We start from the raw sequence: 57,671 nt of genomic DNA, 5'->3' as shown, positions 1-57,671 counted from the left end.
CGAAGCAGCCCACCGCATGAGCCGAGCCCCTCGCCTGCATCCCGACGGAAAGACGCGTTGCCCTTGGCCCGGCGAAGATCCGCTTTATGTCGCGTACCACGACACCGAATGGGGCGTGCCGGAATATGACGACCGCGCGCTCTACGAGAAGCTGATCCTCGACGGTTTCCAGGCCGGCCTGTCCTGGATCACCATCCTGCGCAAGCGCGACAATTTCCGCAAAGCCTTCGACGATTTCCAGCCGGAGAAGATCGCGCGCTACAACGAGAAGAAGGTCCACGCGCTGATGAACGATGCCGGCATCGTGCGCAACAAGGCCAAGATCGACGGCGCGATCCTGAGCGCGAGATCGTATCTCGACATCATGGAGAAGGGTCCGGGCTTCTCGAAGCTGCTGTGGGACTTCATGGACGGCAAGCCCAAAGTCAACCATTTCAAGACCACGGCAAGCGTGCCCGCCTCGACGCCGCTGTCGACCCAGATCTCGAAAGAGCTGTCCTCGCGCGGCTTCAAATTCGTCGGCCCGACCATCGTCTATGCCTTCATGGAAGCGACCGGCATGGTCAACGACCATCTCGTCGACTGCCATTGTCACGCGACTTGCGGCAAGGCGCCGCGCAAGCCGCGTCTCAAGTCCAAATGACCGTGAAGAAGACCGCGCGCGACGCGCAGTCCCGCGCCTGGCAGCGCATGCTGTCGGGCCGGCGGCTCGATCTGCTCGATCCCTCCCCGCTCGACGTCGAGATCGCCGACATCGCGCATGGCCTCGCGCGCGTCGCGCGCTGGAATGGCCAGACCATCGGCGCGCATATCTTCTCGGTCGCGCAGCACACGCTGCTGGTGGAGATCGTGCTGCGGCACGAGATGCCGCGCGCCGATCAGCGCATGCGGCTCGCCGCACTGCTGCACGATGCGCCGGAATACGTGATCGGCGACATGATCTCGCCGTTCAAGGCGGTGCTCGACGGCCATTACAAGGCCGTGGAGAAGCGCCTGCTCGGCGCCATCCATATCCGCTTCGGCCTGCCACCGGACTTGCCGGAGGAGATCACATCAGCCATCAAGGCCGCCGACCGCGGCGCGGCCTATCTGGAAGCGACCGAGCTTGCCGGCTTCAGTGAGAGCGAGGCGCGGCGCCTGTTCGGCAAGGATCCCGGCCTCACCGACAGCGTCCGGCGCGATTATCTCACGCCCTGGACCGCGGCGCGGGCCGAGAAGCAGTTTCTGGAGCGGTTTGGCGCGGTGTCTGCGTAGCATCATCCCTTCGTAGGGTGGTCAAAGCGAAGCGTGCCCACGAAACCAGGCGAGATGCGCGCATTTGCGAGATGGTGGGCACTTTGCGCCTTTGCCCACCCTACGAGCGCTCGTTATAATCGCGGCAAAAAGGTCCACCATGATCCACGTCTGTTCGCTCGCCGCGCTTCCCGAAACCGTCCGCCTCACCAAGGCCAGCCATGTGCTGACCGTGATGGCCAATGTCGAGCAGGTGGCCCGGCCGGTCTCCGTGCTGCCGGCCAATCATCTCAAGGTGTCGATGGACGACATCACCGAGGAGATGGACGGTTTCGTCGCACCCTCCGAGGGGCACATCGACCAGGTGCTGAATTTCGTGCGCTCCTGGGACCGCGGCGCACCGCTGGTGGTGCATTGCTATGCCGGCATCAGCCGCTCCACCGCGAGCGCGTTCGCGGCGGTCTGCGCGCTCAATCCCAACCGCGACGAGCTCGAGATCGCCAGAAAGATCCGCGCGGCCTCGCCGATCGCCTCACCGAACCGGCGCATCGTCGGCCTCGCCGACCGCGCCTTGGGGCGCAACGGCCGCATGCTGCGCGCGCTCGACGAGATCGGTCCGGGCGCGATGATGGTCGAGGGCCGCCCCTTCGTGATCGAGCTCGAATGACACAGGCGATATCAGCCGCATGAGGGAGAAGCTGCTGACGCCGATCGAGATCGGCCTGACCGCGGCGATCGTGGCGATCGAGGGTCATGAGCCGCTGATCCTGACCGCGCGCGACAGTGAAGGGCTTGTCGGCCTGCCGTTCGGCCCGTTCGACGCGCTCGCGCACCGCACCTTCGAGATCGGCCTGCGCGCCTGGGTCGAGGAGCAGGCGGGCTTGCGGCTCGGCTATGTCGAGCAGCTCTACACCTTTGGCGATCGCGGCCGCCATGCCGAGGCCGGCGACACCGGGGCGCATATGGTGTCGATCGGTTATCTCGCATTGACGCGCGCGGTGGACGGCGAGCTAGCGGCGAACGCGGCGAGCTTCGCGCCATGGTATCGCTTCCTCCCCTGGGAAGACCGGCGCGAGGAGCCGCCGGCGATCATTGCCCGCGACATCATTCCCGCGCTGACCGAGTGGGCCGCGGAGGAGACGCCGGAGACGACCCGCGCGCTGCCGCGCAAGGATCGCGTGCGGTTCTATTTCGGCCTCGACGGGGCGGCCTGGGACGAGGAGCGCGTGCTGGACCGCTACGAGCTCTTGTACGAGGCCGGGCTGGTCGAGGAAGCCAGGCGCGACGGCCGCCCTGCGGCATTGGCGCGCACGGCGCTTCCCCCGCTCGGGACCTCGATGCGGTTCGACCACCGCCGGATTCTTGCCACGGCGATCGCGCGGCTGCGTGCGAAACTGAAGTATCGTCCTGTGGTGTTTGAACTTTTGCCGCCCGAATTCACACTTACGGAACTGCAGTATACGGTGGAGGCGATCTCCGGCCGGCACCTGCACAAGCAGAATTTCCGCCGCCTGGTCGAAATGGAAGCCCTGGTCGAACCGACCGGGGTGATGTCGACACAGACGGGCGGACGGCCGGCGGCGCTCTACCGCTTCCGCCGCGACGTGCTCCAGGAGCGGCCCGCACCGGGGTTGCGCGTACGCTCCCGGCGCTAACTCAAGATTTGCGCGATCGGCCCCTGCCCGCCGGTCGCCTGGAGGCTTCATGTTCGACGGCCCGTTTGACGTCTTTGCGCTGATCATCGCGATCATCGCCATCCTGATCGCAATCAAGGCGTCAAGCCAGGCGGCCGAGCTGCGTCGGCGCTTCAGCGCGCTCGAAGAGAGGGTTTACGCGCAGCAGCGACCGGTCCAGCCGCCGCCACCGTTGCCGGCATACGTGCAGGCTGAAGCTCCCGCAACGGCGACCACCGAACCTCCGCCGCTCGCGCCCGAGGCCGAAACGGCGCCGCCTCCGCTCGTCACCGAAGAGCCGCCGCCGCTCGCAGCGAGTCAAGGGGCCGATGCCCCGCCGCCGCTCCCCGGGCGCGCGCCTGATAGTCGTGAACCCGGCTTCGAGGAGCAACTCGGCACGCGCTGGGTGGTGTGGATCGGCGGCCTTGCGCTGGCGCTGGGCGGCTTCTTCATGGTGCGCTATTCGATCGAGGCCGGCCTGCTCGGCCCCGGCGTGCGCGTGTTCCTGGGCGGCCTGTTCGCAGCAGCGCTGCTCGGGGCCGGCGAATGGACGCGGCGCAAGGAGAGCATCTCGGCCATCGCCGCGCTGCCGATCGCCAACATCCCCGCGATCCTCACCGCGGCAGGTACGGCTGTGGCGTTCGCGACCATCTATGCGGCCTATGCGCTCTACGGCTTCCTCGTGCCCGCCACGGCCTTCGTGCTGCTCGGCATCGTCGCGATGTGCACGCTCGCGGCCGCGCTGCTGCACGGCCCCGCGCTCGCCGGCCTCGGCGTGGTCGGCGCCTTCGTGACGCCGGTGCTCGTCTCCAGCGGCAAGCCGGACTATTGGGCGCTCTACATCTATCTCGCCGTCGTCACCGCCGCGAGCTTCGGCCTCGCCCGCATCCGGCTGTGGCGCTGGCTCGCGGTCACGACGATTGCCTTTGCCGTGCTCTGGATCTTCCCGGGCCTCGACGCGAGCGAATTGCAGGTCGCGCCGCACGCCTTCCATGCCGTCGCGGGCTTCGTGCTGGCCGCGCTGCTCGTCGTCTGCGGCTTCATGTTCGGACCCAGCATCGAGGACGGCGAGATCGAGCCGATCTCGTCGGGCTCGCTCGGTGCCTATCTGTTCGGCGCGATGCTGATCGTGCTGTCGAGCGCGCATGCCGATTTGGCGCTGATCGCGTTTACGCTGCTCGTCGGCGCAACCCTGCTCGTCGCCTGGCGTGCGCCGGCCGCCACCGGGGCGCTCGGCGCGGCCGCAGCGACCGTCTTCATCGTGTTCGCCGAATGGGCGGTGCGCGCCAATCCCGACATGCTGGTGCTGCCGGGCGGTGCGATGTCCGGAATCGGGCCCAGCGCCATCGACGGCTCCGTGACGCTGCATCTGGTGACGGCCGCGATCTTCGCCGCGGGCTTCGGCATTGCCGGCTTCCTCGCGCAAGGCCGGTCGAATTCGGCGATCATCCCGGTGGTGTGGTCGGCGACATCAGTCGCGACGCCGATCGCGATCCTCGTCGCGCTCTACGCGCGGATCGCCCATCTCGACCGCTCGATCCCGTTCGCGATCCTCGCGGTACTGCTCGCGGCAGGCTTCGGCGCCGCGACCGAGGCTCTCTCGCGCCGCGAGACCCGGCCGGGCACCATGATCTCCACCGCTCTGTACGCGACCGGCACGCTCGGTGCGCTGGCGCTGGCGCTGACCTTCGCGCTGGAGAAGGGCTGGCTGACGATCGCGCTGGCGCTGATGTCGCTCGGCACCGCCTGGATCTCGCTGCAGCGGCCGATCCCGTTCCTGCGCTGGCTCGCCGCGATCTTCGCGGGGCTCGTCACCGCGCGCATCGCCTACGATCCCCGCATCGTCGGCGACGCCATCGGCACCACGCCGATCTTCAACTGGCTGCTCTGGGGCTACGGCCTGCCGGCGGCCTCGTTCTGGGGCGCGAGCGTCTTCCTTCGCCGCCGCGCCGACGATCCGCCGCTGCGCATGGTCGAGACCGCCGCGATCCTGTTCACCGCGCTGCTCGCCTTCATGGAGATCCGGCATTTCGCGACCGGTGGCGACATGATCTCGCCGCCCTCGCTGCTCGAATTCGCACTCCAGGTCTGCATCACGCTCGCGATGGCGATCGGGCTGGAGCGCCTGCGGCTGCGCAGCCACAGCATCGTGCACGATATCGGCGCGATCGTGCTCACGGCGATCGGCGGGCTGATCAGCGTGTTCGGCCTCCTGATCCTGGAGAACCCGCTGATCTGGCGCATCGACGTCGGCGGCGCGGTGTTCAACCTGCTGCTGCTCGGCTATGCGCTGCCGGCGGTGCTAATGCTGCTGCTGTCCTATGCGGTGGTCGGGGCGCGCGGCAAGGCCTACGCCAACACGATCGCGGGCGGTGCGCTGGTGTTCGCGCTCGCCTACGTGACGCTGGAGATCCGCCGCTTCTATCACGGCCCGATCCTGTCCAGCGGACCGACCACGGGCGCCGAGCAATACACCTATTCGATCGGCTGGCTGACCTTCGGCGTCGTGTTGCTCGGCGTCGGCATTCTCGTCAACTCCGAGCGCGCGCGGCTGGCCTCGGCCGCCGTCATCGCACTGACGATCCTGAAGGCCTTCGTCATCGACATGTCGACGCTGACAGGCGTCTACCGGGCGCTGTCGTTCATGTGCCTCGGCATCGTGCTGGTTGCGATCGGCTGGCTGTACCAGCGCATCCTGTTCCGGCGGCAGGTCGCACCGCCGCCGGCTCCGCAGACGGGCAGTTGATTATCAGGCCGCGCGGACCGATTCCAGGAACTGCGCGACCTCGACCTTGAGACGCGTGCTGTCGGATGCCAGCGATTTCGCGGCCGACAGCACCTCGACCGAGGCCTCGCCGGTCTCGATCGCACCGCGCTGCACGTCGGTGATGTTAGCCGAAACTTCCTGCGTGCCCACCGAGGCCTGCTGGACGTTGCGCGATATCTCCTGCGTGGCCGCGCCCTGCTCCTCGACGGCAGCGGCAATCGCCGCCGACACCTCGGACAACCGCTCGATGGTGCCGCCGATCTCCTGGATGGCGCTGACGGATTCCTGCGTCGCGGCCTGGATGCCCGACACCTGCGCCCCGATCTCGCCGGTCGCTTTCGCGGTCTGCTCGGCCAGCGCCTTGACTTCGGAGGCGACGACGGCGAACCCGCGGCCGGCTTCGCCCGCACGCGCCGCCTCGATGGTGGCGTTCAGCGCCAGCAGATTGGTCTGGCCCGCGATGGTGTTGATGAGCTCGACCACGTCACCAATGCGGGAGGCGGCCTGGGACAGCGCGTTGACGCGCTCGTTGGTCCGTGCCGCCTGCTCGACGGCTTCCGCCGCCATCCGCGCCGAATCCTGCACGCGGCGGCTGATCTCGGTGATGGAGGACGACAGCTCCTCCGAGGCGGAGGCGACCGCCTGGACGTTGGTGGAGGCTTCCTCGGACGCCGCGGCAACCACGGTCGCGAGTTCCTGGCCGCGCTGCGCGGTGCCGGTCAGCGTCGAGGCCGAGGCCTCGAGCTCGGTCGAGGCCGAAGAGACGGTGCCGACCACCTCGCCGATCATCGCCTCGAACTTGCGGGTGATGGCATCGACGCGGCGGCCGCGCTCGATCTTGGCTTCGGCATCGGCGGCCGCGGCCTCGTCGGCGGCCTTCTTGGCGATCAGCGCCTCCTTGAAAATCTGCAGCGCATCCGCCATCGATCCGATTTCGGTCTTCTCGCCACGATGCGGCACCTCGGCCGAGAGGTCACCCTCGCCGAGCGACTGCATCGGGCGGATGATCGAGGCGATGCCGCGAGAAACGTCGCGTACCAGATAATAGGCGGCGCCGATCGCGATCAGGACGGCCGCGATGATAATGCCGACGAGCACGCGGAAGATCAGCGCATAGCTGTCGGCCGCTTGCTTAGTCTCCAGCTCGGCGCCGCTGTTGTTGAGCTCGATGCCTTTCTGAAGCAGCGGATCGGCGGCCTGCGCCATCTTGGCGACCTTGGTCTGCAACATCTCGTTTGCATCGGTCGGGAAGCGGCCGACGCTCTTGCGCGACAGCGCCATAGTCTCTTGCACGCCGTTCAGGTACTCGGCCCACGCCTTGCTCCATTGCTCGTAGAGCGAGCGCTCCTCGGGCACATTGATCAGGCGCTCGTAAACCTTGCGGGTCTTCTCGATTCGTTCGCGCAAGCCTGCCAGTCGCTTCTCGGCGGCCTCCTTGCCCTCGGCACTGTCCTGCATCAGGTGCAGTCGGAGCGCGACGCGCAGCTCATTGATGTCGGCCCGCATGGAGCCTAGCGCACGCACGCTCGGCAGCCAGCTCTCCGCGATCTCGACCGTGTGGGAATTGATGTTCTGCATCGTGCCGATCGCCATCACGCCGACACCGGCGAGCGAGAGCACGAGGACCGACAGCACGGTCAGAAGCTTGAAAACGATCGACAACTTCGACATCACAAAAAATCCCGTTGAGACCTACGACGCACAAATCACCTGCGCCGTGATCGTCGCGAGGGCGATAGGGCGGAGGGCATTCCAACGATGATGGCTGGTTCTTATCCCGTAAAATTGCGCCCATAGTTGCAAACAGGCGTTAACAGGAAGCTACGTTAAATTACGGAACTCGGCACCGCAGCCGTTATATGTTCCGCAGCCATCTGTTCCAGCGCAGCCGGCATCGCGCGGCACGCACCGCCTCCAGAAAGCGAGAGACCCCAGTCCTGAGCCGCTTGCCCTCCCCTGCGAGAGCGACTGCGGCGGAATGCACCTGCGCCGAGGCGGCCCCGTCTCGCCGGCCCCCCGTCAGGCGGCGCGCACCGTCTCGAGGAACTTCCCGACCTCGAGCTTGAGGCGGTTGCTGTCGCCCGACAGCATCTGCGCAGCCGACAGCACTTGCGAGGATGCCGAGCCGGTCTCGCTCGCGCCGCGCTGCACGTCGGTGATGTTGGACGAGACCTGATGCGTGCCTGCCGCTGCCTGCTGCACGTTGCGGGAAATCTCCTGCGTCGCGGCGCCCTGCTCTTCCACGGCAGCTGCGATGGTCGAAGAAATCTCCGACAGCTTCTCGATGGTGTCGCTGATGTCCCTGATGGCACCGACCGAATGCTCGGTCGCAGACTGGATGCTGGCAATCTGCTGCCCGATCTCGCCGGTCGCCTTCGCGGTCTGCTCGGCAAGCGCCTTGACCTCGGAAGCGACGACGGCAAAGCCGCGTCCGGCCTCGCCGGCGCGAGCGGCCTCGATGGTTGCGTTCAGCGCGAGGAGATTGGTCTGGCCCGCGATTGTGTTGATCAGCTCAACCACATCGCCGATCCGCGCCGCTGCCTTGGACAGTTCGCCGACGCGGTCGGTCGTGGTGCGGGCCTGGCTGACTGCCTCGCCGGCGACGCGCGCGGATTCCTGCACCTGGCGGCTGATCTCGGTGATCGAGGAGGACAGTTCCTCCGTTGCGGATGCCACCGACTGCACGTTGGTCGATGCTTCTTCCGATGCGGCCGCCACCACAGTGGTAAGCTGTTGCGTGCGCTCGGCGGTCGAGGTCAGCGTGGTAGCGGAGGCCTCAAGCTCGGTCGAGGCCGAGGAAACCGTGCCGACGATCTCTCCGACCGCAGACTCGAAACTGTCCGCGAGCTTGTACATTTCGGCCTTGCGCCGTTCGGCCGCGATCTGATCCTGCCGCACCTTGCCCTCCGCTTCTTCGCGCGCCTTCTGCTCGGACACGACCTTGAATTTTTCGACGGCACCAGCGACCTCGCCGACTTCGTCCTTGCGGCCCAGGCCCGGGAGCACCACCGAGAAGTCCCCGCCGGCGAGCTTCTCCATCGCCAGCGTCAGCGCGCGCATGGGCCGCGCGATGCTGAACACCGAGAAGATGCAGGCTCCAATCAACACCAGCGCAACCAGCACGCCGGTCACGAGCGACGTCCGGGCGACCGAGGCGGCCTCGGCTTCCGCTTCCGCACGCGCCTCAACGGTTCTCTGCTTGGCGAAATCGGTAATCTGGTTGGCCAGCTGGTTGATCTCTTCGTTGATCGGCGCCAGCGTTCCCTTGCGGAAGCGATCGACCTCGCTCACGAGCTTGGCGATCTGCGCCGCCCCTTCAGCGTCTTTCTTCTCCTCGAGCGCCAGCTCCTGCTTGCGGATGGCTTCGATCTGCTGCTGGCCCTTGCCGAACTCCCCGATCAGCACGGTCAGACGATCGATCCGCTTGCGGTTCTCCGGCGAGCGTGAAAGCTTCGCCATTTCGTTCGAGAATTTTGTGGCAGCGCTCTGACGGTCGTTGAAATAGGTGACCGCCTTCTGCAGCTCGGCCGGCGATGCAGACGTCAGGATGTCGCGAATGCCGATCTGCATGCCCCGGACCGACGCCTTCGCTTCCGCGGCATTTTGCGCGATCGCCTGCTGTCCTGACGCGGCATTGTTGAGCCTTTGGACATCGGCATCCCCTCTCATCTGCAGAAAGATCATCAGCGCGACCAGCCCTATGGTCAACGCGGAGGTGACGGCGAGCTTGGTGCCAATTCGCAGGTTCTGAATGAACATCATCGAAATTTCCCCGGACGTATGCGACTGCCGCGACGAAGCACGTGCACAACCCGGGAAAGCTAACAGCGACGTTCCTCATTAACGTTAAGCAGCACCGCGACAGCCTAAGTAGAAGTACTGAAATACCCGCTCAGCCTCGCGATTTTTCGCAGCTTCTACGTGCAACAGCCCGGACTTCGCGGATTTGCATGCACTGACATTGGTTAACGCCGGTCGCACGTTGGCGAACCGTCAGGGCACGTTCTCGCCGACGAGACTGATGCGAAAAACCGGCTTCTTGTTCTCGTCGAGCAGCTCCATGCACCATTCGGCGTTCGGCTTCAGGCCGCGCGCGATGCTCCCGAGCAAATTGGCGCAGACCTCGGTCATCTCGGTCCAGGCGGCTGCGCGATCCTCGAACTCGTACGGCTGGTCGGCGGCGCCGGAATAGCGACCGGTGCTGATGCGGAAGAAGTACAGCGACATCGTTGAACCCTTGTGTAGGGCCGCGCCCCCCGGCCGGACGTAAACTGGGACGCGAACAGCTACCAACGCATGAAAGCCGCCGTCCGTATGACTACGGCGCGGCGGCTTCATGTTTGATCAACGTCTTCAACGACTAAAGCGTGCAGATAGTCCCCGCAGGGCCATCTCACTGAGTCGAACGGCGCAGCTCCAGCGGACCTTCGTTCTTGGCGGGCTCGGACCTGACTTCCGCTTTGACCGGCTCGAGCCGGCTGCTCTCGACGCGGGGCGTTTCCACGCGCGCGGCGACTTCGGTGTTGGCCGGGCCGACCGAACCGGTGTGCTCCGGCCTGTGCAGCGAGCGTGGCCGCGCCGCAGCGCGCGCCATCAGCATCTGGTTGCCGCCCTGGTGATGGAAGTCGCAATAGGCGAAGCCCATGCCCGACACCGAGCCGCGGAAGCTGCGATCGTCGGTCTTTTCCAGGTTGAAACAGGGCTCGAATGGAATGCCCTTGATCGAGGCGCAGACGTTCTGGCCGCGGATCTGGAGCGTATTTCCGGGCAGGCGGAGGTGCTTGACGGGGCCCGCGCCCGAGAACTGCACCGCACCGGCGGCGCCGAGATCGTCGAGGATACGGCCTGCGCCGCGGGTGCCGTCGAAACAGGTGAAGGCAAACACTTTGCCGGCCACGAAGCGACGCGCTTCGTCAGCGTTCATGCTTCCGGCAATGGCCGGCGCAAACGTTGCTGCCGCCGTGACAGCCCCCAACACAATACGCGCAAGCATGCTCAACTCCGAACCCAACCCCGCAGCGGGCGATGCCTTAACTCTTTACCCGCTGCTTACCATACTAACCATGGCGACATTGAAGCAGCTTGGTTGGCAAAGTCTAAACGCCGTTAAGCGATTTTTACCACGATGCGCCCGCGCACCTCGCCGGCGAGGATTTTCGCGCCCCATTGGGGAACGTCGTCCAGCGAAATTTCATGAGTAATTTCAGTTAGTTTGGCTCGATCGAGATCGGACGCCAGACGCTGCCAGGCAGCTTTCCTCGGCTCAATCGGGCACATCACGGAATCGATGCCGAGAAGGCACACCCCGCGCAAAATGAAGGGGGCGACAGAAGACGGCAGGTCCAGGCCGCCGGCGAGGCCGCAGGCCGCGATCGCCCCGCCGTACTTGGCCATCGACAGCAGATTCGCCAGCGTGGTCGATCCGACGCTGTCCACGCCGCCCGCCCAGCGCTCTTTGGCGATCGGCTTGGCCGCCCCCGACAATTCGTTGCGATCGACGATCTCGGCGGCGCCAATGTGTTTCAGGTAGTCCGCTTCGGCGGCGCGGCCGGTCGAGGCGATGACGTGGTAGCCGAGCTTCGACAGCACCGCGGTCGCCACCGATCCGACACCGCCGGCGGCACCGGTCACCACCACCGGGCCGCTCTTGGGCGACAGACCGTGCCTTTCCAGTGCCAGCACCGACAGCATCGCGGTGAAGCCGGCGGTGCCGATCGCCATGGCATCGCGCGCCGAGAGCCCCTGCGGCAGGGCGACCAGCCAGTCGCCCTTGACCCGCGCCTTCTCGGCATAGGCGCCGAGATGGGTCTCACCCATGCCCCATCCGGTGCAGACCACCTTGTCGCCCGCCTTCCACTGCGGATGCGAGGATGCCTCGACCGTACCGGCAAAGTCGATGCCGGCGATCATCGGGAAGCGGCGCACCACCGGCGCCTTGCCGGTGAGCGCGAGGCCGTCCTTGTAGTTCAGCGTCGACCATTCCACGCGGACCGTGACGTCGCCGTCCATCAGCTCGGCTTCATCGAACTGCGTGAGCGCGGCGGTGGTGCCCTTGTCCGCCTTGTCGATCCGGATCGCCTTGAATGTGGCCACGACTGAACTCCCTGACTTGTTTGCCGGGGATGTTTAGCCGATCAGGCAGGCTGCGCAACCGCCCGTGCAACGGGTTTTTCCACGATCGGAAGATTGATCAGTGCGGAGAGCACGCCGAACAGGATCGAGAGCCACCAGATCGGCGTGTAGGAACCGAATTTCTCGAACACGATGCCCCCGAGCCAGACGCCGAGAAAACCGCCGACCTGATGGCTGACGAAGGCGAAGCCGTAGAGCGTCGCAAGCCAGCGCGTGCCGAACATCAGCGCTACCAGCGCCGAAGTCGGCGGCACCGTGGAGAGCCAGGTCAGGCCGGAGACCGCACCAAACGCAATCGCCGAAAACGGCGTGATCGGGAACGAGATGAAGGCCAGTGTCGCGAGCGCGCGCGTGAAGTAGATGGTCGAGAGGATGTAGCGCTTGGGCACCGAGTTCTGGAGGTAGCCGACACTGAGGGAGCCGATGATGTTGAACAGGCCGATGGCGGCGATCACCCAGCCGCCGGTTTGCGCGGAGATGCCGCGATCGACCAGGAACGCCGGCAGATGCACGGTGATGAAGGCGAGCTGGAAGCCGCAGGTGAAGAAGCCGAGCACCAGCAGCACGTAGGAGCGATGACCGAAGGCTTCCGCGAGCGCCTTGGTGATGGTCTGATCATCCGCAGGAGCTGCATTGGCCTTGGTCGTCACCGGCGGCGTCGAGAGCGCCAGCGCTAGCGGGATGATCAGCAGCATCAGGAAGCCGAACACGGAGAGCGCCTGCTGCCAGCCGAAATTGTCGATCAACGCGACGCCGATCGGCGCGAACAGGAACTGCCCGAACGAGCCCGCCGCCGTGCCTGCACCAAGCGCAAGGCCGCGCTTCTCGGCCGGCAGCAGCTTGGTGAACGCCGACAGCACCAGATTGAACGAGCAGCCGGCAAGACCAAAACCGACCATGACGCCGGCGCCGATGTTGAGCGATAACGGCGTCGAGGAGTAGCGCATCAGAAGAAGGCCGCCGGCATAGAGCAGAGCGCCGACGCACATCACCCGAAACAGTCCGAAGCGATCCGCGACCGCACCGGCGAATGGCTGGCCCAGGCCCCACAACAGATTCTGTACGGCAATCGCGAGGCCGAACACGTCGCGGCCCCAGGAGAATTCGTGACTCATCGGCTGCACGAAGAAGCCGAGCGCCGAGCGCGGACCGAAGCCAAGCATGCCGATCGCACAGCCGCAGAGGATGATGACGGCCGGGGTGCGCCAATTGGAGGAACGTGAGCTGGGAAGTTCGCCCGCTGAAATCGACATGGTGTTCCTCGTCTGTCATTGGCGGATTCGCAGGAGCGGCCGCGAAGTGCCATTTAATGCACTTGCATGAAGATCCCAAGTCAAAAACGATTGCATTCCACGGGGAGCTGCCGCGGGAGCCTTGCGTTTCAATGTGGCCTCGCCAGAGGCGACCGGCCCGGACCTGACGAAAATGTGTGCGGGCGCATCTGGCCATTCCCGGCAGAGCATGATATCTGATTTGCTCATACTGAGTATATCAATCCTGACAAAGTCCATGCCCGCCCGCCGGCGGATTCTTCAGGCTCAAGATATACTCATTATGAGCATAATCGACATGCAAGGGAGGCTTCGATGCCGATCGCTGGAATTTACGGTCCCGACGACTTTGCCAACCGGCCGCAGGGCCAGCACCAAGGCCAAGCTACCGCCTCCCCCCGTGCCGCACCGGCGCGAACGGGACCCACGCTGCCGACGCCCTCGCTGGCATGGACGCCGGAGGTCGCGCGCGCCACCGCGCCGCTCTACGAGCGTGTGAAGCATGTGATCCCGCCGATCGAGTGGCCGCTGATGGCGCCGACGATCCTGGCGATCAACGAGCTGAAGCGCGCGCGCGGCGCGGTGATCCTCGCGCACAATTACCAGGCGCCCGAGATCTTCCACTGTGTCGCCGATATCGGCGGCGACTCGCTCCAGCTCGCCGTCGAAGCCACCAAGGTGAAGGCCGGCATCATCGTCCAGTGCGGCGTGCACTTCATGGCGGAGACCTCGAAGCTGCTCAACCCGGACAAGACGGTCCTGATCCCGGACTCGCGCGCCGGCTGCTCGCTCGCCGCCAGCATCACGGGCGCCGACGTCCGCCTGCTCCGCGAAAAATTTCCGGGCGTACCTGTCGTTGCCTATGTCAACACCTCGGCTGAGGTGAAGGCCGAGGTCGACATCTGCTGCACCTCGTCGAATGCGGTGCAGGTGGTCGAGAGCTTGGGTACGCGAAGCGTGATCTTCCTGCCCGATCGCTATCTCGCCACTTACGTGGCCTCGAAGACCGACGTGAAGATCATCGCCTGGAAGGGCGCCTGCGAGGTGCACGAGCGCTTCACAGGCGAAGAGCTGCGCGCCTTCCGCGAGGCCGATCCCTCGGTGCAGATCATCGCGCATCCGGAATGCCCGCCCGACGTGCTGGCGGAAGCCGACTTCACGGGGTCGACCGCGCACATGATCAACTGGGTGCGTGAGCGGCGGCCGCGCCGGCTGGTGATGATCACGGAATGCTCGATGGCCGACAATGTGCGGGCCGAGCTGCCTGACGTCGAGATGCTGCGACCCTGCAATCTCTGCCCGCACATGAGGCGCATCACGCTCGCCAACATTTTGGAAAGCCTGCTGACGCTCCGTGAGGAGGTGACGATCGATCCCGCGCTTGCGGATCGCGCAAGGCGCTCGGTCGAGCGGATGATCAATCTGAAGAATTGAAGGCAAGGATCGGCAACAACCACCGCTGTCGTCCCGGACAAGCGCGCCTCAGGCGCGCGCAGATCCGGGACCTCCGAGCGAGCGCTCGCGCTCGTCGCGCTAGCCCCAGGAAAATGTTTGGCGACGACTCGGAGTGACGAGCTCGCGTCACAACTGCTCCCTGGGGTTATGGGTCCCCGCCTTCGCGGGGACGACAGCGGAGTGAATGGAGAGAATAATGACCAACGACATCCACAATCCCACCCGCACCGACATCGTCATCGTCGGCGGCGGTCTTGCCGGATTGTTTTGCGCGCTGAAACTCGCGCCGCGGCCGGTGACCTTGATCTCGGCCGCGCCGCTCGGACAGGGCGCATCATCGGCGTGGGCGCAGGGCGGCATCGCCGCGGCCGTGGCCGAGGGCGACACGCCGGAGGCGCATGCGGCCGACACGATCGCGGTCGGTGGCGGCCTCGTCGACGCGGCGGTGGCGCTCGGCATCGCGCGCGAAGCGGCACCCCGCATCCATGACCTGCTCACTTATGGCGTCCCCTTCGATCGCGATCTCGAAGGCAGGCTCGCCGTCGGCCGTGAGGCGGCACATTCCGCCCGCCGCATCGTGCATGTCAGGGGCGACGGCGCGGGCGCCGCGATCATCGCGGCCTTGAGCGAGGCCGTGCGCCGCACGCCGTCGATCCGCGTCATCGAAGGTGTCGTCGCCGAAACGCTCCTGACCGAGGATGGCGCCGTCACAGGACTTCAGTTGCGCGAAGCAGACAATCCTTCGGCACGGCCGCTCGTGCTCGCCGCCCGCGCGGTGGTGCTTGCCACCGGCGGCATCGGACATCTCTATGCCGTCACCACCAATCCGCGCGAGGCTGGCGGCTCCGGCCTTGCCATCGCCGCCCGTGCGGGTGCCGTGATCGCCGACCCCGAATTCGTCCAGTTCCACCCGACCGCCATCATGACCGGAGGCGATCCGGCGCCGCTCGCCACCGAAGCCCTGCGCGGCGAAGGCGCGACGCTGATCAACGGCAATGGCGAGCGCTTCATGGCGGCGCGTCATCCGCTCGCCGAGCTCGCGCCACGCGACATCGTGGCACGCGGCGTGTTCGCCGAGATCGCGGCCGGGCGCGGCGCCTTCCTCGATGCGCGGGCGGCGCTGGGCAAACGTTTCGCCGACAGATTTCCGACCGTGCATGCGAGCTGCCTCGCCGCCGGCATCGATCCGGCGACGCAAGCCATCCCGATCGCGCCCGCCGCGCATTACCATATGGGCGGCATCGCGGTGGACGGGCGCGGCCGCAGCTCGATCGATGGGCTTTGGGCCGGCGGCGAGGTGTCGTCGACCGGCGCCCACGGCGCCAACCGGCTCGCCTCGAATTCGCTGCTCGAGGCCGTGGTCTACGCCGCGCGCATCGCCGAGGACATCGCCGGCCGCGTTCTCCCCTCGCCTGCCGGCGTCCCCGACGCACCGGTTGCTTCGCGTGGCGGCGCGCCGGATGCCGCGATGGTGAAGCGGCTGCGAGCGATGATGAGCGCGCATGTCGGCGTGGTCCGCGACGATCCCGGCCTTGCGGAAGCCGTGCGCCACATCGCCACGCTCGAACGCGAGGCAACCAGCACCGCGCTGCGCAATATGGCGACATCCGCCCTGCTCGTCGCAGCCTCGGCGTGGAGCCGGCGCGAAAGCCGCGGCGCGCATTTCCGCATCGACCATCCGACGGATGTGCCCGCGCTGGCGCAGCGAACGATGACCGATCTCGCGGCGGCGCGCCAGATCGCCGAAAGCCTGAGCGAGCAGCCCCTGCCGCGCACCGTCCAGCCCATGATTGCCTGAAGGAAGCCTCTGATGAACCCGACCTCACTGCTCTATCCCGACGCCTTCCTCTCGCCGCTCGCCATCGACGCGGCCGTGCAGCGCGCGCTCGACGAGGACCTCGGCCGCGCCGGCGATATCACTTCGCTTGCGACGATTCCCGAAGCGACCAGGGCCCAAGCGATCCTGGTCGCGCGCCAGCCCGGCGTGATCGCAGGTCTGCCGCTCGCGCTCGTGACGCTGCAAAGGCTCTCGCCCGACATCGAGGTGCGCGCGCATGTCCGTGACGCCGCACGCGTTGCAAGGGGACAGCAGGTGCTGACGATCTCGGGCCCCGCGCGCGCCATCCTCACCGCGGAGCGAACCGCGCTGAACTTCGTCGGCCGCCTGTCGGGCGTTGCGACGCTCACGGCGGATTATGTCGCGCGCACCGAAGGCACGACAATGCGCATCTGCTGCACGCGCAAGACCACGCCGGGGTTGCGCGCGCTGGAGAAATACGCGGTGCGCTGCGGCGGCGGCTTCAACCACCGCTTCGGCCTCGACGACGCGATCCTGATCAAGGACAACCACATCGCGGTCGCCGGCGGCGTCCGAGCGGTGCTGGAGCGCGCCCGCAGCCACGCCGGCCATCTGGTCAAGATCGAGATCGAGGTCGATACGCTGGCGCAACTGCGCGAGGTGCTCGACAGCGGGCTCGCCGACGCCGTGCTGCTCGACAACATGGATCTTGCGACGCTGCGTGAGGCGGTGCGGCTCAACGAAGGCCGCCTCGAGCTGGAGGCATCCGGCGGCGTCACGCTGGATTCGATCGCCGCCATCGCCGCAACCGGCGTCGATTACGCGTCAGCGGGCGCGCTGACCCATTCGGCGCCGAATTTCGATTGCGCGCTGGATATCGAGATGTGAGCGGTCTTTCCGTCATGGCCGGGCTTGTCCCGGCCATCCACGCCTTAGCCACGCGGAACGAAGAACGTGGATGCCCGGGACAAGCCCGGGCATGACGGTGTCTTTGTGAAGACGACTACCTCCGCTCGCTCGCGCCCATCTCGGCGGAGCTCTTGGCTTCCTGGGCGAGCTCGGCGGAGAGCGCGGCGGTCTGGGCCGGCGTGCCCCAGCTCGGTTCCTCGCTGCCGTCGCCCCAGGCGCGCGGGCGGTAGAAGGTGTGCACGCCGGTCTTGTACATCTTCTTCATCTCGGCGACCCAGGACGGGCGCACCCAATAGGCATGATAATGCGTGGACTTGCCGACTTCGGGCAGCCAGATCTGGCCATCGAGCATGGCTTTCGCGATCTTCTTGGCGCGCTCCCACATCTCGGGCTCGCGGATCACGTCGGCATTGTTGTCGCAGGCAAAAGTGAACTGGCAGGCGAGATGGCGGTGCTTGTTCTGATAGACCGCGCCGCACACCGTATCGGGGTACTTGCCGGAGAACACGCGGTTCATCACGACTTGCGCGACGGCCATCTGGCCGCGGACGGCCTCGCCGCGGGATTCGAAGTAGACCGCTTCCGCGAGGCACTTCTCGGATTTCGCGCGCGACTTGTCGTCGAGCGCGAGCCGTTCCGCCGGAGACCTGGTCCGCTGGTTGTCGGCGTTGACCTCGCCCTTCGGAGCAACGCTCTCGCCGCTCTCGATGTCCTTGGCGATCTCCACCGTGGGCGGCGTCAGCGAGGCCGTCACCTTCATGTCGGGGTCGGGCATCACGATCAGCGGTTCGGCGCCGGGCTTCCAGCTCTCTATGCTCTCGAGATTGCCGCCGAGCGAGGAGCTGCCGAAGAACAGGTTCGAGGTCTTGACGCTGAAGGGATCGCGCACAGGCGTCGTCGGCGCAGTCGCCCGCTTCAGCGCTTCGAGGGGCTGGACCGCGAACGCACGCGCGGCATCGCTGGCTTGTGGCGGATTTGCATATTGCGGCAGCGGCGGCGCGCGCAGCGCCTCCTGGAGCTCGGGATCGAGCGCGGCCGCGGATTCCGGCGACATCGCCTGCGGCAACGCGGCCGTCTTGGCCCCGAACACCGAGCTGTTCGACGTCGCGGGATCTTCCTGCGACGGTGCCGCTGCGGGCGCATTCGTCTCCGGAGCCTGGCCCGGTGCAATTGTTGCGAGGCGATCACCCTTCATGGAGCGATCGACCTTGGGAAAGTCGGAAGCCTGGTAGCGCGGCGCGGTCTGCAGCGCCGGATTGCGGCTGATCGCGCCAGTGACGTCGCGGCCATCGAGGCTCGCGAGACGCACCATCGCGCTCTGCGGCACGGAGGTGCCGATGGGCCGCGAAAAACTGTAGGTGGCGAGCTGGATCGAGGACGCCGCAGAGAACACCTGCTTCTGCCAACGCTCGGCAACGCCAGGTTGGCGCGCCAGCAAGGAGGCAATGTCCTGATAGCCGGTCTCTCTCGGCATCAATGCGAAGATGCAGAGACCGATTCCGAAGGACGCGAACCGCGCGCCCTTCGGATGGTTACGCAACACTGACATCGTTACGCTCACGCTACGCTTACGCCAGAAAAATCGAGCAGCAGTACATCCGTGCAATTCGATCTTTATCGTAAGTATCCAATTTAGGTTGCCGGGGCGTTAATCGGCGTTGCGCGTGCGGCACACTCAAGCGAACACAGGTGTTTTCACGGGGCGATCGCGCGCGCTGGTAAATGCGTCGTCACGTGAAGCGGTAAACGACCCGTCAACGCGAATGGTGAAGGAACTCTTGACGGCGCGTATCACTACGGATGCGCGACGAGTTCCCCGTGTTGCGCGGTGCATCCGCGATGCTCGTCATTGCGAGCGCCGCGAAGCAATCCAGAATCTCTCCGCGGAGACGATCTGGATTGCTTCGTCGCAAGGGCTCCTCGCAATGACGGGGGGAGAGAGCATCGGCCAAAACGGAAAGAGGCGGAGCTTTCGCCCCGCCTCTTCATTCCAGCATTTTAGTTCTGCTTACGCCTGGCTCGCGATCGCTTTGCCGAGCGCTGCTTGCGCGGCGGCAAGGCGGGCGATCGGCACGCGGTAGGGCGAGCAGGAGACGTAGTCGAGACCGATATTGTGGCAGAAGGCGACCGAGGCCGGATCGCCGCCGTGCTCGCCGCAGATGCCGACCTTGAGCTTCGGCCGCGTCTTGCGGCCGCGCGCGACGCCGATCTTGACCAGCTCGCCGACGCCTTCCTGGTCGAGCGCGATGAAGGGATCGACCGAGAGGATGCCCTTCGCCACGTAGGGACCGAGGAAGCTCGCCGCGTCGTCGCGGCTGATGCCGTAGGTGGTCTGCGTGAGGTCGTTGGTGCCGAACGAGAAGAACTCGGCCGACTTCGCGATCTCGCCCGCGAGCAGACAGGCGCGCGGAAGCTCGATCATCGTGCCGACCTGATAGGTCAGCTTGGTGTTGGTGTCGCGCATCACGGCCTGTGCGGTGGCGTCGATCCGCGCCTTGACGAGATCGAGCTCGGCCTTGGTCGCGATCAGCGGCACCATCACCTCGAGGCCGACGGCCTTGCCGGTGCGCTTCTCGGCTTCGACCGCCGCCTCGAAGATCGCACGCGCCTGCATCTCGGCGATCTCCGGATAGGCGATCGCGATGCGGCAGCCGCGGAAGCCGAGCATCGGATTGAACTCCGAGAGCTCGCGCGCGCGATCGGCGAGGCGCCGCGGGTCGGTGTTCATGGCGCGCGCCACTTCCTCGACCTCGGCGTGGGTGTGCGGCAGGAATTCATGGAGGGGAGGATCCAAAAGCCGGATCGTGACCGGCAGGCCCTTCATGATCTCGAACAGCTCGACGAAGTCGGCGCGCTGCATCGGCAGCAGCTTGGCGAGCGCGGCGCGGCGGGACTGCTCGTCCTCGGAGAGGATCATCTCGCGCACCGTGCGGATGCGCGTCTCTTCGAAGAACATGTGCTCGGTGCGGCAGAGGCCAATGCCTTCGGCGCCGAACTTGATCGCGGTCCGCGCGTCGTCGGGCGTGTCGCCATTGACGCGGACGCCGATCTTGCGGACCTGGTCGGCCCAATTCATCAGCGTGCCGAACTCGCCGGACAGCTCCGGCTCGATCATCGGCATGCGGCCGGCGAGCACCTGGCCGAGCGAGCCGTCGATGGTGATGACGTCGCCGGTCTTGAAGGTGCGCGAGCCGATGCTCATGGTACCGCGGCCGTAATCAACGCGGATGGTGCCGCAGCCGGAGACGCAGGGCTTGCCCATGCCGCGGGCGACGACCGCTGCGTGCGAGGTCATACCGCCGCGGGTGGTCAAAATGCCTTCGGCGGCGTGCATGCCGTGGATGTCTTCCGGGCTGGTCTCGATGCGGACCAAAATCACCTTACGCCCGTCGCCCTGAAGCTTGGCCGCCTCGTCCGAGGAGAACACGATCTCGCCGGAGGCAGCACCCGGGGATGCCGGCAGGCCGGTCGCGATCACGTCGCGCTTGGCATTGGGATCGATGGTCGGGTGCAGGAGCTGGTCGAGCGAAGCCGGATCGATGCGGGTGACCGCTTCCTTCTTGCTGATCAGGCCTTCATTGGCGAGCTCGACCGCGATGCGCAGCGCGGCTTTCGCGGTACGCTTGCCGCCGCGGGTCTGCAGCATCCACAGCTTGCCCTGCTCGACCGTGAACTCCATGTCCTGCATGTCGCGGTAGTGCTTCTCGAGCAGCGTGTAGATCCGCGTCAGCTCCTTGAAGGCCTCCGGCATCGCCGCTTCCATCGACGCCTTGTCGGAGCCCGATTCCTTGCGCGCTTCCTCGGTGATGTCCTGCGGCGTGCGGATGCCCGCCACCACGTCCTCGCCCTGCGCGTTGATCAGGAATTCGCCGTAGAGCTTGCTCTCGCCGGTCGAGGGGTTGCGGGTGAACGCAACGCCGGTAGCCGAGGTCTCGCCCATATTGCCGAACACCATGGCCTGCACGTTGACCGCGGTGCCCCAGGATTCCGGAATGTCGTGCAGCTTGCGATAGGTCACAGCGCGCGCGTTCATCCAGGATGAGAACACGGCGCCGATCGCGCCCCAGAGCTGGTCGTGCGGATCCTGCGGGAAGTCCTTGCCAGTCTCGCGGGCTACCGCGTCCTTGTACTTGCCGACCAGGTCGACCCAATCGTCGGCCGACAGATCGGTGTCGAGCGTGTAGCCCTGGCTGTCCTTGAAGGTGTCGAGGATTTCCTCGAAGTGATGATGCTCGAAACCGAGCACCACGTCCGAATACATGGTGATGAAGCGGCGATAGCTGTCATAGGCGAAGCGACGATCGCCCGACAATTCGGACAGCGCTTCCACGGTCTGGTCGTTGAGGCCGAGGTTGAGCACGGTATCCATCATGCCCGGCATCGAGGCGCGCGCGCCGGAGCGCACCGAGACGAGCAGCGGGTTCTTGGTGTCGCCGAAGATCTTGCCGGTCAATTTGCCGACATGGTCGAGCGCCTTCTCGACCTGCGCCTGCAGTTCCTTGGGGTAGGTTTTGCCGTGGGCATAGAAGTAGGTGCAGACCGAGGTTGGGATGGTGAAGCCGGGAGGCACCGGCAGGCCGAGATTGGCCATTTCGGCAAGATTGGCGCCCTTGCCGCCGAGCAGGTCGCGCATCTCCGTCCGGCCTTCGGCCTTGCCGTCACCGAACGTGTAAACCCATTTGCCGGCCTTGCCCGCGGCTGGCGTCGTCTTCGCGGGCGCAGCCTTCTTCGGCGCGGGCTTCGCGGCGACTTTGGGCGCGGCCGCCTTGGTTACGGCCTTTGCCGCCGGCTTGCCCGCGGGCTTGGCGGCAGCCTTTGCAGCGGGCTTGGCGACCGGCTTCGGCGCGCTCTTGGCCAACGCCTTGCGGGCCGGCGGCGCGGCCTTCGCGGCGGCGGAGGACTTTGATTTCGCTGGCATTTTTTTAGGCTTCGAGGCGGCTTTGGCCATAGCTTGCACACAACCTGCGAGAGGAATGGGAAATCGCGGGCCTTACACCATTTTGGGCGGGCCCGCGCAAGTCGGACAGTTCCGAAAAGTGAACGCCTAGAAGCGGAGCCACTTCAGGAGCCCGAGCCCGATCGCGCCGTTCACGATGAGGAAGATCGCGACGATCAGGTTGAGGAGCCGCGGCATGATCAGGATGAGCACGCCCGCAATCAACGACAGGATCGGCGAAATGTGGGCGACGGTGATGTGCATGAATTATCTTTCTGTGGAGGCGGTGCGAATCGCGGGCGGATCATAGCCCTCCCGGTTCCGGGAGTAGAGACGCGCAACAGGCGAGTCGAGTTCCGGCTCCCACGAAAACTGCCCGAAATTGCCGCTGTTGCGGCGGGGCTTTTCCCGGAACATTGCCAACACGCATGCATTGGCAACCGGTCGCGCCGCTGGCGCGCCCGAACCATCACGTCGAAGGAGTTGTCCATGCGGAACAGGATTCTTGCCCTTGCAGCGCTCGCGGCCGCGATCGGCTCGCCCCTGGCGGCGCAGGCGCAAAGCGGTGTCACCGTCGGACGCGCACCCGCCGTGGTCGACAGCGCTCCGACCATTGCGGCCGAACAGCGGCCCGCTTTCCGCGAATATGTCGTCGAACAACGCGTGCCCGCCTTCCGGATTCCGGATCGCATCGTGGTCGGCGCCACCTTACCCGAAAGCGGCGTCACTTATTATGACGTGCCGCAACGCTTCGGCGCCACCACCTACCGCTACACCGTCGTGAACGGCGAGACCGTGCTCGTCGAGCCGCGCTCGCGCCGCATCGTCGAGGTGCTGGACTAGTTCAACTAGATGTCCGGCGCGTCACATCAGGCTGGCGCGAGCAGTTTAAAAACGGACATCAGGCCCCGCCCGGTCTTCCCCCCGCCGGGCGGGGCACTTTTTTGGGACTATCATTCCGGGGCGCGCGAACCCGGAATCCATCGTGCCGCGCATCATGAAGTGAAATGGATTCCGGGCTCGCGCCAAGTGGCGCGCCCCGGAATGACAAGCGGTGATTGAGGCACGCAGCCTCAATCCTGGATCTTCGAGAAATCCGCCACCGCGCGCGTGGCGCTGCGGATCTCGTTCAAGAGCTTCAGGCGGTTCTCGCGCACCTTGGCATCGTCGTCATTGACGCGAACCTTGTCGAAGAACGCATCGACCGGCGGACGCAACTTCGCCATCGCGCGCATCGCGGCGGCAAAATCCTCCTTGGCGACGGCGGCACTGGCTTCCGCCTTCACTTCGTCGATCGCTTTCGCCAGCGCCTTCTCCTCAGCGAGGCCATAGAGCGCGGCATCGGGCGCGCCGTCGAACGTGCGCTTGTCCTTCTTCTCCTCGATGGAGAGGATGTTGCTGGCGCGCTTGGTGCCAGCGAGCAGGTTCTTGCCGTCATCGCTTTCCAGGAATTTGCCGAGCGCCTCGACGCGGCGGACGATCATCAGGAGATCGTCCTGGCCGCCGAGCGCGAACACGGCATCGACGAGATCGTGCCGCGCGCCCTGCTCGCGGAGCTGGACCTTCAGACGGTCGGCGAAGAAGGCGAGGAGGTCGCTTGGCACCTTCGAGGCATCGGCTGGCTTGACCGACAAGCCGACGAGCGCGGACGCTGCCACCTTCATGAGCGACAGACGAAGTGCGTTCTCGGCGATCAGCCTGATCACGCCGAGTGCTGCGCGGCGCAGCGCATATGGGTCCTTGCTGCCGGTCGGCTTTTCGTCGATGGCCCAGAATCCAACGAGCGTGTCGAGCTTGTCGGCGAGCGCCACGGCGACGCTGACCGGATCGGTCGGCACGCGATCCGCAGGACCTTGCGGCTTGTAATGCTCCTCACACGCAGCCGCGACGGACGCATCCTCGCCCTGCGCCAGCGCGTAATACTTGCCCATCAGGCCCTGCACCTCGGGGAATTCGCCGACGACTTCGGTCAGCAAATCCGCCTTCGCCAGATGCGCGGCACGCGTCGCCTTGGCGACATCGGCGCCGACCAGCGGCGCGATCTCCGCGGCGAGGCGCTCGATGCGCTTGATGCGCGCAGCCTGGGTGCCGAGCTTCTCGTGGAACACGATCTGCTCGAATTTCGGCAGCCGCTCCTCGAGCTTCGTCTTCAGGTCGGTCTCATAGAAAAACTTCGCATCCGACAGCCGCGCGCGAATGACGCGCTCGTTGCCGGCGATGATGGTCGCACCACCATCGGTCGCCTCGATGTTGGCGACCAGGATGAACTTGCTCGCGAGCTTGCCCGTTTTGGGATCGCGCACCACGAAGCATTTCTGGTTGTTGCGGATGGTGGCGCGGATCACTTCAGCAGGCGTCGCCAGGAATTCCGGCTCGAACGAGCCCATCAGCACGACCGGCCATTCGACGAGGCCGGCGACCTCGTCGAGCAGGTTCTGGTCCTCGACGAGCTCGAATCCTTGCGCAAACGCAAGCTGCTTGGCGTCGGTGAGAATCGCGTCCTTGCGGCGTTCGGGGTCGAGCACGACCTTGGCGTTGAGAAGTTTCGCCTCATAGTCCTCGAAGCGGCGCACCTGAATGGGCGCCGGCGCAAGGAAGCGGTGGCCATATGTCGTCTGGCCGCTCTGAATGCCATCCACCTCGAACTTCACGACATCCGGCTCTTCGGTCTCGAGCCCGAAGGTCGCGGTGATCGCGTGCAGCGGGCGCACCCAATTGAGCGAGCCCGGCTTGCCCGATCGCGCGCCCCAGCGCATCGATTTCGGCCAGGGAAAGGTGCGGATAATGACAGGGAGGATTTCGGCGAGCACGTCGATCGCATCGCGGCCGGGCTTCTCGATCAAGCCGATGTAGAAATCACCCTTGGGATCGCGCTGGATTTTTGCTTCGTCCAGCGACTTCAGACCCGTCGCTTTCAGGAAGCCCTGCACGGCCGCATCGGGCGCGCCGATTTTCGGGCCACGGCGTTCGGTCTTGAGGTCCGGCTGACGCGCGGGAATGCCGTGCACGGTGAGCGCGAGGCGGCGCGGCGTCGCGAACGCCTTCGCGCCCTCGTAGACGAGCCCTTCGGCGACCAGCTTGTCGGTGACCATGCGGCGCAGATCGTCGGCCGCCTTGGCCTGCATGCGCGCGGGGATCTCTTCCGAGAACAGTTCAAGCAAAAGATCGGGCATCAGGCCGCTCCGCCCGCTTCAGTATGGATCCAAGCCTCGCCACAGGCTTTTGCCAATTCGCGCACGCGCAAGATGTAGCTCTGACGTTCGGTCACCGAGATCACGCCGCGCGCATCCAGGAGGTTGAAGACATGACTGGCCTTGATGCACTGGTCATAGGCCGGCAGCGCCATCAAATGCGCCTCGCGCTTGTCGTCCTTCCAGCCGGCATCGAGGTACTTCCTGCAGGCGGCTTCCGCCATCTTGAACTGCTCGAACAGCATCGCCGTGTCGGCGACTTCGAAATTGTGCTTCGAATATTCCCGCTCCGCCTGCAGGAAGACGTCGCCATAGGTGACCTTGGCGTCGCCATCGCGGCCGTTGAAATTGAGGTCGTAGACGCGGTCGACGCCCTGCACATACATCGCGAGGCGCTCGAGCCCGTAGGTGAGCTCGCCCGCGACCGGCGCGCATTCAAAGCCCGCGACCTGCTGGAAATAGGTGAACTGGCTCACCTCCATACCGTCGCACCAGCACTCCCAACCGAGGCCCCAGGCGCCCAGCGTCGGGCTCTCCCAATCGTCCTCGACGAAACGGATGTCGTGCACGGCGCTATCGATGCCGATCGCGGCGAGCGACTTCAGGTACAGCTCCTGAAGGTTCGGCGGCGACGGCTTCATGATCACCTGGAACTGGTAATAGTGCTGCATCCGGTTCGGGTTCTCGCCGTAGCGGCCGTCCTTGGGTCGGCGCGAGGGCTGAACATAGGCGGCGTTCCAGGGCTTCGGCCCGAGCGCGCGGAGCGTGGTCGCCGGATGGAAGGTGCCCGCGCCCATCTCCATGTCGTAGGGCTGCAGGATCACGCAGCCCTGCTCGGCCCAGAACCGCTGTAGCGCGAGGATAAAACCCTGGAACGAGCGTTCCGGGCGCATATGGGCGGGCAATGAGGCGTCCATCGTCAGATCAGGCTCTCGCGGGGGTTTTGAATCGCGCGGGACCGTATCGACGGCGGGGGTGGGAATCAAGGCAAAGGGGGCAAAGAGCAGTCATTCCGGGGCGCCCGGAGGGCGAGCCCGGAATCTCGAGATTCCGGGTCGATGCTTCGCATCGCCCCGGAATGACGGCGCAAATGGGAAAGGCGCGGCTACCCCGGCCTGAACGCCCCGGTCACGGGGTCACGTTTCAGCGTCTGGATATCCCCCACGTGGGCTGCCTCGGCGACGCGTGACAGGCGCATCTCCTCCAGCTCCTGGTTGATCTTGACGGCGGTCTTGTAGGCCCAGCGGACCACGGCAAGCCCGCCCAGCACGCCCGCGAAAGCGACGAACGGCGGCATCGGTCGATCCTTGTTGAGTGCTCAGCCCCCACGCACATTCTTGCGCAGACCGGGCCGCGCCGCAATTGGCTCGCCCTCAAGTTCCCCTGGACCAAATGGCGCGGAAGGACTCCGGCTAGAACCCGAATTTCGCCCAAATCGCCCGCGTCTCGACCGCCGAAATCAGCTCGTCCGGCAGCCCGGCCATTGATTCCAGGGCCGAAAGCTGCCCCGCGCCGGGCGATTTCCGGCCCAAAAGACCTGACAGCAACCCGGTTGGCTGCGCGATCACGGGGGTGAGAACCTTGTCGCCATACCGGGCACGAAGAGTTGAGCGGAGATCGCCGATGCTGTCGGCAAGTCCCAGCGCCACCGAGCTCTCGCCGGCCCAGTATTCGCCCGTGAACAGGGTATCGTCCGCGCCCTTGAGGCGCGCACCGCGGCTCTCCTTCACCAGCGAAATGAAGATCTGGTGGATCTCACGCTGGATCGTCTTCAGCTTGGCGACGTCATCGGGATTTTCGGGCAGGAACGGGTCGAGCATCGCCTTGTGTTCGCCGGCCGTGTAGAGACGCCGCTCGATGCCGAGCCGCCTGATCGCCTCCTGGAAACCGAAGCTGCCGCCGACCACGCCGATCGAGCCGAGGATCGAAGATGGATCGCAGATGATCTCGTCGCCGGCGCAGGCGATCATGTAGCCGCCGGAGGCGGCGACGTCCTCGACGAACACCAGCACCGGCAGCTTCTTTTCCGCCGCGAGCTGCTTGATGCGCAGATAGATCTGACGCGACTGCACCGGCGAGCCGCCGGGCGAATTGATCACCAGCGCCACCGCCTTGGCGTTGCGCATCGAGAACGCACGCTCCAGCACTTTGGCGACGCCCGCGAGCGTCATGCCGGGACGCAGCGGCGTCACCGCGCCAATCACGCCCGACAGCCGCACCACCGGCACCACCGCAGTGCCGGGGCGGAAGCGCGCCGGCAGATATTGCATGAGCTTGTCGGCCAGGCCGGAACTCTCACGATCGTTCAATTGTTCGGCCATGCCGTTACCTCTGATTAACCATTTCTTATCACGCGACTGTCATTGGAAGTGCCTGGAACGTGTTTTGCAGATTTCTCGTTGGGAGGCTGCAATGAGGCAGCGGAGAACACCATGAAAATCTATCTGCTGATGCTGCTGATCGGTGCGCTGTTCATGGCGATCCGCCTGACGACTCCGCAAGAGCAGCAGTCGGAATCGCTTCCGCAGTAAGCCGTCAAGGTTCCATCAGCGGCAAGGCCGCTCTCCCCTCCAAAATCTCGATCATCTCGTTTTTTGAAACGCGCGCCTCATCATTGAGCATGAGGCCCGACAGCAATCGCGTCGGGGCCCGGCCACCTTTGACCGCGCGCACCAGCACGCGGATCGCGGGCCGCCCCGCCTCGCCGTGAACCGGCAGGATCGCAAGGCTGCCGAAGCCGCGCGACAGGGCCTCCAGGACATCGGCGATGCCATCTGCACGCCAGATCAATGTCAGCACGCCATTCGATCGGAGGATGCGCCGCGCTGCATGCACCCACGCATGCAGCGTCTCCTCCGTTGCTACATGCGCGGTGTGACGCAGCCGATCGGGCGAGCCGCGATGCCGGGCCGGATCGTTGAATGGCGGATTCATCAGCACCACGTCGACGCTGTCGGGCGACAGCCCATGTGACGCAAAGCCTTGCGCGTCGGCCGTGACGTCGAGCACGATCGTCTCGGCGCCAATCGCATTTGCCGCCGCGTTGTCGCGCGCGAGCTCGGCCAGCTCCGGATCGATCTCGACCAGGCTGAGCCTGATCCCGGGAATACGCCGGGCCAGCGCCAGCCCGGCCGTGCCGACGCCGGCCCCGAAATCGACCACGCGATCTCCGATGCGCGCCTCGGTCGCCGCCGCGAGCAGGATGGCATCGTGCCCGGCGCGATGGCCGGACCGCTTCTGCTTGAGGCGCAACCGCCCGCCGAGAAAGGCGTCTTCGGTAATATCTGTCGCCTCACTCATCGCCGCGCAGTTCGTGGCTGAGGCCGGCCTCGGTCAGCAGCTCCCTCGCCTCTTGGGCGTCGTCCTCGTGGACGAGGATCCGCCGCGGCAGGATACCGAGCGAGCCCTCGATGATGCTCATGTTCTGGTCCAGCACCAGATGATGGATATTGGCGCCATCGAGCAGCGCGCCGATCGCCGACACCAGCACCATATCGTTGGTCCGAACCAGTTCACGCAAATCGCAGGTCTCCTGCCTGAAAAGGGGGGAACGGCAAATGTCAATGGTTCCGCAGCACTTGCCGCATCCGCCGCCAGTTTCTATTGTCTTTCCGTCAGAATAGCCCTTTTGGGGCAAATATTGGAGACCGGCGTGGCCGTCATCGTACCTTTCGAAACTCCCGGCGCGTCGATCGAAGAGCTGGTTGCCCTTGTCGCCCCTGACATGGAGCGCGTCAACGCCACGATCCTGTCGCGGACCGGTTCGGACGTGACCATGATCCCGGAGGTCGCCAACCATCTGATCTCCTCGGGGGGCAAGCGCCTGCGGCCGATGCTGACGCTCGCCATGGCCAACCTCGCCGGCTACACCGGCGACGGCCACATCAAGCTCGCTGCCTCCGTCGAGTTCATGCATACCGCCACGCTGCTGCACGACGACGTCGTGGACGAGAGCGAGATGCGCCGCGGCAAGCTTTCGGCCCGCATGCTCTGGGGCAATGAGGCGAGCGTGCTGGTCGGCGACTTCCTGCTCGGCCAAGCGTTCCGCATGATGGTCGAGGTCGGCTCGCTGCGCGCACTCGACATCCTCTCCGCGGCGGCCGCCACCATCGCCGAGGGCGAGGTGATGCAGCTTGCGGCCGCCAAGAATACCGCGACCACCGAGGACGAATATCTCGCCGTGATCCGCGGCAAGACCGCCGAGCTGTTTGCGGCGGCCTGCGAGGTCGGCCCCGTCATCGCCAACCGCCCGAAGGCCGAGCAGACCGCCTGCCGCTCGGTCGGCATGAATCTCGGCATCGCCTTCCAGCTCGTCGACGACGTGCTCGACTATGGCGGCAAGAGCGCCAAGCTCGGCAAGAACACCGGCGACGATTTCCGCGAGGGCAAGATCACGCTGCCCGTCGTGCTCGCGTTCCGCCGCGGCAACGACACCGAGCGCGCCTTCTGGATCCGGGCGCTGGAGCGCGGCGAGATCGGCGACAGCGATCTCGATCACGCCATCGGGCTCATGAACAAGCACCGCGCGCTGGAAGACACGCTGAGCCGCGCCCAGCACTACGGCGCGATGGCCGTCGACGCACTGGCACTGTTCCCGTCCTCGCCGATGAAGAGCGCGCTGGAGCAGGTGGTGGCGTTCTGTCTGGCGCGGTCGCATTAGGCGGCGGCTGACGCTCTTCCTGGATTGGGCGCTGGGAGAGTGTGCGCGCAACTCTCTCCCCGTCATTGCGAGCGCAGCGAAGCAATCCAGAATCCCTCCGCGGAAAGAGCCTGGATTGCTTCGCTGCGCTCCCACTCACCGAGCAAGATGCCCCACTTCTTCTCATGTCCCGGACGCGCTGCAGCGTGAAACGCTGCTGCGCAGAGCCGGGACCTAGGCGACACCCCGAGATCAGCAATATGGGGCCCGGCTCCGCCGCGCACCGCTGAAGAAGCGTTGCGCTGCGTCCGGGGCACGACAGCGGCTCAGCTTCGGTCTCGCCTACCCTGTTACTTGCATTTTGCAAGTTACTTACCTACTTTCTGCCCATGCAGCCCAAATTACCTTCCATCCAGGAGTGCCCCGTCGGCCGGGCCGTTGAGACGGTCGGCGAATGGTGGAGCATTCTGATCCTGCGCGATGCGTTTCAGGGGGCGACGAAATTCGACGAATTCTCGCAAAGCCTCGGCATTGCACCGAACATCTTGTCGCGGCGGCTCACCCATCTCACCGCATCAGGCATGTTCGTCCGGCGCCGCTATCACGAACGGCCGCCGCGCTACGAATATGTGCTGACGGACAAGGCACGGGATTTCTTCCCCGTGGTCGCGGCGCTGCTGGCCTGGGGCAACAGGCATCTCGCGCCGAAGGGCGAATCCATTCTGCTGGCGAACCGCAAGGATAGTCGTCCGTTTGATCCGGTCGTGGTCGATGCCACCGACATGCAACCGATCACACTCGCCAATGCGGTCGTCATCGCAGGTCCCCGTGCGAGCCGCGGGATGCGTACACGACTCGCTTCGCTTAGGGCTATGAACCCGGCCGTCGCGCCGGCTGGAGACTGACATGCGTCGTATCGTCGTGACGGGAATGGGCGCGGTGTCGCCGCTCGGCTGCGGTGTCGAATTATCCTGGCGCCGGCTGCTCGCCGGCCAAAGCGGGTTGCGCCCGCTGCCGGAATGGTCGCAGGCGCTGCCCGCGCGCATTGCCGGGCTCGTGCCCGACAAGGCCGATGACGCCGACGGCGGCTTCGATCCTGCACAGGCGGCCGCGCCAAAAGACCAGCGCAAGATGGACCGCTTCATCCTGTTCGCGCTGCTCGCCACGGTAGAAGCCGTCGCACAGGCGAAATGGACGCCGCAGGATGCGGCCGCGCTGGAACGGACCGCGACGATCATCGCCTCCGGCGTCGGCGGCTTCCCGGCGATGGCGGAGGCGGTGCGCATCACCGAGCAGCGCGGCGTGCGCCGGCTGTCGCCGTTCACGATCCCCTCGTTCCTGGCCAACCTCGCCGCCGGCCACGTCTCAATCAAATACGGCTACAAGGGCGCCTTGGGCACGCCGGTCACCGCCTGCGCCGCCGGCGTGCAGGCGATCGGCGATGCCGCGCGCATGATCCGATCAGGCGAGGTCGATGTCGCGATCTGCGGTGGCGCAGAGGCCTGCATCGACATCGTCAGCCTCGGCGGCTTCGCCGCGGCACGCGCGCTGTCGAGCGGATTCAACGACGAGCCCGCGCGCGCCTCGCGCCCGTTCGATCGGAATCGCGACGGCTTTGTCATGGGCGAAGGCGCCGGCATTCTCGTCATCGAGGAGCTGGAACATGCGCTCGCCCGCGGCGCCGCGCCGATCGCGGAGCTCGTCGGCTACGGCACGACAGCGGACGCCTATCACATGACGTCGGGTCCGCCCGACGGCGACGGCGCCCGCCGCGCCATGGAGATCGCGCTTCGGCAGGCGAAGCTTGCTCCGGAAGATTTGCAGCACCTGAATGCCCATGCGACCTCCACGCCGGCCGGCGACGAGAGCGAGCTCGGCGCAATCGCCGCATTGTTCGGCCGCAACCGCGGCATTGCCGTCAGCGCGACCAAATCGGCCACCGGCCATCTGCTCGGCGCCGCCGGCGGCCTCGAAGCGATCTTCACCGTGCTCGCCTTGCGCGACCAGATCGCGCCGCCGACGCTCAATCTCGAAAACCCCGATGCGGGCGCTGACGGCATCGACATCGTCTCGGGCCACGCGCGGCCGCTGCCGATGCAGCATGCCATCTCCAACGGCTTTGGCTTCGGCGGGGTGAATGCCAGCGTGATCTTCCGCCGCGTGGACTAAACGAGGGACCGTTCCAGCTAGAAGACTTGCAATCGCGGTCCGCTGCGCTACGAAAACAGGATGATCGAAACCAATTTCTGGCTGTTCCTGGCCGCGGCCTGTCTCATTGCCGCCGTTCCCGGCCCCGGCATCTTCTACGTCGCGGCACGGACCTTGTCGGATGGGCGCGCCAGCGGCTTTGCCTCGACCGCGGGCACGGCCCTGGGCGGGCTTGTTCATGTGGTCGCCGGCAGCCTCGGCATCTCCGCAATCATCCTTGCGAGCGCCGAATTGTTCGCCGCCGTCAAATTCGTCGGCGCGCTCTATCTGGTCTGGCTCGGTATCAAGACGTTTCGCAGCTCCGGCCGCGCGCTGTCGCTCGAGAGCGACGCTGTCGGCGACAAACGCGCCTTCCGCGACGGCGTGCTGGTCGAGGCGCTGAACCCGAAGACCGCCGCGTTCTTCCTCGCCTTCATTCCGCAGTTCCTCGATCCCGCCGGATCGAGCCCCACGCTGCAATTCATCATGCTCGGGGCGATCTCGGTGGCGTTGAACACGCTCGCCGACATCGTCGTGGTGCTGATGGCCTCCGCGACGCGCACGCAGCTGATCGGACGGCCGCATCTGATGCGGCGTCTCACCCAAAGCTCCGGCGTCTTCATTGCAGGTCTCGGCCTTTCGTTGGCCTTGGCGCGGCGACCGGCAAATGGCTAGCATCCCGCAGGACCGCTTCTATGAATCCCACGGCTTGCGGCTGCATTACGCCGATTGGGGCAATGAGAGCGCGCCGCCTCTCATCCTGGTGCATGGCGGGCGCGACCACTGCCGGAGCTGGGACGTCATCGCCCGATCGCTGCAGCCGCATTTCCACGTAATCGCACCCGATCTGCGCGGCCATGGCGATTCCGAATGGACCCGGGGCGGCAGCTACGCGCTGACCGAATACCTCTACGACCTCGCCCAGCTCATCCGCGTCGTCGCAGCGCCGCAGGTGACGCTGATCGGTCATTCGATGGGCGGCATGGTGAGCCTGATCTTTTCAGGATCATTCCCTGAAAAGGTCACGAAGCTTGTCGTGCTCGACGGCGTGACAATGCTGCCGGATACGCCTAAGGCCCCAGTGCATGAGCGCATCGGCAAATGGGTCGGCCAGCTCGACAGACTGCATGACCGCACGCCGCGCCGCTACGCGACCCTCGAGGACGCGGCAGCGCAGATGGTGCTGCACAACAAGCGTCTCACCCGTGACCTCGCGCTGCATCTCGCCACTCACGGCGCGCGGCGGAACGAGGACGGTTCCTATAGCTGGAAATTTGATCCCTATCAGCGCGCCTCCGCGCCGCACCGGCTCTGGCCGGACGATCACATAGCGCTGTGGCGCCGCATCGCCTGCCCGACGCTGCTGCTCAACGCCGGCGAGAGCTTTCTCGCCGGTGCCAGGGCGGCGGGCCTCGAACGGTATTTCCAGCAAGCGCGCGTCGAGACCATCGCCGGCGCCGGACACTGGCTGCAGCATGACAAGCCGCAGGAAGTGCTGGACGAGATCCGGCGGTTTCTTGGGCTGGCTGAGGACGCCGCAGATTTAGTGCAACTGCCGTAGGGTGGCACGCTCCAGCGTCTTCGGCGAAAGACCTAGCTCAACGTCCCCGCATGCACCCACCAGCCGGGATGGTCGCGCCGGATCTTTTCGGCGGCGGTATGCGCTTCGTTGGCCGCGCCGTAGATCGCAAAGCACGTCGCGCCCGAGCCGGACATGCGAGCGAGCTTGACGCCGGGGGAGTCGCGCAGGGCTTCCAGCACCTCGCCGATCACGGGCTGGATCCGCAGCGCAGGCGCTTCGAGATCGTTGGGAACGCGTTCGAGAACGTCGATCCAATCGGCAATCGATCCGCCCTCCTCCGGCCAGGCCGGAGCGCGGATGACGTCGGCGACACCGACCAGCAATTGACCGTTGCGCAGGCCCAATTCGCTGAACACGTCCTTGGTGGCAACGGGCACGCGCGGATTGACCATCACGCAAGGCATGCTCGGCAGTGCGAGCGGCAGCAGTTGCTCGCCGACGCCGGTCATGTCGCAGGCACGCGAGGCCAGGCACACCGGCACGTCGGCGCCGGTCGCGAGCGCAACCTTCTGCAGCCGGGGATCATCGAGCGACAGATCGTTGAGGCGCGCCAGGAGCCGCAGCGCCGCCGCAGCGTCAGCCGAGCCGCCACCGATGCCGGCGGCCACCGGCAGCACCTTGTCGAGCGCGAACGCGCCCAGCTTCAGGCCCGGCACCGCCTCGGCAAGCAGCTTGGCGGCCTTGAACACGAGATTGTCGGAGGTATCGCCACAGGCCGCGGCCAGCGGCCCGGTGGTGGTGAGCCTCAGCTCGCCGCCCGGCTCCAGCGTAAGGCGGTCGGCGCAGTCGGCGAACGCAACCACACTTTCGAGATCATGATAGCCGTCGGCACGACGGCCCACGACGCGAAGGCTCAAATTGACCTTCGCGCGCCCTTCTTCAATCAACGCCGGCATCGGCGACACGCCCCCAACTTCGCTTAAGACTAACCGCCCTTGCCGTCGTCCTTCTTCTTCTCCGCCTGCGCGGCCGAAGAGTTCGAATTGTCCTCGGTCAGCCCGTTCGCGATCTTGGCCTCGATCTTCGGCAGCTCTTCCGGCTCGGGCTTGAGATCGCGGGCGTGCGCCCACTGGAATTTGGCTTCCAGCGTGCGGCCGACGCGCCAATAGGCATCGCCCAGATGGTCGTTGATGGTGGGATCCTCGGGCTTGAGGTCGATCGCGCGCTCGAGATTCTTCACCGCTTCCTCGTAATTGCCGATGCGGTAATAGGCCCAGCCGAGCGAGTCGACGATGTAGCCGTCGTCGGGACGCTGCTCGACGGCGCGCTTGATCATCTTCATGCCTTCGTCGAGGTTCACGCCCTGGTCGATCCAGGAATAGCCGAGATAGTTGAGGACGTGAGGCTGGTCGGGCTGCAGCTCGAGCGCCTTCTTCATGTCGGCCTCGGCCTTGGCCCACTGCTTGGAACGCTCCTCGCAGATGCCGCGATAATAATACCAGACGCTGTTGGCCTTGTCGTTGCCGGCCGGCAGCACGTCGATGCCTTGCGAATAGGTCGCGCCGCAGTCGCCGAACTTCTTGCGGCCGCGCTCGATATTGCCGAGCGCCATGATGGCTTCGAGGTCCTTGGCATCCTCCGTGGTGACGCCCTTGAGGATCTTGATCGCTTCCTCGGTGCGGTCGGCGGAATCCAGATCGATGGCGAGCTGGATCTGCGCATTGCGCTTGAGCGGCGAACTCGACGGCACGCGCTCATAGACCTTGATCGCCATCTGCGGCCGCTTCACCGATTCATAGAGATCGGCGAGCGAGAGCAGCGCCAGCGGATGCGTCGGCTGCAGGTAGAGCGAGAGCTGGAGATAGACCAGCGCCAGATCCTCGCCGCCGCGGCGGGTCAGCGTGGCGCCGATGCCGTAGAGCGCTTCGGCGGCGCCGGCCTGGGCGGAATCGACCAGCGGCGGCATCTTCTTGCCGGCCTTGGTCTCGCGCAGGCCTTCCTGGATCAGCGGATGACGCGCCAGCTTCTTGTCGAAGGCCTGGTAGACATTGGTCGCGGCGGCGGAGTCCTTGTTGCGCGACAGCCAGCGCGCATAGGCCTCGGTCACGCGCAGCATGGAATCGTCGAGCTTGTAGGCGCGCTCGAAGCGGGTGCCGGCGTCCTTCTCCTTGCCGGAGAGTTCGAGGATCATGCCGGCGTGAAGGTCCTTGAACAGCGGATACCATTCCGGACCTGCCAGCTTGTCGATGGTGGCGACACCGCCCTTGGCATCGCCTGCACCATAGGCGGCCCAGCCCGAGAGCAGCGTGGCAACGAGATCGGTGATCGGACCGCGGATCGACTGGTTGATGTTGGTCTGCGCGGCCGCGTACTTCTTCACCTTGAGATCGTGCACGCCGACGACGAGACGCGCGACGCGGTTGGTCTTGTCGATGGTGAGGACGCGCTCGGCGAGCTTGACCGCCTCCTCGATGTCGCCGTCGGCGACCGACGAAATGAAGGCGCGATCGAGCAGCTCGTTGTTCTTGGGATCAGTGCGCAGGGCGGAGCGGTAGAACGCGGCGGCAGAGGCCGCGTCACGCTCGACGCTGGCGTGGCGGGCGGCGAGATAGCTGCCGGCCCCGGTGAGCGACTTCAGATCGTTTCGGGTCGGAAACTGCGCCGCCGTGTTCTCCGGGTGATCCGGCGTCTGCGCCAGGACCCTGCCCGGGACGGTCGCGATCGCTGTGCCCATGAGGGCGATGGCGGCAACAGTCCAGCGGTTGAAACGATTTGAAAACATCAGGGCTCGCCTTGAGTTGGTAGTGCCTGGGTTTGCAGCAGAGGGCCGTCTCGCATGCGAACGCGGCCGGTGGCATCGGGACCCGGAACCGTCGGGCCGACAATGCCGCTTTTGGCGCTTCGCCGCAAGGATTCGGACCGGACGCCCCCTTCCGGACACCCCAAAACGGCCAGGTCACCGGTCAGGAGCAGCCCCAAGACGCCGCTACTATGGCCTTATCGTGGCCAGGACCGGGGGCGCCGGCCCCCTCCTCACGCGAACGTGCACCGGACCACGTCGTGACCCGATCCGCTTGCCCGGCCGGCCGTTACATCGCCTCGTAGTTCGGACCGCCACCGCCCTCGGGGGGAACCCAGGTGATGTTACCGTTGGGATCCTTCACGTCGCAGGTTTTGCAATGGACGCAGTTCTGGGCATTGATCTGGAAACGCGGGCTCGATCCCTCCTCGACCCACTCATAGACGCCGGCGGGACAGTAGCGATTCGAAGGACCCGCGAAGACGTCGTGCTCCGAAGTCTTCTGCAGGTTCATGTCCGTGACCTTGAGATGGACCGGCTGGTCCTCCTCATGGTTGGTGTTGGACAGGAACACGGAGGACAGCTTGTCGAACGAGATCTTGCCGTCCGGCTTCGGGTAGTTCTTCGGCGCATGCTGTTTGGCCGGATCGAGCGTAGCGCGATCGGGCTTGGCATGAGACTGGGTACCGAACAGCGAAGCGCCGAACAGCGTGTTGCACCACATGTCGAAGCCGCCGAGCGCGACGCCGAGCACGGTGCCGAACTTCGACCACAGAGGCTTGACGTTGCGCACCAGGAACAGGTCCTTGCCCACCGACGAGGAGCGCCAGGCGTTCTCGTACTCGACAAGTTCGTCATTGGCGCGATCGGCGGCGAGCGCTGCCGCGACGTGCTCGGCTGCGAGCATGCCGGTGCCCATCGCATTGTGCACGCCCTTGATGCGCGGCACGTTGACGAAGCCGGCCGCGCAACCGATCAGCGCGCCGCCGGGGAAGCTGAGTTTCGGCACCGACTGATAGCCGCCCTCGGTGATGGCGCGCGCACCATAAGCGAGCCGCTTGGCGCCTTCGAAGGTGCTGCGGATCGACGGATGCGTCTTGAAGCGCTGGAACTCGTCGAACGGCGACAGATAGGGATCGTCGTAGTTCAGATGCACGACGAAGCCGACGGCAACGAGATTGTCGTCGTAATGATAGAGGAACGAGCCGCCGCCGGTCTTCAGGTCGAGCGGCCAGCCGAATGAATGCTGGATCGTCCCCTTCTGATGCTTCGCCGGATCGATCTGCCAGACTTCCTTGAGGCCGATGCCGAACTTCGCCGGCTCGCTCTTGGCATCCAGCGCGAACTTCGCGATGAGCTGCTTGGTCAAGCTGCCGCGCGCACCTTCGGCGAATAGCGTATACTTGCCGAGCAATTCCATGCCACGGGTGAAGGAGTCCTTCGGCTTGCCGTCGCGGCCGATGCCCATGTCGCCGGTGGCGATGCCCTTGACCCTGCCCCCCTCGTCATAGAGCACCTCGGCGGCGGCAAAGCCTGGATAGATCTCGACGCCGAGCGCCTCGGCCTTGCGCGCCAGCCAGCGGCAGACATTGCCGAGCGAGCCGATGAAGCAGTGATGATTGTTCATCAGCGGCGGCATCACGAAGTTGGGTAGCCTGATCGCGCCGCCGGCCGTCATCCAGTAGAAGCGGTCGTCCTTCACCTGCGTTTTCAGCGGGCAGTCGGAATCCTCGCGCCAGTCCGGGACCAGCTTGTCGAGCCCGGCCGGATCGATCACCGCGCCGGAGAGAATATGCGCGCCGACTTCGGAGCCCTTCTCCACCACGACGACGTTGAGATCGGCATTGAGCTGCTTCAGCCGGATCGCGGCCGACAGGCCCGAAGGGCCGGCGCCGACGATGACGACATCGAATTCCATAGATTCGCGCGGGGGAAGTTCTTCAGTGCTCATCTGATCTCAGCCCTTGAGACGGTCCTCGGTCGTTTGCGCCCTCTTGTTTCCGATTTTTCCGGGTAGGACAACCTCGGAATCGCATTTCGTTGGGATGCAAGGCGGTCTAAGATGAACTAATAGTCTGACTTTCCAGATGATCCCCGAACCCGCACCCACCGTCCGAGAGCTTCTCGCCTTCTATCTGGAGGCCGGCGTCGATTGCGCGCTCGCCGAGGAACCTATCGACCGCCTGGCGGAATTGGATGCCCCACCGCCGGCCCCGCGCGCGGCGCCTTCGGTCGAGGCACCGCGCCCCGTCGCCGCCCCCGCGGTCATGCGCGGCGAGGCCGCCCCTGCCCCCGACATCGCCATCGCCTCCGCGCGCGAGGCCGCGCGCACCGCGCCGACGCTGGAGGCGCTGCGCGAGCTGATGCAGAGCTTCGAGGGCTGCGCGCTGAAGCACACAGCGACGCGGCTGGTGTTCGCCGACGGCAATCCGCAGGCACGCATCATGTTCGTCGGCGAGGCGCCGGGCCGCGACGAGGACATCGAGGGCCTGCCCTTCGTCGGGCGCAGCGGCAAGCTGCTCGACCTGATGATCGGAGCCATCGGCCTCAACCGCGGCACCGCCTACATCGCCAACGTGATTCCCTGGCGGCCACCCGGCAACCGCACGCCGACGCCGCAGGAGACGCAGATCTGCCTGCCCTTCATTCAGCGCCAGATCGAACTGGTGGATCCCGACGTGCTGGTGACGCTCGGCAATCCCTCGACGCAGACGCTGCTCGGAACGCGCGAGGGCATCATGCGCACCCGCGGACGCTGGTTCGACTACGAGACGGGCCAACGCACCATCCGCGCGCTGCCGACGTTCCATCCCGCCTACCTGCTGCGCTCGCCGTCGTACAAAAGGCTGGCCTGGCAGGATCTGCGCGCGATCGCGAAGGTGCTGGCGGGGTAGGTAGCGAGCTCTCTCGTGTCCCGGACGCGGTGCGTCACGCAGTGGCGCTCCTCAGAGCCGAGGCACAGACCTACGCTACGTCCCCTTCGGCCGCACGATGGCCCAGCCGATGCGCAGCAGCTGCTGGCGGCCGGTCACCAGCCATTCGAAGGCGCGCGGCACTTCCGGCACGATGCCGGGAAAGCGCTTGAGGATGTCGGGCGGCGGCGTGCCCGCGGTGTCGGAGGCGCGCCAGACCACGACGCCGCCGGTCTCGGCAAATTTCGTCTGATTGATCCATGGCGTGCGCGCAGGGTCGGCGTCGATGAAGAGATGCGGCCGGCCGGAATGCAGCGTGATCAGGCTCGCAAGCTGCGTCTCGCCGGCAACGGCGCGCAGGCGATGGTTGGTGCGGCGGACAAAGCTGTCGTCGAAGAAATCCGAGATCGCGCGCGCCGGCATCGAGGTCGCAATCTCGTTGGCACCGGTCCAGGGCAGCAACAGGACGGCCAGCACGACGCCGATGGCCGGGGCCACGACGGCCGAGGCCCAGACCGTCCGCAACATTCGCGCGCGGCGCATCGCGATGAGATCGCCGGCCGCGACCACCACGGCGAGTCCGGACACAATCAATACGACCCCGGAACCACCGACGACGGAATCGAGCCCGAGCAGGCCGGAGATCATCACCCCGCCGAGCGCCGGCGCCAGCGCGAAGAAATAGACGAAGTTGCGCGCGAGCGGCGCGACCGGCGGACGATAGATGATCGGCGGCTCCTCGCCCTTTGTGGCGAACAATCCGGTGTTGAGGAAGGCGAGCGCCGGAATCGCGGCGGCCCCGAGCACGAGGCCGCCGAGCAGCCAGGCCGCGTGCAGGGCTCGGGCATTCAGCTCCGAGATTTGCGGCAGGGCCGGCATCACAAGCGTCTCGGCGCGCATCAGCCAGACCGCATAGGGCAGCGCCAGCACCGCGACGACGACAAGCGCGAACAGCGGATCGAACGCGCGCAGCGTCCGGCGGCCGCCTGCGGTCGAGACCGCGAATACGACGAGCAGTAGCAGCAGGAAGATCGCCGCGGGCGTCGTCAGGAGCAAGAGACCAGCCTCGATCGACCAGGCGAACCAGGCATTGCCGCGGCGCTGGCCGATGATCTGCCAGGAGTGCAGCAGCAGCAGCGCCCACAGCGGCCGGGCCAGCACAAGGGGGCCGAAGTCGAGCGCCGACGAGGAGAAGGCGAGCACAGTCATGGTCAAGAGCACGGCGAGCACCGCCTGCTGCGAGCCGACCACGGCGCGGGACAGATGATAGAGCGCAATGAACGTCGCGATCTCGCACAGCTGGGCCAGCACATAGACGCCGAACATGTGGCCGCCGGCGGCGCGATAAGCGATGTCGGCGAGCCAGACCGGCAGGGGCGGCCCGAGGTCGGTGCCGACCTGGTATTCGCGTCCGAAAGCCAGCAGCGTCGCCAGCGTGCCGGGCGGGCTGCGGTAGAATACCAGCGCCACGAACAGCCACATCGCAGCCTGCAGCAGCACGGCGATCCACACGATCAGCCGCGGCCGGGCGCGAATGAGCTCGATGACCAGGGAGGTAAACCGCATGCAACGCCCGAAAGATGCAGCCAACCCGTCCAGCCGGCCCTATTCGCTCACATCTGTTTTGATAAAGGGCGTCACGCGTTGTGGCAACGACGGTCTGCTCCCTCTCCCCGTTCTTACGCGGAGCGAAAGGCACACGCACAACAGATCATTCATGGCCGGGCTTAGTCGTCCGAAGGACGGCGTCGCTTCCGCTCGCCTATGACCCGGCCATCCTCGTCTTTCCTGTCGCTCCGGAGACCGCGGATGCCTGGGAATGACGGACAGAGGGCTGGGTTAGGTGCCTAGAGCCCAGCCGATACGTCGATCTCGACGCTGGCTTCCACCTGTATCTCGCCCTCGGTCACCGTAAACAGGTCCTGCACCGGCTCGACCGTCCACGGCATGTGCTTGGCACGCGCGGCGGCGACGGGAGCGAAGAAGCTGCGGTGGTGGATGGTGGGACCGAGGCGATTCAGCGCATCGAGGTGCTCGGGGACGCCGTAACCCTTATGCTGCTCGAAGCCGTAGCCGGGGCAGTCCTGTGCCAGCGCGCACATCAGGCGGTCGCGCGTGACCTTGGCGATGATGGACGCTGCGGCGATCGACAGCACGATGCCGTCGCCGCCGATCACGGCCTCGCAGTCGCATTGCGTGTCGAGCCGGTCGCGGCCGTCGACGAAGACATGCCGGGGCGCCTCCGGCAGCGCTACCACGGCGCGCTTCAGCGCCCACAGCGAGGCACGCAGGATGTTGTCGCGATCGATTCGCGCGGGCGAGGCGACGGCGACCGAGACCTGCGCTGTGGCGCAGATCTTGTCGAACAGCTTTTCGCGCTCCTCGGCCGTCAGGCGCTTGGAATCGTCGATGCCGCGCGGGATGCGGTTGGGGTCGAGAATCACGGCAGCCGCCACGACGGGCCCCGCCAGCGGCCCGCGGCCGGCCTCGTCGCAGCCGGCGACCGGCCAGACGCCGCGCTTGATCAGCGCGCGCTCGCGGCGAAAGCTTGGGGTGGTGACGGCAATGATACCCTTCTTGCCGGCGGGAATGGCCGTGGTGACATTTGTCTTGGTCGCAGCCCCTCTTGCCGCCTTGGCAGGCACTGCCTTCTTCGCAGCAGCCTTCTTCTCAGCGGCCTTCTTTTCAGCAGCCGTCTTGGGCGCGTCTTTGGCCGGCTTCGTTGCGGACTTGTCTCGAATCATGGCCGGGATCGTGCGCAAGCGGCCCGGCCTGCGCAACCGGGAACCCGGCGCAATTCCCGTTATTCAGGCCGCCCTACTCGGCCAAATGAACCCGCCTGTCGTCGCCGACATCGATGCCGGGGGCGACCACGACCTCCCAAAGATGGCCGTCGGGATCGGCGAAATAACCGGAATAGCCGCCGTAATCGGTCTCGTGCGCGGCCTTCACCAGCTTCGCGCCCTTGCTGAGCGCGAAGGCCATCACCGCATCGACCTCCTCACGGGTCCGACAGTTCCAGGCGAGCGTCATGCCGCGGAAGGCCTGCGGCCTCGGCTGGTCCAGCAGCGCGGCGTCGGCTGCAAGCTGGTCCCAGCGATACAAGGCGAGCACTGGACCACCGGTCTCGTAAAACGCGACAGCCTCGCCGGTCGCCTTCAGCCGGCGCGAGAAACCGAGCGCGTCGTAAAAAGCGATGCTGGCGCGGATGTCGCTGACGCCGAGCGTGATGACGGTGAGCCGCGGCACCGGCACGTTGGGTTCCCTGACCATGCTGCGCCTCATCCACTCCAAGTCAGAACAGGGGTCAGAACAGGCTGAGCTGATCGCCGTTCCGCTTCGGCCGCGCAAAGTGATCGGTCGTCAGCTTGGAGCGCCGCTTGTTCAGCCCAAGCCGCTCGCAGGCGATTTCGAAGCGGCGGCCGATGGTCCAGGCCATCGGTCCCGTGCCCTTCATCCGCTCGCCCCATTTGGCGTCGTAGTCGCGGCCGCCGCGCATGTCGCGGATCAGGGTGAAGACGTGGCGATAGCGGTCCGGATAATTCGCCATCAGCCATTCGCGGAAGAGATCGCGCACCTCCAGCGGCAGCCGCAGCAGCACATAGGAGGCTTCCTTGACGCCGGCATGGGCGGCGGCATCAAGAATGCGCTCGATCTCGGAATCGTTCAGCGCGGGGATCACGGGCGCGACCATCACAGTGGTCGGAATGCCGGCGTCGGCGAGCTGCTTCAGCGCCTCCAGCCGCTTAGGCGGCGTCGCGGCGCGCGGCTCCATGGTTCGCACCAGTTTCGGATCGAGCGAGGTCACGGAGATCGCGACCTTGGCGAGGTTGCGCTTGGCCATCCGCTGGAGAATATCGATGTCGCGCAGCACCAGCGCCGATTTGGTGACGATGCCGACGGGATGGCCGGCCCGCTCCAGCACCTCGAGGATGCCGCGCATGATCTTGTGCTCGCGCTCGATCGGCTGGTAGGGATCGGTGTTGGTACCGATCGCGATCATCCGCGGCTCGTAGCCGGAGGCGGCGAGCTCCTTCTCGAGCAGCGCAGGCGCCTCGGGTTTTGCGAACAGCTTGGATTCGAAGTCCAGCCCCGGTGACAGGCCGAGATAGGCGTGGGTCGGCCGGGCGAAACAATAGACACAGCCGTGCTCGCAGCCGCGATAGGGATTGATCGAGCGGTCGAAGCCGATATCGGGGGAATCGTTGCGGGTGATCACCTTGCGCGAGGTGTCGATTGCGACCGTGGTCTTGAACGGCGGCAGCTCTTCCAGGCTCTGCCAGCCATCGTCGAACGCGACGCGCGCCTCGGCCTCAAAGCGGCCGCTGGCATTGGACTGTGCGCCCCGCCCGCGCCGGCGCGCGCGGTCGATGGCGACGCCAAGTTCTGGAAAATCGGCAGGGAAGTCAGAGTCCGCACCCGCCGGCTCGGAGGGCGCCTTGACCGGCGGGTGCTTGAGAGCATGTGAGGATGCTGCTGGACTCATGCAGCCAAGATAGCATGCAAAAGGAACAAATCAAGAACACAAACCAAAAGCCGGAAAACAACCCCATGCAAAGGAAACCCGCCCAAATTTCGGGCGCGGTCCTTTGACCTCACGCAACATGGCTGTCGCAACGATCTCGTTTGATGCCGATCAGGGATCGATCGCGCCGGAACAATGTTGGTGACGATCGCGGGGCTCAGCTCGGCAACAATCGGCAAGAACATGACAAATCAACAACAATCGGCCACAGCGAGCAATGACCTCGATCTCCTCGATCACTACTGGCGCGCCGCAAACTACCTTTCCGTCGGGCAAATCTACCTGCTCGACAATCCCCTGCTGCGCGAGCCGCTGCGGGCCGAGCACATCAAGCCGCGTTTGCTCGGCCATTGGGGCACGACGCCCGGCCTGAACTTCATCTATGCCCATCTCAACCGCGTGATCCGCGCGCTCGATCTCAACGTGATCTATGTCTGTGGCCCCGGCCATGGCGGGCCCGGCATGGTCGCCAACACCTATCTGGAAGGCAGCTACAGCGAGATCTATCCCGAGATCGCGCGCGATGCGGACGGATTGCGCAAGCTGTTCAGGCAGTTCTCCTTTCCCGGCGGCATTCCGAGCCACGCGGCGCCGGAAACGCCGGGCTCGATCCACGAAGGCGGCGAGCTCGGCTACGCGCTGGTGCACGCCTACGGGGCGGCGCTGGACAATCCCGATTTGATCGTCGCCTGCGTGGTCGGCGACGGCGAGGCCGAGACCGGCCCGCTCGCTGCGTCATGGCACTCCAACAAGTTCATAAATCCCGCCCATGACGGCGCGGTGCTGCCGATCCTGCATCTCAACGGCTACAAGATCGCCAATCCGACCGTGCTGGGGCGGATGCCGGATGCTGAAATCCGCGATCTCTTCCGCGGGTTCGGACACGAGCCGCTGTTCGTCGAAGGCGACGATCCCAAATTGATGCACGAGGCCATGGCGGACGCGCTGGACGTCGCGCTCGCCAGCATCCGCTCGATCCAGCAGCACGCACGCGACGGCCGCGGCAGCGTCGAGCGGCCGCGCTGGCCGATGATCGTGCTGCGCAGCCCGAAGGGCTGGACCGGGCCGAAAGAGGTCGACGGCAAGAAGGTCGAGGGCTTTTGGCGCGCCCATCAGGTGCCCGTGGCCGGCTGCCGCGAAAATCCGGCGCACCTGAAAGTGCTCGAAGACTGGATGCGCAGCTATGAGCCCGAAAAACTGTTCGACGCGAGCGGCGCCCTCGTTCCCGAGCTTCAGGCGCTCGCGCCCTACGGCAACAGGCGCATGGGCGCCAACCCGCATGCCAATGGCGGCCTCCTGAAGAAAGAGCTGAAGCTGCCGGACTTCCACCGTTTCGCAATCGAGGTGCCGCAGCCCTGCGGCGTCGTGGCCGAAGCGACGCGCGAGCTCGGCAAATTCCTGCGCGATGTCATCCGCCTCAACGCGAAGGAGCGCAACTTCCGCATCGTGGGCCCGGACGAGACCGCGTCAAATCGTCTCGATGCGGTGTTCGAGGCGACCGAACGGGTCTGGATGGAGCCGATCGAACCTTACGACGTTCATCTGGCGCAGGACGGCCGCGTCATGGAGGTGCTGAGCGAGCATCTCTGCCAGGGCTGGCTCGAAGGCTATCTGCTCACGGGCCGGCACGGCTTCTTCTCCTGCTACGAGGCCTTCATCCACATCGTCGATTCCATGTTCAACCAGCACGCCAAATGGCTGAAGGTCACGCGCGAGCTGCCATGGCGGCGCCCGATCGCCTCGCTCAATTATCTCCTGACCTCGCATGTCTGGCGCCAGGACCATAACGGCTTCAGCCATCAGGACCCCGGCTTCGTCGATCTCGTCGCCAACAAGAAGGCCGATATCGTCCGCATCTACTTCCCGCCCGATGCCAACACGCTGCTGTGGATCGCCGACCACTGCCTGCGCACCTACAACCGCATCAACGTCATCGTCGCCGGCAAGCAGCCGGCGCCGCAATGGCTCTCGATGCAGGACGCCGCCACGCATTGCGATGCCGGCATCGGCATCTGGACCTGGGCTGGGACGGAAGAGCCAACGGGCGAGCCCGACGTGGTGATGGCCTGCGCCGGCGACGTGCCGACGCTGGAGACTCTCGCCGCCGTCGATCTCTTGCACAAGGCGTTGCCGGACCTGAAGATCCGCGTCGTCAACGTCGTCGACCTCATGACGCTGCAACCGAAGGAGCAGCATCCGCACGGCCTGTCCGACCGCGACTTCGACAGCCTGTTCACGACGGACAAGCCAGTCATCTTCGCCTATCACGGCTACCCCTATCTGATCCATCGGCTGACCTACAACCGCACCAACCATGCCGGCATGCATGTGCGCGGCTTTGCCGAGGAAGGCACCACGACCACGCCGTTCGACATGGTCGTGCTCAACGAGCTCGACCGCTACCACCTCGCGATCGAGGCGATCGAACGCGTGCCTGAACTGGCGGCCAAGGCCGCGCAGGCCAAGCAGCAATTCCGCGACAAGCTGATCGAACATTCTCGCTATGTGCGGGAGCACGGCGAGGACATGCCGGAGATCCAGGGCTGGGTCTGGCCCAACAGCTCCGGCGGCAACACGCCGACTGAGGCCGGCGACTAGCCATGTCGGACATGGTCCTCGTCCTCAATTCGGGATCGTCGAGCATCAAGTTCGGCCTGTTCGACATGTCGGCGGCTGAGCCCGCCCTGCTCTGCAAGGGCCTGCTCGACGAGCACGAGGCAAAACCTCGCCTCGTCGTGAAGAGTCCGGCGGGCGAGGAGCTGTTCGCGACACGGAGAGAGGCGCCGGATGCCGGCGGCGGCGATTTGTTCGCCGACGTGCTCGCCTTCATCGAGGAGAGGTTCGACAACCACAGCCTGCGCGCCGTCGGTCACCGGATCGTCCATGGCGGGCCGGACTATTCAGGCCCGGTCGTGCTGACCGACGATGTCACCGCGAAGCTGGACGCGTTGACGCCGCTGGCGCCGCTGCACCAGCCGCGGTGCCTTACGCCCGTTCGCGCGCTCGCGGCTATCCGGCCTGCGCTGACGCAGATCGCCTGCTTCGACACCGCCTTCCACCACGGCCTCGCGCCGTCCGCGCGCCGCTTTGCGATTCCACGGCGCTATGAGCAGAGCGGCGTCCGGCGCTACGGCTTTCACGGCCTGTCGTTCGAATATGTCGCCGGCCGCCTTGGCGAGATTGCTCCGGAGCTCGTCGCCAAACGCACCGTCATCGCACATCTCGGCAACGGCGCCAGCCTGTGCGCGTTGCACCAGGGCCGCAGCATCGACACCACGATGGGACTGACGCCGCTCGACGGCCTCGTGATGGGGACCCGCTGCGGCACCATCGATCCCGGCGTGCTGCTCTATCTGCAACAGCACGAGAAGATGTCGGCGGAGGAGATCCAGCACCTGCTCTATCACGAGTCCGGCCTGCTCGGCGTCTCCGGCATCTCGGCGGACATGCGAACGTTGCTGGCGAGCGGCGAGGCCGCCGCGCGTGAAGCTGTCGATCTGTTCGTCTTCCGGGCGGCGCAGCGAGTCGCGATGATGGCCACCACACTCGGCGGCTTGGACTGCCTGGTCTTCACCGGCGGCATCGGCGAGCATGCCAAGGAAATTCGCAGCGCGATCTGCGAGCGCATCGGCTGGCTCGGCGTGCGGATCGATGCTGCGGCGAATGACGCGACGCGCGAGCGGATCAGCGCGGACGCGAGTGACGTCGAAATATTCGTCGTTCCAACGAATGAAGAGCTGACGATCGCACGGCACTGCAAGATGGTGTTCGTGGGGTGAATTGCCGTCGCCGGCCCTTCCCTTCTCCCCTTGTGGGAGAAGGTGGCGCGAAGCGCCGGATGAGGGGTATCTCTCCGCGAGTCTAAATTGCGAGTTGGAGTCGCGGAGACAGACCCCTCGCCCGAGTGAGATTGCATTTCCCAGCAGAGCTGCCCTCTCCCACAAGGGGAGTCGGCACAGTCACGCGCAGCCCTCTCGCTGCACTAATGTGTGCCCGACCATATCTGAAAACACCCGATCGCGACCTCGATCACGATCAGCACCACGACCGCGATCTCGAGGCGGAGCGAGCGCTGGGTGTCGATGATGTCGGTCAGGGCGTTGGCGGTCTCCGACACCGCGGTGAGCTTGCGCTCGAGCGTGTCGAGACGCTCCTTGAGTTCGTACTCGTCCTCGAGACGGGAATAGAGCCGGTCGAGCTCGGGCTTCTCCCAGAGCACGTCGGGCTTCTCGGCGATCGCGACGCGGCCGGCGACGCGCTGCTGCACCAGCAATGCGTTGCCGATCAGTTGCAGGATGGCCCTGCGCCGGCGCGGCGTGCGGCCGTGTTCGGCGAGCTCGCGCGCAAAAGGTTCGATCACGTCGAAGACCGCCGCGACGCGGCGCTCGTCACGTGCCAGCGACGTGCTCTTGGCGAGCGCATCCGCAACCAGCAGCAGCCGGTCGTCGGAGAATTTGGCAAGGCAGATCGGTCCGCCCGGCTGGATCGCCTCGGCGGCCTCATCGTTGCAGAGCTGCGCCTGCGCGATCTCCTCCTCGATGGGGCTGAGCTCTCCGGTCACGCGTGACTTCAAATTGTCGATGAGAACCTTCTCTTCCGAAGGGAGCAGACCGATCAGCACCACGACGCCGTAGCGGAAGATCACGGCAAGACCGGCATGGACGCGGAAGGCCGCCGGGGTGGACGAGACCAGCGTCCCGATCTCCAGGCCGGACGCATTGATGCGGTCGCCCAGCATCAGCGCCCGGATCCGCAAGCTCGGCGCAGCCTCCTGCGTCGGCGATGTTGGCGCCGTGCCAACGGGAAGTTGATCGGCGTTCATATGCGGCCTCCGCCGGCACCAACGTCACACATTTCCTGCTCGGGTCTTTCTCGCAAGGCGCATCGCCTTCGACGTTTGTTGTCGCGCGCTGCGCAGCGTCGCCGTAAAATTACGGTGAATGCCGCTGGAATGAGCTCGTGCCGAAACATTCGACAATATTGCCGGCGTCGCCGTGACACATTTGGCTCCGATGACCGGCTGCGGTTTACCATCAACGCCGAAGCGCCGCCAGAAAGTTGCACTCGGCAATGCTACCGGTTTATGACAGCCTCACAATGAACTACGCTTCTCCCGAAGTGCGGACAGTGAAGTCTCAATCATGCTGAGCGTCATCATCCCGACCGAAGGCGTCGAGCAGACGGCGGTGGCAAGTCTGGCCGCGCTGGTGCCCGGAGCCGCCGCCGGCATCGTCCGGGAAGTACTTCTGGTCGACGGCACCCGTAACGGCGTCATCGAGCGCGTGGCCGACGTTGCAGGCTGCCGTTTCGTTGGCTTCGAGGGGACCTCGCCGGGGGCCGCGCTCGCCGCCGGCGCGCTGCAGGCTCGTTCGCCCTGGTTGATGTTCCTGCCCGCAGGGGCCGTGCTGGAAACCGGCTGGATCGAGGAGACCACCCAGTTCATCCAGGCCGTCGCGACCAGCGGACGGGATCGTGCTGCAGTGTTCCGCTATGCACGCTCGCCTTATGCGGATACCGGATGGCGCGACATCCTCAGGGCCGTGGCACGGCGGCTGGCTGGCCCGTTCGGCGATCAAGGGCTCTTGATTGCCCGTGACCATTACGACCGGGTCGGCGGCTACCCGCCGCAGGCCCGCCGTTCCGAGGCGCAGCTGCTCCGGCGCCTCGGCCGTTCGTCCCGCACCATGCTGCGCAGCCGGATCGTCATGGTCGGCTGATGCCGGCAGATACTTGCCAAAGTCAAATAATTATTTGACAATGGCAAGTATTGAGGTGATCCATGCCCATCGACAGTACCGACGACCATGTTGCCGCGGTCCGCGCCTTCAACCGCTTCTATACCCGCAAGCTCGGTGTACTCGACCAGCATCTTGGCAAGACCTCGTTTTCGCTCAGCGAAGCCCGGGTCCTGTATGAGCTCGCGCATCGCGACGACCTCGCGGCAAAAGAGATCGGAAACGAGCTGGGTCTCGACCCCGGCTATCTCAGCCGCATCGTCCAGAACTTCGATGACAAGGGGCTGATCACGCGCAGGCCCCTGCCCGCGGATCGCAGGCAATACCAACTCAGCCTCACCGCCAAAGGCCGCCAGACGTTCGCCAAGCTGAACCTGAGCTCGCAAAATGAGGTCGCCGCAATGCTGGCTCAGCTTTCGGCCGGCGATGCATCGCGGCTCACGCAGGCGATGGCGACCATCGAATCCGTGCTGGAGCAACGCCGAACAAGGCCCGCAGCTTTCATGCTGCGCAGCCATCGCGTCGGTGACATGGGCTGGGTGATCTCCAGGCAGGGTGCTGCCTATGCCGCGGACTACAATTGGCACATCAGCTACGAGGCGCTGGTCGCCGAGATCTGCGCGCAGTTCATCAGGAATTACGACGCCGCGCGCGAGCACTGCTGGATCGCGGAGGTCGATGGCGAGCCGGTCGGCTCGATCTTTCTGGTCAAGGCCACGGACGAGATCGCCAAGCTACGCCTGCTGCAGGTGGAAAAGAAGGCGCGAGGGCTCGGCGTCGGCCGCGCGCTGGTCGAGCAGTGCATCCAGGGCGCACGCGAGCGGGGCTACAGCAGGATGACGCTGTGGACCCAGAGCATTTTGGCCGCCGCGCGCGGCATCTATAAGACCGCCGGCTTCAAGCTCGTTAAGGAAGAGAAGCACCACAGCTTCGGTGTCGATCTGGTCGGCGAGACCTGGGAGATGGATCTCTAGCACTGTCGCAAGGCCGTCGGCGTGGGAGATACGGGTCAGCCATCCGCACCTACGCCGTCGCGCCCTGCGCCTTCGGCCTTCGCAGATGTTCGTCCAACCGCGGCATGATCTCGACGAAATTACAGGGCCGCGTCCGGTAGTCGAGCTGGGCCGCCAGGATGCCGTCCCAGCCGTCGCGGCAGGCGCCGGGGGAGCCGGGCAGGCAGAAGATGTAGGTCGCGCCCGCGACGCCCGCGGTGGCGCGACTCTGGATCGTCGACGTCCCGATCTTGGCGTGGCTCAGCATGTGGAACGCGATCGAGAAACCGTCCATGCGCTTTTCGAACAGCGGCTCGATTGCCTCCGGCGTGACGTCGCGCCCGGTGAAGCCTGTGCCGCCGGTGGTGACGACGACGTCGACGCCGGCATCCGCGATCCAGCGCCGAACGACGTCACGGATCGCCTCGACGTCGTCGGTGACGATCTCGCGCGCGGCAAGACGATGGCCGGCAGCGGTCAGACGGTCGGCCAGCGTCTGGCCGGACTTGTCGTCGCTGAGTGCGCGCGTGTCCGACACGGTGAGGACCGCGATGTTGAGCGGGATGAACTGCTTGGATTCGTCGATGGAAGCCATTGATGCGTCTCTCATGTCCCGGACAAGGTGCGGCACATCAGCGCCGCGCCGCAGAGCCGGGACCCATCTGGAGACTTGGGAGACCGGCATTGTGGGCCCCGGCTCTGCAGCGCACCGCTGAAGAAGCGCTGCGCCGCGTCCGGGGCACGAAGTCTTGTTTGTTACCCCCCGCCGCCGAACGTGTTGCAGGCCTGGACCGTGCCCTGCTGGTAGCCGGTCATGAACCATTGCTTGCGCTGAGCGGCCGAGCCGTGCGTGAAAGAGTCCGGCACGACACGGCCCGTGGCCTGACGCTGCAGCGTATCGTCGCCGATCGCGCTCGCGGTGGTCAGCGCGGCGTCGATGTCGCCGGCTTCCAGGAAGTTCGGACGCTTCTTCGCCTCGCGATTGACCCAGACGCCGGACAGGCAGTCGGCCTGCAGCTCGACCTTGACCTGGAGCGCGTTGGCCTCCGCCTTCGAGCCCGCCTGCTGCTGCAGCCGCGTCACGCGCGGGATGATGCCGAGCAGGTTCTGGATGTGATGGCCGGCTTCGTGCGCGATGATGTAGGCGGTGGTGAAATTGCACGCGGACTTGCCGGAGCAGCCGCGGAAGCGCGTCTCGACCTCGCGGAAGAACGAGGTGTCGAGGAAGATGGTGCGATCCGGCGGGCAATAGAACGGCCCCATCGCCGACTCCGCCCGGCCGCAGCGGCCGCCATTGGTGACATTGCGGAACAGCACGACCTTCGGGCCGGTATAGGACTGGCCCGAAGCCTGGAAGATCTCGCTCCAGCGATCGTCGATCTCGCCGAGGATGCCCGAGATCATGCTGCCCATCTCGTCGGTCGGCGCGCCGCGCTTGCCTGACGAGGATTGGCGATCCGTCTGGTAGCTCGGTGCCTGGCCGCCGCCGGTGAGAATCTCGGCGCCGCCGATCAGGATGCGCGGATCGATGCCGAAGGCGTAGCCGACCAGACCGAGGATGATGATGGTGCCGATGCCGAGCCCGCCGCCGCCCATGGGCAGGCCGAACCCGCCGCCCCCGCCGCCGCCAAAGCCACCACCTTCGTCGCGACGATCCTCGATGTCGTCGCTGCGGCGGAAGTCATCGTAACGCATGGCGGCCTTTCCCTCCGGTGTCCCGATTCGCGGGGCCCTGCTTCGGTGTCGTCGGCTCAATGAGCGCACAGGTGCGAAAGCTCAACGCGCCACACACGTAAAATTTCCGTTGCCTTTATCAATATCGTGGCCGGCAAAAATTGCCTAGTGCGGCAACCTGCCGACGCCAGCAATATTTTCCGAGGGTCGAGCAATTTTTTCCGAGAGAAATTTGCGGTCTTTTTGCAGCCATGATGGCGTCCGCGGCCCAGGCAATCGCGAAATCCTCTGTAAAACACGGCGAATGCGCACGATGACATGCACGCAGAACGGGATAAGCGACTTGCTCACCAAAGCGGCGGATTAAGTCGATTTTTACTTTGCCGCTTCAATGTAACGGTCAGTCGGTTGTTTGGTCCCGCGTCGCCGACAGCGTCGCCTGAGTCAGAGTTCTTGAGTCATGGTAGAGTCGCGTCGCGGGGCGTCTGCAAGGGCGCCCCGCACAAATTTTGAGTCTCCGTCGCATCGCATCATCCTCGGCGATTGCGTCGCCGAGATGTCGAAGCTTCAGGCTGGTTCGGTCGATCTCGTGTTCGCCGATCCGCCCTACAATCTCCAGCTCAAGGGCGATCTCAAGCGCCCCGACGAATCCCACGTCGACGCCGTCGACGACGACTGGGACAAGTTCGATTCGTTCTCCGCCTATGACGATTTCACCCGCGCCTGGCTGCTTGCCGCGCGCCGCGCGATGAAGCCGTCGGCGACGATCTGGGTGATCGGCTCCTATCACAACATCTTCCGCGTCGGCGCGATCATGCAGGACCTCGGCTTCTGGCTTCTGAACGACATCGTCTGGCGCAAGTCGAACCCGATGCCGAATTTCCGCGGCCGCCGCTTCACCAACGCGCATGAGACCATGATCTGGGCCGCGCGCGACGAAAAGGCCAAGGGCTACACGTTCAATTACGAGGCGCTGAAGGCCGCCAATGAGGACGTGCAGGCACGGTCCGACTGGCTGATCCCGCTCTGCACCGGCGAGGAGCGCCTCAAGGGCGCCGACGGCAAGAAAGTGCATCCGACGCAGAAGCCGGAAGGCCTGCTGGCGCGCGTGCTGCTGTCGTCATCGAAGCCCGGCGATCTCGTGATCGATCCGTTCAACGGCACCGGCACCACCGGCGCGGTCGCAAAACGCCTCGGCCGCTCCTATATCGGCTTCGAGCGCGACAAGACCTACGCCAAAGCCGCGGAGCAGCGCATCGCCAGGGTCGAGCCGCTGCCGGAAGCCAGCCTCGCCCCGTTCATGACCGCGCGCGAAGCGCCGCGAGTCGCGTTCTCCGAGCTGATCGAGCGCGGCATGATCATGCCCGGCACGAAGCTGTTCGACGCCAAGAAGAAGCTCGGCGCATTGGTCCGCGCCGACGGCGCCATCATGTTCGGCGACAAGGTCGGCTCGATCCACCGCATCGGCGCGGTGGCGCAGGGCGCCCAGGCCTGCAACGGCTGGACCTTCTGGCACGTCGAGACCAAGAAGGGTCTCAAGCTGATCGACGAGCTGCGCGCCGAGATCCGCGCCGGCATGGCGGCGGAGTAGCTCCCTTCGCCGTCATTCCGGGGCTCGCGAAGCGCACCCCGGAATGACGGCGTCAATGGTTGAATGCCGCCGCCGCCAGGACTAGACTCCCCCGATCAGCCTCCGTCCTGGCCGGGCCGCTCCCATGCGACGACAGTCCGAGACATTGCTGTTGGTGCCGCTGCTGCCGATCTTCCTGGTCGGCATGTTTCCGATGTTCCTTATCGCCCTGCTCGGCTTCGCCGGCCTCGCATTGTTCGGCGTGCTCGTGATCTCCGTCGGGCTCGCCAGCAGCAACGAGGCGCACGACAATTTCAATCACGACGTCATCGTCCACGGCTACGCCCGCGGATCGGAGCGCAAGGCGCGGGCCTGCGACATGCATTTGGCCACCCGGCTCGGACTGCGCCTGGAGGCGGCCGGCGTGGCGATGGTCCTTACGGCGGCGATCGGCCTTTGTTACGCCGGCTGATCTGCGTACCGCGCAGATACCGCCCGGCAAACTCGCCGGTTGCCCTCTTCGACGCTGTTCAGGCAAGAGAGGCGGCGCGGCAATGACGCTGCATTCGCGCCTGGCAACAAACCCTGGGGAGACCGATGCTCAAATTCTATTTCAACGGATCGCCGAACCCGACCAAGGTCGCGCTTTATCTCGAAGAGTCCGGGCTGCCCTACGAGCCGGTGAAGATCGACACCCGCAAAGGCGAGCAGTTCACGCCGGACTATCTGAAGATCAATCCGAACGCCAAGGTGCCGGCGATCGACGACAATGGCACCATCGTTTTCGACTCGAACGCCATCCTGCTCTATCTCGCCGAGAAGACCGGCAAGTTCCTGCCCTCCGCGAGCGTGCGCGGCGAGACCCTGTCCTGGCTGATGTTCATCGCCACCGGCGTCGGACCCTATTCGGGCCAGGCGGTGCACTTCAAGCATTTTGCGCCGAAGGACCAGAACCACGACTACGCCCATAACCGCTACCAGTACGAAACCGATCGCCACTATAAGATTCTCGACGGTCACCTCGAAGGCCGCCGCTACATGGTCGGCGACGACTATTCGATCGTCGACATGGCGCTGTGGGGCTGGGCGCGGATGCTGCCGTTCAAGCTCGGCGACGACGCCGTTGCGCGATACCCGAACGTGAAGCAGCTGGTGGACGAGATCTCGGCGCGCCCCGCAGCGGGCCGTGCGATCGCGTTGAAGGACAAGTTCACCTTCAAGGCCGAGATGGACGACGAGGCGCGCGCCAACATGTTCAAGCACATGACGACCAAGGTCGCCTGATCTCACGACAAAGCCGGTCGGGCCACGCGCATGCGCGTGGCCCTTTTGCTTTTAAGCCTCAGGCAGCGTGGACCGAGCTGAGGAACTTGGCGACTTCCTGCTTCAGCCGGTTGCTGTCCGCCGACAGCAAGCGCGCCGCCGAGAGCACCTGCGACGAGGCTGAACCGGTTTCGGACGCCCCGCGCTGCACGTCGCCAATGTTCGTCGAGACCCGCTGGGTGCCGTGAGCGGCCTGCAGCACGTTACGGGAGATTTCCTGCGTGGCCGCGCCCTGCTGCTCCACCGCGGCGGCGACCGCGGAGGAGATCTCCGACAACCGCTCGATAGTGCCACTGATCTCCCTGATGGCGCCGACCGATTGCTCGGTCGCCGTCTGGATGCTTGCAATCTGCTGGCCGATCTCGCCGGTGGCCTTCGCGGTCTGCTCGGCCAGCGCCTTCACCTCGGTGGCGACGACGGCAAAGCCGCGGCCGGCATCGCCCGCACGAGCGGCCTCAATGGTGGCGTTCAGCGCCAGGAGGTTGGTCTGACCCGCGATGGTGCTGATCAGCTCGACCACGTCGCCGATCCGGGCCGCGGCCTTGGAGAGCTCGCCGACGCGATCGTTGGTCCGGCTGGCCTGGCCGACGGCTTCGCCCGCAATGCGTGCAGACTCCTGCACCTGGCGGGCGATCTCCCCGACCGAGGACGACAGCTCCTCGGTCGCGGTGGCAACCGCCTGGACATTCGCGGTCGCTTCCTGGGACGCGGAGGCGACCTCCGTCGACAGGTCCTGGGCCCGGGAAGCAGTCGTGGTCAAGGTGCCGGCAGAGGCTTCGAGCTCGCTCGAGGCCGTCGACACGGTGTTGACGATCTCGCCCACGGCCTGCTCGAACTGGTTGGCGAGCCTGGCCATGTCCTTCTTGCGGCTTTCGGCCTGCCCTGCCTCGAGCTCGGCCTGCTCGGCGCGCATGCGCTCGGTGTCGATCATGTTGTCCTTGAACACCTGGATCGCCTTGGCCATGTCGCCGATCTCGTCGGTCTTGCCGCGACCGGGGATCTCGACCCCGAGATTGCCGCCGGCAAGCCGCCCCATCGCGCTCGTCATCGAGGCCAGCGGCCCGACGATGCTGCGGGCGATCAGGAACGCGACGATGGCGCCGAACAGGATGGCAAGGCCGCCTGCGATCTCCTGAATGGTCGTCGTGCTCGCGATCACGGCTTCGGCCTGGCTGCGCGAGTCCTGATAGTCCTTCTTCAAGGTCGTTTCCGCGGCTTTGAGCCTGCCGATGCTGTCGACGATGAGGGGCGCGAGGTTCTTGTGATAAATCTCGTCGGCCTGAAGCATCGCGGCGGATGTCGTCTCGAACGCCGATTTGTAGAGGCCGAGCGCGGTCTTCACCGGCGCCAGTGTCGAGCGCAGTTCCGTCGCCTGCGGGCTCTTCTCGAGCGCCGCGAGCCGTTGTGCCGCCCTGTCGACGCTGGCCCGGAAGCTCGCCGGCCCCTGCACATCGCGCAAAGCCAGGAAACGCCAGTTTGCGATTCGGACCAGGAGGATCCTGGATTCGAGGTCGGCGACGAGGGCCGCGGTGTCTTCGTCCACGGCCGCACGCGCCACATCGACCAGCTTGCCGGTCTTGGTGGCGAGATCCTCGCCGCTCGGCAGCAACGTCGCCTTGCCGGTTCTCGCCTCGTTGACGGCGTCGCCGAGATTGTCACGCAGGCGTCGCATTTTGCCGATGTCGTCGATCAGGCCGTTATAGAGCGCCCGCCGCTCCTCGGAGGCCGTTCCTTTTGCACCGACCCGCAACAGCTCGGTCGCCGCGGTCTCGCGCTCTTGCGCCTCCTTCATCGCGGGTTCGTTGGCATCGTAGACATAGCGCAGATTGGCGCGCTGGATGGCCTGAAGGTGGGTCGAGATCTCCAGCACCCGCGCCGTGCTGTCCGAGAGCGTGGACTGTCTTGCGACCTGATCCTGGACCGCCCACAAATTCCAGACGGCGACCACCGCCATCACGAGACCAACCGCCACAAGGGCCATGAAGCCTGCGTACAGGCGTCCCCTGATCCGCAAACGAAACTTCGGCATTCCCACTGTCCACCAAGATGCATTTCACTTCGGGCAGCCGACCGAGTCCGGCGCTCTTTGCCGGCCACCTGGCAGCCGCGCGTCGCGTCCTTGCGACCCACGCTGCACCGCGACACAATGGAGGACACTCGTTAATTGAACCTTCAAATTCTTCGCGCGTGCACGCCTCGTCGCACATCGACTTGCTGATTTTATCGGCAGCTATGCGAAGCTGTGCAAGAATCCGCAGCGGCATGCATAGCGTCGCACGCGAACCCTCAGAGAACGCTGGCTTGCTGCAGTTTGCCGAGGGCGTGGTCGACCACTTCGAGCGTGTACGGCTTCTGGATGACCGGCACCGAGGCAAGCTCGGCCGGAAGCGGCGCGCGCTCGCCATAGCCGGTTGCGAAGATGAAGGG

The 57,671-nt window shown here is 65.7% G+C and carries 50 protein-coding genes (2 of these 50 cut by a window edge); 23 read left to right on the top strand and 27 right to left on the bottom strand.

Translation table 11 applies throughout. The features are described 5' to 3' along the window. The 6 genes from XH83_RS09045 to XH83_RS09020 all read left to right on the top strand — a co-directional run. Positions 1-20 carry the 3' end of a folate-binding protein YgfZ gene (locus tag XH83_RS09045; protein ID WP_194406660.1) on the top strand. Its footprint begins 856 nt before the window's first position, so the window shows 20 of its 876 coding nt (coding positions 857-876); its start codon lies beyond the left edge, outside the window; its stop codon occupies positions 18-20. Continuing rightward, positions 17-643: a DNA-3-methyladenine glycosylase I gene (locus tag XH83_RS09040; protein ID WP_194406659.1), complete on the top strand. Its 627-nt coding sequence runs from the start codon at positions 17-19 to the stop codon at positions 641-643. Before XH83_RS09045 ends, XH83_RS09040 begins: the two co-directional genes overlap by 4 nt. Continuing rightward, entirely contained in the window at positions 640-1,254 is a 615-nt protein-coding gene (locus XH83_RS09035; RefSeq protein ID WP_194406658.1) for a YfbR-like 5'-deoxynucleotidase, read from the top strand. The genes XH83_RS09040 and XH83_RS09035 overlap by 4 nt, the downstream gene beginning before the upstream one ends. Positions 1,255-1,393: 139 nt before the next feature. After that, positions 1,394-1,900 (top strand): tyrosine phosphatase family protein, encoded by a 507-nt coding sequence (locus tag XH83_RS09030; protein ID WP_194406657.1) that lies wholly within the window; start codon positions 1,394-1,396, stop codon positions 1,898-1,900. A 19-nt stretch (positions 1,901-1,919) separates the two neighbouring features. Beyond that, positions 1,920-2,888 (top strand): NAD regulator, encoded by a 969-nt coding sequence (locus XH83_RS09025; protein WP_194406656.1) that lies wholly within the window; start codon positions 1,920-1,922, stop codon positions 2,886-2,888. A gap of 49 nt (positions 2,889-2,937) precedes the next feature. After that, positions 2,938-5,652: a DUF2339 domain-containing protein gene (locus XH83_RS09020; RefSeq protein ID WP_194406655.1), complete on the top strand. Its 2,715-nt coding sequence runs from the start codon at positions 2,938-2,940 to the stop codon at positions 5,650-5,652. 3 nt (positions 5,653-5,655) lie between these two features. Here XH83_RS09020 and XH83_RS09015 read toward each other — a convergent pair whose 3' ends face one another. The 6 genes from XH83_RS09015 to XH83_RS08990 form a co-directional block, all read right to left on the bottom strand. Next, on the bottom strand, positions 5,656-7,344 hold the full coding sequence (locus XH83_RS09015; protein WP_194406654.1) for a methyl-accepting chemotaxis protein: 1,689 nt from the start codon (positions 7,342-7,344) through the stop codon (positions 5,656-5,658). Positions 7,345-7,692: 348 nt separating this feature from the next. Further along, positions 7,693-9,435, bottom strand: coding sequence for a methyl-accepting chemotaxis protein (locus XH83_RS09010; protein WP_194406653.1), 1,743 nt, complete (start codon positions 9,433-9,435; stop codon positions 7,693-7,695). A 231-nt stretch (positions 9,436-9,666) separates the two neighbouring features. Next, positions 9,667-9,900, bottom strand: coding sequence for a hypothetical protein (locus tag XH83_RS09005; RefSeq protein ID WP_194406652.1), 234 nt, complete (start codon positions 9,898-9,900; stop codon positions 9,667-9,669). 166 nt (positions 9,901-10,066) lie between these two features. Beyond that, entirely contained in the window at positions 10,067-10,666 is a 600-nt protein-coding gene (locus XH83_RS09000) for a hypothetical protein (RefSeq protein WP_194406651.1), read from the bottom strand. Between the two features lie 113 nt (positions 10,667-10,779). Continuing rightward, a complete protein-coding gene (locus XH83_RS08995) occupies positions 10,780-11,766 on the bottom strand; it encodes an MDR family oxidoreductase (RefSeq protein ID WP_194406650.1) in 987 nt (328 codons plus the stop codon). Between the two features lie 41 nt (positions 11,767-11,807). Further along, positions 11,808-13,058 (bottom strand): MFS transporter, encoded by a 1,251-nt coding sequence (locus tag XH83_RS08990; protein ID WP_194406649.1) that lies wholly within the window; start codon positions 13,056-13,058, stop codon positions 11,808-11,810. A 333-nt stretch (positions 13,059-13,391) separates the two neighbouring features. Between XH83_RS08990 and nadA the strand changes: the two genes are divergently transcribed. The 3 genes from nadA (at position 13,392) to nadC (ending at position 17,217) form a co-directional block, all read left to right on the top strand. Next, positions 13,392-14,510 carry a quinolinate synthase NadA gene (nadA, locus tag XH83_RS08985; RefSeq protein ID WP_194406648.1) on the top strand — a complete coding sequence of 373 codons (1,119 nt, stop codon included), beginning with the start codon at positions 13,392-13,394 and terminating at the stop codon, positions 14,508-14,510. Positions 14,511-14,727: 217 nt separating this feature from the next. Continuing rightward, complete coding sequence (locus tag XH83_RS08980) at positions 14,728-16,329, top strand: L-aspartate oxidase (protein ID WP_194406647.1); 1,602 nt, start codon at positions 14,728-14,730, stop codon at positions 16,327-16,329. Positions 16,330-16,338: 9 nt separating this feature from the next. Further along, complete coding sequence (nadC, locus tag XH83_RS08975; RefSeq protein WP_194408205.1) at positions 16,339-17,217, top strand: carboxylating nicotinate-nucleotide diphosphorylase; 879 nt, start codon at positions 16,339-16,341, stop codon at positions 17,215-17,217. A 115-nt stretch (positions 17,218-17,332) separates the two neighbouring features. Here nadC and XH83_RS08970 read toward each other — a convergent pair whose 3' ends face one another. From XH83_RS08970 to XH83_RS08960, 3 genes are all read right to left on the bottom strand, one after another. Continuing rightward, positions 17,333-18,787 (bottom strand): cell wall hydrolase, encoded by a 1,455-nt coding sequence (locus XH83_RS08970; protein ID WP_194406646.1) that lies wholly within the window; start codon positions 18,785-18,787, stop codon positions 17,333-17,335. Positions 18,788-19,246: 459 nt separating this feature from the next. Next, the gene (gene ppdK / locus XH83_RS08965) at positions 19,247-22,186 is read right to left on the bottom strand and encodes a pyruvate, phosphate dikinase (protein ID WP_194406645.1); all 2,940 of its coding nucleotides are present in this window, start codon (positions 22,184-22,186) and stop codon (positions 19,247-19,249) included. Positions 22,187-22,282: 96 nt separating this feature from the next. Then, positions 22,283-22,438, bottom strand: coding sequence for a DUF3096 domain-containing protein (locus tag XH83_RS08960; protein WP_008562090.1), 156 nt, complete (start codon positions 22,436-22,438; stop codon positions 22,283-22,285). A gap of 225 nt (positions 22,439-22,663) precedes the next feature. Between XH83_RS08960 and XH83_RS08955 the strand changes: the two genes are divergently transcribed. Beyond that, a complete protein-coding gene (locus XH83_RS08955; protein WP_194406644.1) occupies positions 22,664-23,017 on the top strand; it encodes a DUF1236 domain-containing protein in 354 nt (117 codons plus the stop codon). Between the two features lie 230 nt (positions 23,018-23,247). On the opposite strand, the gene glyS is transcribed toward XH83_RS08955, so the two are convergent. The 6 genes from glyS to XH83_RS08925 all read right to left on the bottom strand — a co-directional run bounded on the left by glyS (position 23,248) and on the right by XH83_RS08925 (position 28,885). Then, positions 23,248-25,347 carry a glycine--tRNA ligase subunit beta gene (glyS, locus tag XH83_RS08950; protein WP_194406643.1) on the bottom strand — a complete coding sequence of 700 codons (2,100 nt, stop codon included), beginning with the start codon at positions 25,345-25,347 and terminating at the stop codon, positions 23,248-23,250. Next, a complete protein-coding gene (locus tag XH83_RS08945; RefSeq protein WP_038948278.1) occupies positions 25,347-26,282 on the bottom strand; it encodes a glycine--tRNA ligase subunit alpha in 936 nt (311 codons plus the stop codon). The genes glyS and XH83_RS08945 overlap by 1 nt, the downstream gene beginning before the upstream one ends. 188 nt (positions 26,283-26,470) lie before the next feature. Then, positions 26,471-26,662 (bottom strand): hypothetical protein, encoded by a 192-nt coding sequence (locus XH83_RS08940; RefSeq protein ID WP_194406642.1) that lies wholly within the window; start codon positions 26,660-26,662, stop codon positions 26,471-26,473. Between the two features lie 115 nt (positions 26,663-26,777). After that, a complete protein-coding gene (locus XH83_RS08935) occupies positions 26,778-27,686 on the bottom strand; it encodes a S49 family peptidase (protein ID WP_194406641.1) in 909 nt (302 codons plus the stop codon). Positions 27,687-27,900: 214 nt separating this feature from the next. Further along, positions 27,901-28,665, bottom strand: a complete 765-nt coding sequence (locus XH83_RS08930; protein WP_194406640.1) for a tRNA1(Val) (adenine(37)-N6)-methyltransferase — start codon at positions 28,663-28,665, stop codon at positions 27,901-27,903. Further along, positions 28,658-28,885 (bottom strand): DUF2007 domain-containing protein, encoded by a 228-nt coding sequence (locus XH83_RS08925; RefSeq protein ID WP_018323354.1) that lies wholly within the window; start codon positions 28,883-28,885, stop codon positions 28,658-28,660. The genes XH83_RS08930 and XH83_RS08925 overlap by 8 nt, the downstream gene beginning before the upstream one ends. A 132-nt stretch (positions 28,886-29,017) precedes the next feature. On the opposite strand from XH83_RS08925, the gene XH83_RS08920 reads away from it, so the two are divergent. The 5 genes from XH83_RS08920 to XH83_RS08900 all read left to right on the top strand — a co-directional run bounded on the left by XH83_RS08920 (position 29,018) and on the right by XH83_RS08900 (position 33,752). Further along, positions 29,018-30,025, top strand: a complete 1,008-nt coding sequence (locus XH83_RS08920) for a polyprenyl synthetase family protein (protein ID WP_026202916.1) — start codon at positions 29,018-29,020, stop codon at positions 30,023-30,025. Between the two features lie 368 nt (positions 30,026-30,393). Beyond that, positions 30,394-30,909, top strand: a complete 516-nt coding sequence (locus XH83_RS08915) for a helix-turn-helix domain-containing protein (protein WP_194406639.1) — start codon at positions 30,394-30,396, stop codon at positions 30,907-30,909. Position 30,910: 1 nt separating this feature from the next. Beyond that, entirely contained in the window at positions 30,911-32,173 is a 1,263-nt protein-coding gene (gene fabF / locus XH83_RS08910; RefSeq protein WP_194406638.1) for a beta-ketoacyl-ACP synthase II, read from the top strand. 60 nt (positions 32,174-32,233) lie between these two features. Next, positions 32,234-32,866: a LysE family translocator gene (locus tag XH83_RS08905; protein WP_194406637.1), complete on the top strand. Its 633-nt coding sequence runs from the start codon at positions 32,234-32,236 to the stop codon at positions 32,864-32,866. Beyond that, positions 32,859-33,752: an alpha/beta fold hydrolase gene (locus XH83_RS08900; protein WP_194406636.1), complete on the top strand. Its 894-nt coding sequence runs from the start codon at positions 32,859-32,861 to the stop codon at positions 33,750-33,752. Before XH83_RS08905 ends, XH83_RS08900 begins: the two co-directional genes overlap by 8 nt. 32 nt (positions 33,753-33,784) lie before the next feature. On the opposite strand, the gene XH83_RS08895 is transcribed toward XH83_RS08900, so the two are convergent. The 3 genes from XH83_RS08895 to XH83_RS08885 form a co-directional block, all read right to left on the bottom strand. After that, the gene (locus tag XH83_RS08895; protein WP_194406635.1) at positions 33,785-34,669 is read right to left on the bottom strand and encodes a 4-(cytidine 5'-diphospho)-2-C-methyl-D-erythritol kinase; all 885 of its coding nucleotides are present in this window, start codon (positions 34,667-34,669) and stop codon (positions 33,785-33,787) included. A gap of 29 nt (positions 34,670-34,698) precedes the next feature. After that, positions 34,699-36,495: a tetratricopeptide repeat protein gene (locus XH83_RS08890; RefSeq protein WP_194406634.1), complete on the bottom strand. Its 1,797-nt coding sequence runs from the start codon at positions 36,493-36,495 to the stop codon at positions 34,699-34,701. A 307-nt stretch (positions 36,496-36,802) separates the two neighbouring features. Beyond that, positions 36,803-38,464 (bottom strand): electron transfer flavoprotein-ubiquinone oxidoreductase, encoded by a 1,662-nt coding sequence (locus XH83_RS08885; protein WP_194406633.1) that lies wholly within the window; start codon positions 38,462-38,464, stop codon positions 36,803-36,805. A 136-nt stretch (positions 38,465-38,600) separates the two neighbouring features. Between XH83_RS08885 and XH83_RS08880 the strand changes: the two genes are divergently transcribed. Next, positions 38,601-39,407, top strand: coding sequence for a uracil-DNA glycosylase family protein (locus XH83_RS08880; protein WP_194406632.1), 807 nt, complete (start codon positions 38,601-38,603; stop codon positions 39,405-39,407). A gap of 75 nt (positions 39,408-39,482) precedes the next feature. On the opposite strand, the gene XH83_RS08875 is transcribed toward XH83_RS08880, so the two are convergent. The 4 genes from XH83_RS08875 to XH83_RS08860 form a co-directional block, all read right to left on the bottom strand. After that, entirely contained in the window at positions 39,483-40,991 is a 1,509-nt protein-coding gene (locus XH83_RS08875; RefSeq protein ID WP_194406631.1) for a glycosyltransferase family 39 protein, read from the bottom strand. Positions 40,992-41,272: 281 nt separating this feature from the next. Then, the gene (locus XH83_RS08870) at positions 41,273-42,169 is read right to left on the bottom strand and encodes a ribonuclease HII (RefSeq protein WP_246776444.1); all 897 of its coding nucleotides are present in this window, start codon (positions 42,167-42,169) and stop codon (positions 41,273-41,275) included. Positions 42,170-42,242: 73 nt separating this feature from the next. Beyond that, positions 42,243-42,698, bottom strand: a complete 456-nt coding sequence (locus tag XH83_RS08865) for a VOC family protein (protein ID WP_194406629.1) — start codon at positions 42,696-42,698, stop codon at positions 42,243-42,245. Between the two features lie 34 nt (positions 42,699-42,732). Then, positions 42,733-43,911, bottom strand: a complete 1,179-nt coding sequence (locus XH83_RS08860; RefSeq protein ID WP_194406628.1) for a PA0069 family radical SAM protein — start codon at positions 43,909-43,911, stop codon at positions 42,733-42,735. Between the two features lie 222 nt (positions 43,912-44,133). Between XH83_RS08860 and XH83_RS08855 the strand changes: the two genes are divergently transcribed. Together XH83_RS08855 and XH83_RS08850 are read left to right on the top strand one after the other, a co-directional pair. Next, on the top strand, positions 44,134-46,548 hold the full coding sequence (locus tag XH83_RS08855; RefSeq protein WP_194406627.1) for a phosphoketolase: 2,415 nt from the start codon (positions 44,134-44,136) through the stop codon (positions 46,546-46,548). Positions 46,549-46,550: 2 nt separating this feature from the next. Then, positions 46,551-47,729 (top strand): acetate/propionate family kinase, encoded by a 1,179-nt coding sequence (locus XH83_RS08850; RefSeq protein ID WP_194406626.1) that lies wholly within the window; start codon positions 46,551-46,553, stop codon positions 47,727-47,729. A gap of 203 nt (positions 47,730-47,932) precedes the next feature. Here the strand turns inward: XH83_RS08850 and XH83_RS08845 are convergent, their stop codons facing one another. After that, complete coding sequence (locus tag XH83_RS08845; protein WP_194406625.1) at positions 47,933-48,772, bottom strand: RMD1 family protein; 840 nt, start codon at positions 48,770-48,772, stop codon at positions 47,933-47,935. Positions 48,773-49,091: 319 nt separating this feature from the next. On the opposite strand from XH83_RS08845, the gene XH83_RS08840 reads away from it, so the two are divergent. Both XH83_RS08840 and XH83_RS08835 read left to right on the top strand, forming a co-directional pair. Beyond that, entirely contained in the window at positions 49,092-49,667 is a 576-nt protein-coding gene (locus XH83_RS08840) for a glycosyl transferase (protein WP_194406624.1), read from the top strand. Between the two features lie 62 nt (positions 49,668-49,729). Further along, positions 49,730-50,659, top strand: a complete 930-nt coding sequence (locus XH83_RS08835) for a helix-turn-helix domain-containing GNAT family N-acetyltransferase (RefSeq protein ID WP_194406623.1) — start codon at positions 49,730-49,732, stop codon at positions 50,657-50,659. A gap of 49 nt (positions 50,660-50,708) precedes the next feature. On the opposite strand, the gene moaB is transcribed toward XH83_RS08835, so the two are convergent. Continuing rightward, positions 50,709-51,272 (bottom strand): molybdenum cofactor biosynthesis protein B, encoded by a 564-nt coding sequence (gene moaB, locus XH83_RS08830; RefSeq protein ID WP_194406622.1) that lies wholly within the window; start codon positions 51,270-51,272, stop codon positions 50,709-50,711. 161 nt (positions 51,273-51,433) lie between these two features. Further along, the gene (locus XH83_RS08825) at positions 51,434-52,372 is read right to left on the bottom strand and encodes a neutral zinc metallopeptidase (RefSeq protein ID WP_194406621.1); all 939 of its coding nucleotides are present in this window, start codon (positions 52,370-52,372) and stop codon (positions 51,434-51,436) included. Between the two features lie 439 nt (positions 52,373-52,811). Here XH83_RS08825 and XH83_RS08820 point away from each other — a divergent pair, with 439 nt between their 5' ends. The 3 genes from XH83_RS08820 (at position 52,812) to XH83_RS08810 (ending at position 55,205) form a co-directional block, all read left to right on the top strand. Beyond that, positions 52,812-53,942 (top strand): site-specific DNA-methyltransferase, encoded by a 1,131-nt coding sequence (locus XH83_RS08820; protein ID WP_283818887.1) that lies wholly within the window; start codon positions 52,812-52,814, stop codon positions 53,940-53,942. A gap of 124 nt (positions 53,943-54,066) precedes the next feature. Continuing rightward, on the top strand, positions 54,067-54,393 hold the full coding sequence (locus tag XH83_RS08815; RefSeq protein ID WP_194406619.1) for a hypothetical protein: 327 nt from the start codon (positions 54,067-54,069) through the stop codon (positions 54,391-54,393). A gap of 125 nt (positions 54,394-54,518) precedes the next feature. Continuing rightward, complete coding sequence (locus XH83_RS08810) at positions 54,519-55,205, top strand: glutathione S-transferase family protein (protein WP_194406618.1); 687 nt, start codon at positions 54,519-54,521, stop codon at positions 55,203-55,205. Positions 55,206-55,263: 58 nt separating this feature from the next. Here XH83_RS08810 and XH83_RS08805 read toward each other — a convergent pair whose 3' ends face one another. Beyond that, on the bottom strand, positions 55,264-57,273 hold the full coding sequence (locus XH83_RS08805) for a methyl-accepting chemotaxis protein (RefSeq protein ID WP_194406617.1): 2,010 nt from the start codon (positions 57,271-57,273) through the stop codon (positions 55,264-55,266). Between the two features lie 257 nt (positions 57,274-57,530). Next, on the bottom strand, positions 57,531-57,671 hold the 3' end of the coding sequence (locus tag XH83_RS08800) for an HWE histidine kinase domain-containing protein (RefSeq protein ID WP_194406616.1). Its footprint extends 2,406 nt past the window's final position; only the last 141 of its 2,547 coding nucleotides appear in the window; its start codon lies off the right edge, out of view; the stop codon is at positions 57,531-57,533.

Source organism: Bradyrhizobium sp. CCBAU 53351 (genome assembly GCF_015291745.1).
In the GTDB taxonomy this organism is placed as follows: Bacteria; Pseudomonadota; Alphaproteobacteria; order Rhizobiales; family Xanthobacteraceae; genus Bradyrhizobium.
The sequence above is the reverse complement of the archived record's forward strand: the minus strand, read 5'-3'. Positions and strand labels throughout refer to the sequence as shown.

Bases quoted from the DNA above. Each gene is read 5' to 3' on its own strand.
- XH83_RS08870 (WP_246776444.1), bottom strand. From the start codon at position 42,169: ATGATTCGAGACAAGTCCGCAACGAAGCCGGCCAAAGACGCGCCCAAG.
- XH83_RS08955 (WP_194406644.1), top strand. From the start codon at position 22,664: ATGCGGAACAGGATTCTTGCCCTTGCAGCGCTCGCGGCCGCGATCGGC.
- XH83_RS08805 (WP_194406617.1), bottom strand. From the start codon at position 57,273: ATGCCGAAGTTTCGTTTGCGGATCAGGGGACGCCTGTACGCAGGCTTC.
- XH83_RS09020 (WP_194406655.1), top strand. From the start codon at position 2,938: ATGTTCGACGGCCCGTTTGACGTCTTTGCGCTGATCATCGCGATCATC.
- XH83_RS08940 (WP_194406642.1), bottom strand. From the start codon at position 26,662: ATGCCGCCGTTCGTCGCTTTCGCGGGCGTGCTGGGCGGGCTTGCCGTG.
- XH83_RS09000 (WP_194406651.1), bottom strand. From the start codon at position 10,666: ATGCTTGCGCGTATTGTGTTGGGGGCTGTCACGGCGGCAGCAACGTTT.
- XH83_RS08840 (WP_194406624.1), top strand. From the start codon at position 49,092: ATGCTGAGCGTCATCATCCCGACCGAAGGCGTCGAGCAGACGGCGGTG.
- XH83_RS08960 (WP_008562090.1), bottom strand. From the start codon at position 22,438: ATGCACATCACCGTCGCCCACATTTCGCCGATCCTGTCGTTGATTGCG.
- XH83_RS08865 (WP_194406629.1), bottom strand. From the start codon at position 42,698: ATGGTCAGGGAACCCAACGTGCCGGTGCCGCGGCTCACCGTCATCACG.
- XH83_RS08815 (WP_194406619.1), top strand. From the start codon at position 54,067: ATGCGACGACAGTCCGAGACATTGCTGTTGGTGCCGCTGCTGCCGATC.
- XH83_RS08880 (WP_194406632.1), top strand. From the start codon at position 38,601: ATGATCCCCGAACCCGCACCCACCGTCCGAGAGCTTCTCGCCTTCTAT.
- XH83_RS09010 (WP_194406653.1), bottom strand. From the start codon at position 9,435: ATGATGTTCATTCAGAACCTGCGAATTGGCACCAAGCTCGCCGTCACC.
- XH83_RS08885 (WP_194406633.1), bottom strand. From the start codon at position 38,464: ATGAGCACTGAAGAACTTCCCCCGCGCGAATCTATGGAATTCGATGTC.
- glyS (WP_194406643.1), bottom strand. From the start codon at position 25,347: ATGCCCGATCTTTTGCTTGAACTGTTCTCGGAAGAGATCCCCGCGCGC.
- XH83_RS08835 (WP_194406623.1), top strand. From the start codon at position 49,730: ATGCCCATCGACAGTACCGACGACCATGTTGCCGCGGTCCGCGCCTTC.
- ppdK (WP_194406645.1), bottom strand. From the start codon at position 22,186: ATGGCCAAAGCCGCCTCGAAGCCTAAAAAAATGCCAGCGAAATCAAAG.
- XH83_RS08930 (WP_194406640.1), bottom strand. From the start codon at position 28,665: ATGAGTGAGGCGACAGATATTACCGAAGACGCCTTTCTCGGCGGGCGG.
- XH83_RS08820 (WP_283818887.1), top strand. From the start codon at position 52,812: ATGGTAGAGTCGCGTCGCGGGGCGTCTGCAAGGGCGCCCCGCACAAAT.
- XH83_RS08825 (WP_194406621.1), bottom strand. From the start codon at position 52,372: ATGCGTTACGATGACTTCCGCCGCAGCGACGACATCGAGGATCGTCGC.
- XH83_RS08915 (WP_194406639.1), top strand. From the start codon at position 30,394: ATGCAGCCCAAATTACCTTCCATCCAGGAGTGCCCCGTCGGCCGGGCC.
- XH83_RS09040 (WP_194406659.1), top strand. From the start codon at position 17: ATGAGCCGAGCCCCTCGCCTGCATCCCGACGGAAAGACGCGTTGCCCT.
- XH83_RS08810 (WP_194406618.1), top strand. From the start codon at position 54,519: ATGCTCAAATTCTATTTCAACGGATCGCCGAACCCGACCAAGGTCGCG.
- XH83_RS08855 (WP_194406627.1), top strand. From the start codon at position 44,134: ATGACAAATCAACAACAATCGGCCACAGCGAGCAATGACCTCGATCTC.
- nadA (WP_194406648.1), top strand. From the start codon at position 13,392: ATGCCGATCGCTGGAATTTACGGTCCCGACGACTTTGCCAACCGGCCG.
- XH83_RS08875 (WP_194406631.1), bottom strand. From the start codon at position 40,991: ATGCGGTTTACCTCCCTGGTCATCGAGCTCATTCGCGCCCGGCCGCGG.
- XH83_RS08890 (WP_194406634.1), bottom strand. From the start codon at position 36,495: ATGTTTTCAAATCGTTTCAACCGCTGGACTGTTGCCGCCATCGCCCTC.
- XH83_RS09025 (WP_194406656.1), top strand. From the start codon at position 1,920: ATGAGGGAGAAGCTGCTGACGCCGATCGAGATCGGCCTGACCGCGGCG.
- XH83_RS08980 (WP_194406647.1), top strand. From the start codon at position 14,728: ATGACCAACGACATCCACAATCCCACCCGCACCGACATCGTCATCGTC.
- XH83_RS09035 (WP_194406658.1), top strand. From the start codon at position 640: ATGACCGTGAAGAAGACCGCGCGCGACGCGCAGTCCCGCGCCTGGCAG.
- XH83_RS09005 (WP_194406652.1), bottom strand. From the start codon at position 9,900: ATGTCGCTGTACTTCTTCCGCATCAGCACCGGTCGCTATTCCGGCGCC.
- XH83_RS08900 (WP_194406636.1), top strand. From the start codon at position 32,859: ATGGCTAGCATCCCGCAGGACCGCTTCTATGAATCCCACGGCTTGCGG.
- XH83_RS08850 (WP_194406626.1), top strand. From the start codon at position 46,551: ATGTCGGACATGGTCCTCGTCCTCAATTCGGGATCGTCGAGCATCAAG.
- XH83_RS08860 (WP_194406628.1), bottom strand. From the start codon at position 43,911: ATGAGTCCAGCAGCATCCTCACATGCTCTCAAGCACCCGCCGGTCAAG.
- XH83_RS09030 (WP_194406657.1), top strand. From the start codon at position 1,394: ATGATCCACGTCTGTTCGCTCGCCGCGCTTCCCGAAACCGTCCGCCTC.
- XH83_RS08845 (WP_194406625.1), bottom strand. From the start codon at position 48,772: ATGAACGCCGATCAACTTCCCGTTGGCACGGCGCCAACATCGCCGACG.
- moaB (WP_194406622.1), bottom strand. From the start codon at position 51,272: ATGGCTTCCATCGACGAATCCAAGCAGTTCATCCCGCTCAACATCGCG.
- XH83_RS08935 (WP_194406641.1), bottom strand. From the start codon at position 27,686: ATGGCCGAACAATTGAACGATCGTGAGAGTTCCGGCCTGGCCGACAAG.
- XH83_RS08905 (WP_194406637.1), top strand. From the start codon at position 32,234: ATGATCGAAACCAATTTCTGGCTGTTCCTGGCCGCGGCCTGTCTCATT.
- XH83_RS08990 (WP_194406649.1), bottom strand. From the start codon at position 13,058: ATGTCGATTTCAGCGGGCGAACTTCCCAGCTCACGTTCCTCCAATTGG.
- fabF (WP_194406638.1), top strand. From the start codon at position 30,911: ATGCGTCGTATCGTCGTGACGGGAATGGGCGCGGTGTCGCCGCTCGGC.
- XH83_RS09015 (WP_194406654.1), bottom strand. From the start codon at position 7,344: ATGTCGAAGTTGTCGATCGTTTTCAAGCTTCTGACCGTGCTGTCGGTC.
- XH83_RS08895 (WP_194406635.1), bottom strand. From the start codon at position 34,669: ATGCCGGCGTTGATTGAAGAAGGGCGCGCGAAGGTCAATTTGAGCCTT.
- XH83_RS08970 (WP_194406646.1), bottom strand. From the start codon at position 18,787: ATGTCAGTGTTGCGTAACCATCCGAAGGGCGCGCGGTTCGCGTCCTTC.
- XH83_RS08945 (WP_038948278.1), bottom strand. From the start codon at position 26,282: ATGGACGCCTCATTGCCCGCCCATATGCGCCCGGAACGCTCGTTCCAG.